This window comes from Streptomyces sp. UC4497 (genome assembly GCF_054871485.1).
Genome location: NZ_JBTYHB010000042.1, coordinates 1 through 56,212, shown reverse-complemented (window position 1 = coordinate 56,212; position 56,212 = coordinate 1). Strand labels below are relative to the sequence as shown.

Genomic DNA, 56,212 nt, shown 5'->3' with positions numbered 1-56,212 from the left:
TGCTCGCCCTCATCGACACGGCGGCACCGCCCGAGGATCGCGAGCGGCTGATGTCGGTGCTGCTGCCCGCCCTCTCCGGCCCCGACGCCCTCGCGGCCGCCCGGGACGTGTACGCGAGGCTCGACGCGCTCGCCGCCGCCCCGGTGGACGACCCCCGGGTGGCCGAGGCGGCGCGGGCGCTGGCCGCGTGCGTGCCGCCGGATCTGCCGGCCGGCGAGGCGCTCGGGGACGGGAAGGCGCTGCTCGACACTTTCCTCGCCGACTTCTCCCCCGCCCAGGCCGAGGCCGTCCGGCGTGCGCTGCGGACGGCCGCAGAGGGCGGTGCGCCGTGACAGCACTCCGGACGTCGCGGCGCGCCCTCGCCACAGTCCGCCGGATCGTTGGGCATGAGGTGCGGGTGTTTGTCAGCCTTGTGCGGTGGGTGGCGCGGCGGCGGCACGGGGTTCCGGTCGGGGCGAGCGTCTTTCCGTACGCGCGTGGTCAGGCCGTGATGATGTACGGCGTCACGTTCGTGTGCGTCGTCGAGTCCGTCGGGATGTGGGCGCTGCTGCGCGACTGGCCCACGCTCCACCACGTCGTCCTGGTCCTCGACGTCTACACGGTGTTGATGGTGCTCGGCCTGCACGCGGCGTCCGTCACCCGGCCGCACGTGGTCACCGATGACGCGATACGGGTGCGTCGCGCCGCCCACGTGGATCTGCGGATACCACTGGAGCGGATCGCCGCCGTGCGCCACGAGAACAAGTACACGCACACACCGCGCGAGGGCGAGCTGAATCTGGATGTCGGCGCGCAGACCAGTGTCACCATCGAACTCGCCTCCCCTGTACAACACTTCACGTTCTTCGGGCGGCCGCAGGACATCCGTCTGGTGCGGTTGCACGCGGAGGATCCCGAGCGGCTCGCGCGCCTCCTGGAGCAGCGGCTCACGCCGGCGTGAACAGCACCTTCGTCGAGCCCGGGTCCGCCTGCGTGAGCCGGACCCGCAGCCGCTCCCCCAGCGGCAGCGCGGCCGTACCGCCCTCGACCCGGGCGACGACGGCCGGCTCGGTCAACTGCACGGTACCGGCGGCCGGTTCGCGGTCCTTCACGTCCACCACCACCGCGTCGAAGAGCTCGCCGACCCGGTGCCGCAGGAGCGCCGCCTCGACGATGTCGACGCACTCGCGCTCCACGGTGTTCGCCCGCCGGGTGCCGTCCGCCATCTCCTTCGGGAGGGCGTCCAGAGCCGTCAACACCCATTCGGGAACGCCCCGTTCGGCACACGCGGCCAGGCACAGCTCGGACGCGTAACGGTCGACGAGGCGGCGCAGCGGGGCCGTGCAGTGGGTGTAGGGCGCGGCGACGGCGGCGTGCGTGGCGAGGGCCGGGGTCTCGCCACCGTGGAAGGCCGTGTAGCCCGCGCCGCGCAACAGCGTCGTGCACTCCTGGAGGAACGCCGCGTGGTGCGGGATGCGCGGATCGAGGGAGCGGACCAGGTCGGAGTAGGGGACGTGGTGCGGCCACTCGATGTGCAGCGCGTGCGCGGTGCGGCGCAGTCGGCCGACCGCGCCGTCGGGGGCGGTGGGCAGCGTGCGCAGGATGCCGGTACCGGCCGCGAGCATCAGGTCGGCGGCGGCCATGCCGGTGAGGAGCGAGATCTGGGCGTTCCACGAGTCGGCGGGCAGCGGGGCCCGGTAGGCGAGTTCGTACGCGGCGTCGCTCGCGACGATCTCCTGCTCGGGCACGTTGAGCGAGATGCCGCCGCGCTCGACCTCCAGCTGTTCGCGGAGCAGCCCGATGCCCTTGAGCAGGGCGACCGGCTCCTCGGCGCTCCCGTCGTCGATGGCCTTCTGCACGCCCGCGTAGTCGAGCTTGGCGCGGCTGCGGACGAGGGCGCGGACGACGTCGGTGGACTCGGCGCGCCCGTCGGCGTCCAGGTCGATCGTCCACAGGACGGCCGGGCAGGTCTGGTCGGGCAGCAGGCTGGCGGCACCCTCGCTGAGCACGGTGGGGTGCAGCGGGACCTTCTCGTCGGGGAAGTAGAGCGTGGTGACGCGGCGGTGCGCCTCGACGTCGAGGGCGCCGCCGGGTGCGACGTACGCGGCGACGTCGGCGATCGCGTACCGCACGCGGTAGCCGCCGCCGGGGCGCCGGGACAGGTGCATGGCCTGGTCGAGATCGGTGGACGTCGGCGGGTCGATCGTAAAGAAGGGGATCGCCGTCTCGTCGCGGTCCGGCAGCCACGGCGGATCGGCCGCGACCCGCTCCGCCTCCGCGACGACGTCGGCCGGGAACTCCTCGGGCACCTCCAGCTTCGTACGCAGTTCGCGCAGCACGGCACCGAGCGGCTCCCGTGCCGCGCCGGTCACTCGCAAGTGGCGGCGGGGCATGGCACGAGCGTAGGCGCGGGCCGCGGGGAAGGCACGCCGTAGGCTGGGCCTCGATCGACAGTTGTTCCGTACGTGCTTGAGGAGTGCCCCGTGCTTGTGCTGTTGCCGCCGTCGGAGGGTAAGGCCGCTTCCGGACGCGGGGCGCCGCTGAAGCCCGAGGGCCTCGCCCTCCAGGGGCTCGCCGAGGCGCGGGCGGCCGTCCTCGACGAACTGGTCGAGCTGTGCAGCGCCGACGAGGAGAAGGCGCGCGAGGTGCTCGGCCTGAGCGAGGGGCTGCGCGGCGAGATCGCCAAGAACACGGAGCTGCGCACGGCGGGCGCGCGCCCGGCCGGCGAGATCTACACGGGCGTCCTGTACGACGCCCTGGACCTGGCCTCCCTCGACGCGGCCGCGAAGAAGCGGGCGGCGAAGTCGCTGCTCGTCTTCTCCGGCCTGTGGGGCGCGGTCGGCGTCACCGACAGGATCCCCTCCTACCGGTGCTCGATGGGCGTGAAGCTGCCGGGCCTCGGCGCGCTCGGGGCGTACTGGCGCGGGCCGATGGCCGAGGTGATGCCGGAGGCCGCCGGGGACGGGCTCGTCCTCGACCTCCGCTCGTCGGCGTACGCGAGCGCGTGGAAGCCGAAGGCCTCGGACGGCACGATCGCGGAGCGGACGGCGACGGTGCGCGTGCTGCACGCGCCGACCCGCAAGGTCGTCTCCCACTTCAACAAGGCGACCAAGGGGCGGATCGTCCGGTCGCTGCTGATGGCGGGGTCCGCGCCGGCCGGACCCGCCGAGCTCGTCGACGTACTGCGGGACCTCGGTTACGTCGTGGAGGTCGAGGAGCCCGCGAAGGCCGGGCGGCCGTGGAACCTGGACGTACTGGTGGACGAGGTCCACTGAGCCCCGGCGGCCCAGCGGTCCGGCGGTCCGACGGCCCAGCGGTTCGCCGATTGCAGCATGTGCAACGCCCTTTGCGCAGGCTGCTACGGGCGGGGCAGGATGACCCCATGACCTCCTCCTCTGACGCCGCCGCCACCTCGGCCGCCTCCGCCTCCGTGCTGGATCTCGCCCCCGTCGTTCCCGTCGTCGTGGTGGAGGACATCGCCGACGCGGTGCCGCTCGCGCGGGCGCTCGTCGCGGGCGGCCTCCCCGCCATCGAGGTGACCCTGCGCACGCCCGCCGCGCTCGACGCGATCAAGGCGATCGCCGCAGAGGTCCCGGACGCCGTCGTCGGCGCGGGCACCGTGATCAACCCCGCGAACGTCGCCGACTCGGTGGCCGCGGGCGCCCGCTTCCTGGTCAGCCCCGGCTGGACGGACACGCTGCTCGACGCGATGAAGGGGTCGGGCGTGCCGTTCCTGCCCGGCGTCTCCACGACGTCGGAGGTCGTGGCGCTGCTGGAGCGCGGCGTGCAGGAGATGAAGTTCTTCCCGGCGGAGGCCGCGGGCGGCACCGCGTACCTGAAGTCGCTGGCGGGCCCGCTGCCGCAGGCCCGCTTCTGCCCCACGGGCGGCGTCTCCCCGGCCAACGCGCCCGGCTACCTCGCGCTGAAGAACGTCGGCTGCGTGGGCGGCAGTTGGATGCTCCCGGCCGACGCGATCGCGGCGAAGGACTGGGGCCGGGTGGAGGCCCTGGCCCGCGAGGCGGCGTCGCTGCGCTGACGCTGAGCGTTTACGACCCGAGGTGCGCTGTCTCGTTGAGGCAGCGCACGCTCGCGTTCCCGTCCGCGTAGTACGCGACCGTGGTCAGGGACGCCGCCGCGAGCTCCATGCGGAACATCGCCTCGGCGGGCGCGCCGAGCGCGAGCCGCACCAGCGTCTTGATCGGCGTCACATGGCTGACCAGCAGGGCGGTACGCCCCCGGTACGCGACGGTCAGCCGGTCCCGCGCCTCGGCGACCCGCTCCGCGACCTCGGCGAAGCTCTCACCCCCGCCGGTCGGGGCGGCGTCGGGCGAGGCGAGCCAGGCGTTCAGGTCGTCCGGGTAGCGGGCACCGGCCTCCTTGAACGTGAGCCCCTCCCACGCCCCGAAGTGCGTCTCGCGCAGCCCCTCGTCGACCTGTACGTCGAGCCCGAGCCGCGCGGCGGTGACCTCGGCGGTCTGGCGGCAGCGGGCGAGCGGCGAGGCCACGATCACCTCGACGTCACCGCGGGTGACCAGCGCCGCGGCGGCCCGCTCGGCCTGCCGCCGCCCGACGTCGGAGAGCACGGGGTCCGCGCCCCCACTCCCGGAGAACCGCTTCTCGGGAGTCAGCGCGGTCTCCCCGTGCCGCAGCAGCACGAACGTCGAAGGTGACCCGAGGTCTGGGGGTGCCACATCTTTCCCTTCCGGCAGGCCGCACCGGCGTTGCGGTCGCGGGGCTCTGCCCCGCACCCCGCGCCTCAAACGCCGGCGGGGCTGGAGTGGCCTACAGCCCCGACTCCGACGTCCGCACCAGAATCCGCCGACAGTTCTCACACCGCAGCACCGCGTCAGCGGCCGCCGCCCGAACCTCGTTCACCTCGGTGATGTTCAGCTCGAGCCGGCACCCCTCACAGCGCCGCTGGAACAGCTTCGCCGCACCGACCCCGCCCTCCTTCTCGCGAAGCTTGTCGTACAGCTTCAGCAGGTCCGCAGGGATCGACCCGGCGACGACCTCACGCTCCTTGGTGGCGGCGGCGATGTCGGCGTCGAGGACGGCAGCCGCCTCGTCGCGCCGCGCGGTCGCGTCGTCGGCCTTGGCCTGCACCGAGGAGAGGCGCTCGGCCAGCTCACCCGCGCGCTCCTGCGCGGACTCACGGCGCTCCATGACCTCGAGGACGACGTCCTCCAGGTCACCCTGGCGCTTGGCGAGCGAGGCGATCTCGCGCTGCAGGTTCTCCAGGTCCTTGGGGGACGTGACCGCGCCGGAGTCGAGGCGCTTCTGGTCGCGGGCGGCACGCTGACGGACCTGGTCGACGTCCTGCTCGGCCTTGGTCTGCTCGCGGGCGCAGTCGCTCTCCTCGGTCGTCGCGGCGACGTGCAGGTCGCGCAGCTGCGTGAGGTCCTTGGTCAGCGACTCGATCTCGGCGTGCTCGGGCAGCGACCGCTTCTTGTACGCGAGCTGCTGGAGGCGGGTGTCCAGGTCCTGGACGTCGAGAAGACGGATCTGGTCGGCGGGCGCGGCGTTCAGTTGGGGGCTCCAAAAGTAGATACAGACGAGTCAGAAGGGGTGCGCGTAGCGCTCGCTGGAGGGGTGGTGGCGGGCGACGGGCGGGCGGACGCCGCGTGGGCGGTCCAGGGATCGGTGACCGTCTTCGAGACGTGGACCCGCAGGCCCCATCCCTCACGGTCGGAGATCTCGTCGAGCTGAGCTGCGGCCAGCTCGCACCAGGGCCACTCGGTGGCCCAGTGCGCCGCGTCGAGCAGCGCGAGAGGCGTGGTTTCGCGGGCCTCGCTCACCGGGTGGTGGCGCAGGTCCGCGGTGAGGAAAGCGTCGACGCCCGCCGCACGTACGTCGTCGAAGAGGCTGTCGCCGGAGCCACCGCTCACCGCAATGGTACGGACGGTCGCGTCGAGGTCCCCCGCGACGCGGATGCCCTGCGCGGTGGCCGGCAGCCGGTCGGCGGCGCGGCCCGCGAGCTCGCGCAGCGTCAGCGGGTGCTCCAGCTCGCAGACCCGGCCGAGGCCGCGGCGGCCCGCGGGGTCGGTGGGGTCCGGGACCAGCGGGCGTACGACACGGACGTCGAGGGCGCCCGCGAGTGCGTCGGAGACGCCGGGGTCGGCCTTGTCGGCGTTGGTGTGCGCGACGTGCAGCGCGATGTCGTTCTTGATCAGCGTGTGGACGGCGCGGCCCTTGAACGTGGAGGCCGCCACCGTCGTCGTACCGCGCAGGTAGAGCGGGTGGTGCGTGACCAGCAGGTCCGCGCCCAGCTTCACCGCTTCGTCGACGATCTCCTGGACCGGGTCGACGGCGAACAGGACCCGGCTGACCTCGGCGTCCGGGTCGCCGGCGACCGTGCCGACCGCGTCCCATCCCTCGGCGAGGGCCGGGGGCCAGAGGGCTTCGAGCGCGGTGGTTACTTCAGACAGACGGGGCACGCAGACAGGTTACCTGCGCCGCCCGCCCCACCCCCAAGTCCGGCCGGTTCCGGAAGAAGGGAGCAGGAGAGCACACGGCACTCACGGTTCACAGCCAATTCGGGGCATGGCCCACCTTTCGTGTGAAACGGCGGGCGCGAGGTGCCACGGAGGTTCGTGCGAAAACTAGCGTCGGCCCGAACAAGCGGAGGTGACTGATCCATGACGGCCCTGGCCACCGAACCCACGCCGGAGACTCGGGCACGACCGCCGCACACCGGATGTGTGCTCACGATGGACGCGACGTATGCGGCACGGCTCGCGCAGCACGGTGCGAGCCCCGACTCCTGGTTCCCCGAGCGCTGGACCCTGGACGGACCCGAGCCGTACGCGGTCCCGCTGCCAGGACCCCAGCCCGAGGAGCCCGGCACCGCCGTGCTGCCTCTGACCGACGGGCGGGTGCTGATCCACCGCGCCGCCGCCGGGCGCCAGATGTTCTCGCTGCTCTACCCGACGGGCCCCGGCACGGGCGAGGTGCCGCTCGGGGCCGTGGAGTGCGAGGAGCTGACCCTGCTGCCGCCCGCGCCCGACGGGCGGTGTGCGTACGCGCTGGCGGCCGGCGAGGAGTCGACCGCGGTGTGGCAGGTGGCGGGCGCCGGCTTCGGGCCCGAGCTGCTCGCCGAGGTGCCGGGGCACTGCTCGGGCGGAGTCTGGCTGTCCCGCGAGGCCCGGCTGCTCGCGCTCGACCGCGCGCCCTCGGAGGCGGACGGCGGCGGCCCGGTGAAGACGGTGGTGGTGGATCTGGACCGGGGCGGCGAGGTCTCCCCGCTCCTCCAGATCGCCGAGGACAGCGAGGACCGGCTGCTCCTCGCCGATCTCGACAGCGGCCTGATCCTGCTCCGCTCGGACGCCCCGACGCCGGGTCAACTCCGGCTCGGCTGGGGCGTGTTGGGCAGTACGCTGCCGATCCGCTTCCCGGAGTCGCTGCGCCTCGCCGACTGCGAGCTGACGCCGTTCGCCATCCAGCCCGGCCAGTCGCTGATGCCGGAGGGCTGCGCGGTGGCGCTGCACGTGACGAGCGCGGAGGGCGGCTCCCCGTGGCTCGGCCTGTGGCGGCCCGCGGAGGGCCGGATGCACCAGGTGGCGGCGCCGGCCGGATGGCTCGCGGGCAGCGGCTTCTTCTCGCGCGAGGGGGAGCTCTCCCTCCCGTACGTCACCGAGGACGTGCCGTGCGGCCTCGCGAGGATCCCCACGCCCGAACCCGGCCCGCGACGAAGGGAACCGAAGGAGGAATCCGCACCGCCGGAGCCCACCGCGACGCGCCCCGTCCCACTGGCGCAGGCGCCCCTCGGTGGCCGTACCACGGACCGTTAGACTCGCCCGGCTGCAACTGAAGGATCTTGTACGTGTTTACGGGGTGAATGTTCCGATGGCGGAAGGCAACGGCACGGATGTCGAGTTCGACACGGAGGCGGCGCGCCATGCGCGGGGCGGCTCGGGTCGACACCGCGGCGAGGTGTCCTCGCCGCCCATGACGGGCGGCGACCAGGAGTCGAGGCCGCGCGGGCGGCATCGTGGGCCGCGCGCCGATGAGGCGTAACGCTCGACACTCGATGTGAGGAAACGTATCTCTGAGGGGCCCGGCGGAAGCCGGGCCCCTCAGTCGCGTCTGTTCAGTCGTATCCGTCGGCCTTCGCCTCGGCCGGGCTCAGCCGTGCTTGAGGCCGAGCACCTCCGAGGCCGCGAACGTCTCGTTCGGGGGCCGGTCCTTGTAGTGCGGCGTGAGCACCGCGTCGAGTTCCTCGTACGTGAACGCGTCCTTGGCCGTGTCGAACTTCGCCTGCACCCTGGGCCGGTCGACGACGGCGACCATGCCGCCGTGCACCACGAGGAGTTGGCCGTTGACGTTCGCGGCGGCGGGTGAGGCGAGGTAGCCGACGAGCGGGGCGACGTGTTCGGGCGCGAGCGGGTCGAGCCCGTCCTCCGGCTCGGCGAACCCGGCGAAGACGTCCTCCGTCATACGGGTACGGGCCCTGGGGCAGATGACGTTGGCGGTGACGCCGTACTTGGCGAGGGCGAGCGCGGTGGAGGTGGTGAGCCCCACGATGCCGCCCTTCGCGGCGGCGTAGTTGGGCTGACCGGCCGAGCCCGCGAGGAACGCCTCGGACGAGGTGTTGATGATGCGCCCGTACACGGGACCACCGGCGGCCTTCGAGGCCTCGCGCCAGTGGCGGGCCGCGAAGTGGCTGGTGTTGTAGTGCCCCTTGAGGTGGACGTGGATGACCGAGTCCCACTCCTGCTCGGTCATCGAGAAGATCATGCGGTCGCGGAGGATGCCGGCGTTGTTGACGAGGATGTCCAGTTGGCCGTACGTGTCGACCGCCAACTGGACGAGTTCCTGGGCCTGTTGGTGATCGGCCACGTCACCGGTGTGCGCGGTGGCGGTGCCGCCTGCGGCCTCGATCTCGGCGACGACCTGTTCGGCGGGCCCGGCGGCGGCGTCACCGGAGCCGTCCCGGCCCGGCTGGCCGAAGTCGTTGACGACGACGTTGGCGCCGAGGCGGGCGAGTTCGAGGGCCTCGGCACGGCCGAGGCCGCGCCCGGCTCCGGTGACGATGGCCGTGCGGCCGTTGAGCGGCGTTGACATACGTTTCGGCTTCCTCTCGGATCGTTGAGCCGCGACGGTGCTGGTGGCTACAGCTCGATGCACGTCCGCAGCGCCGAGCCCGTCCTCATCTGGTCGAGCGCCTCGTTGATCTCCGCCAACGGCACCCGGTGCGTGATCAGCGACTCCAGGTCGATCCGCCCCGCCCGCCACAGCGCGATCGCCCGCTCGTAGGACTGCAGCACATCCCCGCCCCCGTACATCGACGGCAGGATCTTCTTCTCGTCGAAGAACAGCTCGAACATGTTGAGTTGAAGGAAGTCGTCCATGGCGCCGGCGCCGACGACGCAGAGCGTGCCGCCGCGCCGCGTCGTGTCGTACGCCGTGCGGGCGGTGGCGGACTTGCCGACGACCTCGAAGACGTAGTCGAAGCCCTCGCCGCCGGTGATGTTCTGCTTGGCGTCGGCCAGCTCGTCGGGCGAAATCGCCTTCGTCGCACCGAACTTGAGGGCCGCCTCGCGCCGCGACTCGACCGGGTCGACGGCGACGATCTCCGCCGCGCCCTTGAGCCGCGCGCCCTGGATCGCCGAGATGCCGACGCCGCCGCAGCCGATGACCGCGACGGACGAACCGGCCGCCACATCAGCGGTGTTGATCGCGGCGCCGAGCCCGGTGGTGACGCCGCAGCCGATGAGCGCCGCGATGTCGAAGGGCACGTCGTCGGGGATCGGCACGGCGCAGGCCGCGTTGACCACGACCTCCTCGGTGAAGGTGCCGGTGCCGGCGAAGCCGAAGACGTCTCCGCCGGGGCGCTTGAAGTTGGGGGTGCCCGCGTTCATGAATCCGGCGAGGCAGAGCTCGGTCTGGCCGCGCTTGCAGGCGGGACAGGTGCCGCAGGCGGGCAGCCAGCACATGAGGACCCGCTGCCCTGGCGTCAGGTTCGTGACGCCGTCGCCGACGTCGATGACCTCGCCCGCGCCCTCGTGCCCCGGGATGAACGGGGCCGGCTGCGGCAGCACCCCGTTCATCGCGGAGACGTCGGAGTGGCACAGACCCGTGGCGCGCAGCCGGACCCGCACCTTGCCAGGGCCGAAGCCGACCGTCTCGACGTCGTCGAACACCTCGAGTTTGTCCTGGCCTATCTCCTGCAGTACGGCTGCTCGCATGGCGTGCGGCTCCTTCGTACGTGGCTGTCGTCCGTGGCTGTGCGCGACCGTGTACGTCGCTGTCGTCGGTGTCTGTACCGGTGGTCAGTTGTGCTCGACGAGCGTGTCCGCGAGCACCGGGGCGTCCTCGCGCTCGGCGGCCGTGACCGTCACCTGCACCCGGCCCGGCTCCTGCCACATGCGGATGCGCAGCGTCTCGCCGGGGAAGACGATCCCGGCGAAGCGGGTGCTGTAGCGGGTGATGCGGGATACGTCGCCGCCGAGTGCCGTGTCCGCGACGGCCTTCAGCGTCATTCCGTACGAGCACAGGCCGTGCAGGATCGGCTTGTCGAAGCCGGCCAGCTTGGCGAACTCCGGGTCGGCGTGCAGCGGGTTCCAGTCGCCGGAGAGGCGGTAGAGGAGGGCCTGGTCCTCGCGGATGGGCCGCTCGACGGTGCGGTCGGGGGCGCGCTCGGGGACCTCGAGCCGCGCGGAGGGTCCGCGGTCGCCGCCGAATCCGCCCTCCCCGCGTACGAAGATCTGGGAGTCGCTGGTCCACAACGGGCCGTCCGCGTCGGCGACTTCGCTGCGCAGGACGAGCACGGCCGCCTTCGTCTTGTCGTAGACGGCGGCGACCCGCGAGGTGGTCGTGGCCCTGCCCTTGACCGGGATGGGGCGGTGCAGCTCGATGGTCTGGCCGCCGTGCAGCACGTGGGCGAGGTTCACGTCGATGCCGGGCGCGGAGAGGCCGCCGACCACGCCCATGCCGGCGCCCGCGACGGTCGCGAAGCTCGGCAGGACGTGCAGCTTCGACTCGAGCGTGTAGCGCAGCTCGTCGGGGTCGGTGGCAGGGACGCCCGCGCCGAGGCCCAGGTGGTAGAGCTGGATGTCCTTGTGGTCCCAGGTGATCTCGGCGGACCTGGGCTCGGCGGCTACGGCCTTCGCGGCGTCGATGGGCATAGAGGCTAACGCTCCTAAGGCTGGTCAAGACCTCGGTGCGACCGTCCGCACCGTCGGCCGCACCGAGGTCGTCACGGGCCGGAGACCGGTACGCGGCGGCACGCGTACCAGTTCTAGAACCTGTTTCATTCCTCCGGCGATCCCCATGTATAGCCAAGTGCGGTTGGCTTGGGAAGAGTCGCGAACGGGTTTTCTGACGCCACGTCAGATGCCAGCGCCAGGGGGCCGGGCGGCGGCCGTGACAGCGGTGACATTTGTACTGCTGATCCGGGGACAAGCGGATCTGCCCTCCCTTGGGTACCCCTTCGTACGCTTCCGGCATGACATCGAAGACGAAGGCGGCCGGCCGGGAGTGCGACGGTCGGGACGGGGCGGGCAGGCAGGACTGGCCCGTCGCCGGCATCGGCGGCGCACGGGTGAACGGGTACACGATGATGCCCTGGCTGATCCTCGGCATCGGAGCGCTCTCGAACCTCCTCCAGGGCGAGACCCCGAACCCCTGGGTCGGCGGCATCGGCCTGCTGACCTTCAACTCCCTCTACATCTACGTGTCGTTCCGGTCCTTCGTCCCGGCCACCCGCGACGCCCTCTCCACCCGTCTCGCGCTGCTCGCGATGACCGTCGTGACGTGCGCGCTCGCGGGTCTGTACGGCGGCAGCTGGGTGGCGTTCTTCCCGCTGCTCGGGCTCGCGGCCGGGGCGGCGATGCGGGGGCGGCACCTCGCCAAGGTCGCCATCGTCCTCTCCTGCCTCGGCGGCGCCGTCGCCGGTGCGCAGAGCCCGAGCGCGGGGGCGACCGTCGGCTACGGCACGTTCCTGTCGACGATGGTGACCGCGGCGATCCTCTCGCTCGGCGAGACCGTACGGGAGCTGCGCGCGACCCGGGAGGAGCTGGCGCGCAACGCGGTGGCCGAGGAACGGCTGCGCTTCTCCCGCGACCTGCACGATCTGCTCGGCCACACGCTGTCGGTGATCGTGGTGAAGTCGGAGGCCGCGCGCCGTGTCGCGCCGCGCGACATCGACGCGGCGCTCGATCAGGTCAGCGACATCGAGGCGGTGGGCCGGCAGGCGCTCACCGAGATCCGTGAGGCGGTGAGCGGGTACCGGGAGGGCAGCCTCGCCATGGAGCTGGACCGGGCGCGCTCGGCCCTCACGGCGGCGGCCATCGAGCCCGTCGTACGTCAGTCGGGGCCGCCGTTGTCGGCGCGGACGGAGGCGTTGCTGGGGTGGGTGGTGCGGGAGGCCGTGACGAACGCGATCCGGCACAGCGCGGCGACGACCTGCACGATCGCCGTGGAGGGCACGGACGACGTGGTCCGGCTCCGGGTCACGGACAACGGGGCGGGCCCCGCACCCGGCGTCGGCGGCACGGGCCTCAAGGGCCTGACGGAGCGTCTCGCGGCGGCGGGCGGTTCCTTGGAGGCGGGCGAGTCCCCTGCGGGCGGCTTCGAGGTCCGAGCGCAACTCCCGACGCCGGACGCGCCCCTCCCCTCTTCTGGGCTCTCGCCGGGTCCCCGGGGCGTCTCGTCCTAGAGCAGCCCTGCTGGGCCCACGCTTCTCCACTGGGCTCCGCCCGAACCGGGCAGCCCCACGCCACGGGGCTCCGGCCCGGAGCGGGCGCCCTGTCGCCCCGGGGCGGGCTGATGGGCCCATCTCCCACCCACCCGCCCCCTCCGGGGGCTCCGGCCCAGCACGCTGCCCTACGACACGGGGCTCCGCCCCGGACCCCGCTGCTCAAACGCCGCAGGGGCTAAAAATGCCCGTCCCTCCGCTCATCTCCCACCTACCCACACCTCCAGGGCCTTGGTCCCACCCTCAGTGCGGCAAAGCGACCACCACGCTGCCTCGGGCAATCCGCCCCCACGCACGACTCCCCACCCGAGGCAGTCAACGCCGCCACCGCCTTGGGCAACCCGCCGCACACACCACTCCCCACCCGCAACGGCCGACCGCCACCGCCTCGGGCAGTCCACCGCCACGCACGGCTTCCCACCCGTTGCGGCCGACCGCACCCGCCTCGGGCAATCCGCCCCCACGCACGACTCCCCACCCATTGCGGTCGACCGCACGCGCCTTGGGCAATCTGCCGCCTGGGGCGGCAGGGTGGGCAAGGCGGCACCCCGGTACCGCGCACCCATCACGACGGGCGCCGACCACGGCACGGCCTCGGAGCCACGGTGCCGCGCAACGAAACGCAGAGCGCCGACATCGGCCAAGCACCGGGGGCCGACGCCCCGGAGGGGGCGGGCGGCTGGGAGATGAGCGGGCCGGCGCAGCCGGGTGGGGCCGGGGTCGGCGCAACGAGCACCGCAAGCGCCACCCCGGCACAGGTCCACAACCACGGTGCCGCGCGCCGATCACCCGGGCGCCGACCCGGCACCGGCCCGAAACCCCGGCCCCCGCCACCGCGCACCCCCGCACCGCGGACCGTAACCTCTCCACCGTGACGGACATGCCGCAGACCCACCGCCCCGCCAAAAGCATCCGCGTCCTGCTCGCGGAGGACCAGGGCATGATGCGCGGCGCTCTCGCGCTGCTCCTCGGGCTCGAGCCGGACCTCGACGTCGTCGCCCAGGTCGCGCGCGGCGATGCCATCGTGGACGCGGCGCTCGAGCACCGCCCCGACGTCGCACTCCTCGACATCGAGCTCCCCGGCCGCAGCGGCCTCGACGCCGCCGCCGAACTGCGCGACGAGGTCCCGGACTGCCGGGTCCTGATCCTGACCACGTTCGGCCGCCCCGGCTATCTGCGCCGGGCGATGGAGGCCGGGGCCGCCGGGTTCCTCGTCAAGGACGGCCCCGTAGAAGAACTCGCCGAGGCCATCCGCACGGTGCTGCGCGGCGAGACGGTCGTCGATCCGGCACTCGCCGCGGCCGCGCTGGGCGCCGGGCCGAACCCGTTGACCGCGCGGGAGGCGGACGCGTTGCGGGCGGCGGCGGACGGTGCGACCGTCTCCGACATCGCCGGGGAGCTTCATCTGTCGGAGTCGACGGTTCGCAATTACCTGTCGTCGGCGATCGGGAAGACGGGGGCACGCAATCGGACGGAGGCGTTGCGGGCGGCTTCCGAGAACGGGTGGCTGTAACGGGGTTACGGCCTCGGCGGTCACCCGCCGGAGGAACTCGGCTTGGCGGTCGATGAGTTGCGCATACCCACCACCAACACCACCGCCGCGACCACCAGAATTCCCGCCCCCACCGCGAACGCCCCCGCATACCCCCGGGTCAGCGCGACAGGATCCACCGAACCCGCGGCGCGACTCGTCGCCACCGTCGACAGGATCGCAAGACCCAGCGAACCGCCCAACGTCCGCGACGTGTTGACCAGGCCGGAGACCAGCCCCGCGTCGCCCGCCGCAGCCCCGGACGTGGCGAGCGAGGCCAACGGCGTCATCGCGCACCCGGCGCCCGCCATCATCACGATCCCGGGCAGCATGATCGTGGTGACGTACCCCCCGTCCGCGCTCATCGTCGACTGCCACAGGAACCCGGCCGCGGTCACGACCACCCCCGCAACCGCCACGTTCCGCGCACCGAACCTCGGCATCAACCGCGGCGCGAACTTCGACCCGAGCACCACCGCGAGCGAGCTCGGCACCAGCGCGAGCCCCGCCTCGATCGGCGTGTAGCCGAGCACGTTCTGCGCGTACAGCGTCATGAAGAACCACATGGCGAACGAGCCCATGCCGCACACGAACATCGCCGCGTTGGCGACCGCCACCGACCGCACCTTGAACAGACCCAGAGGCATCAGCGGCACCCTCGTACGCGCCTCCACCACCAGGAACGCGACGATCAGCAGCAGCGCGACCCCCAGCGGCACCAACGTCGCCGCGTCGCCCCAGCCCTGCTCCTCCGTCTGCACGATGCCGTACGCGAGGACCGCCGTGCCCGCCGTCACGAGCACCGCGCCGGGCAGGTCGAGCCTGCGCTCGCCGCCCGCGCGGGACTCCCGGATCCAGCGGGCCGCCGCCGCGAGGACGACCGCGCCCAGCGGAACGTTGATGAGGAGCACCCAACGCCAGTTGAGCCCCTCCGTGAGGACTCCGCCGACGAGCCCGCCGGCCGCGCCGCCGCCCGCCCCGACGGCGGTCCACGTCGCGATGGCCCGCGCCCGCGCCGCGCCTTCCGGTACGGCCGACGTGAGGATCGTCAACGTAGAGGGAGCCAGCACCGCCGCACCGAGGCCCTGCACCGCCCGCGCCGCCAGCAGCTGCCAGCCCTCCTGCGCGAGCCCACCCGCGAGCGACGCCAGCGTGAACAGCCCGAGCCCGACCAGGAACATCCGCTTGCGGCCGAAGAGGTCTCCTGCCCTGCCGCCGAGCAGCATGAAGCCGGCGAACGCGATCGAGTACGCGTTCACCACCCACTGCAACCCGCTCGCGCTGAGCCCGAGGTCGGTGCGCATCGACGGCAGCGCCACGTTCACCACGGACACGTCGAGGACGACGAGGAACTGCCCGGCACAGGCCACGGCCACCACCAGCCAGGCAGGTGGGGCGCCGGCCGCCCGGCCACGGGAACGTATCGCGTCGTCGAAGGCCGCTTCGGAAGCGGCGTCGGGAGGAGTCTGGGCCATGCGTGTCATGGTCTCAGTCGCCCAACACCCCGTACATCCGGATTTCGCCGCAGACGCCGTGGGCCGCCGGGCATAGGTCTCCGGACCTACGCCCCCGTAGCCCTCCGTAGGCCCCCGTGAGCGTCATCCCCGCCGCAGCATCGTCACCACCGCCGCGCCGCCGAGCCCGATGTTGTGTGCGAGGCCGACCCGCGCGCCCGCAACCTGCCGCGCGCCCGCCTCGCCCCTCAACTGCCAGGTCAGCTCGGCAGCTTGGGTGATGCCGGTCGCGCCCAGGGGGTGGCCCTTGGAGATGAGGCCGCCGGAGGGGTTCACCACCCACTTGCCGCCGTACGTCGTCGCGCCCGACTCGACGAGCTTGCCGGACTCGCCCTCCGCGCACATGCCGAGCGCCTCGTACGTGAGGAGTTCGTTGATGGAGAAGCAGTCGTGCAGCTCGACGACGTCGACGTCCTCGATGCCGAGCCCGGAAGTCTCGTAGACCTGCCGCCCCGCCTCCCGCGACATGGGCTGTCCGACGACGTCGATGCAGGACCCGGACGCGAAGGACTCCTCCGTGTCCGTCGTCATCGACTGGGCCGCGATCTCGACCGCCTTGTCGCCCAAGTCCCGCTCCTCCACGAAGCGTTCGGACACCACGACCGCCGCGGCCGCTCCGTCCGACGTCGGCGAGCACTGCAACTTGGTCAGAGGCGTGTGGATGGTCTTGGCGGCGAGGATCTCGTCGACCGAGTACGCGTCCTGGAACTGGGCGTACGGGTTGTTCACCGAGTGGCGGTGGTTCTTGGCGCCGACCGCCGCCAACTGCGCCTCGGTCGTGCCGTACCGCTCCATGTGCTCGCGCGCGGCGTCGCCGAAGATCTGGGCGGTGGGCGGCGACATCTCGAAGCCGTGGCGGGCCGCCATGATGCCGTAGTGGCGGGCGACAGGGGACGTCTTGAAGTCGCCTCCGTCGGCGCCGCCGCCCAGCGCGCCGCGCTGCATCTTCTCGAAGCCGAGCGCGAGTACACAGTCACTCGCCCCGCCCTCGACGAACTGGCGGGCCATCATCAGCGCGGTCGAACCCGTCGCGCAGTTGTTGTTGACGTTGTAGATGGGGATGCCGGTCAACCCCAGTTCGTACGCGGCCCGTTGGCCCGCCGTCGAGGCCTGGAAGCAGTAACCGACGGGGGCCTGCTGGACGTCCACGTACGCGACGCCGGCGTCCGCGAGCGCCGCCGCGCCCGCCTCCTTCACCATGTCCCAGTACTGCCAGTCCCGGGTCTCGGGCTTCTCGAACTTGGTCATGCCGACGCCGACTATGTACGACTTCATGGCTGCGAGCCCTCCTGCCATTAACTGACGATGCGTCAGATACTGGCAGGGCGGGCCGCCCAACGGAAGGGGCTCAGGGGCCCAGCAGCCCCTCGATCTCGCTCTCCCCATAACCGAGTTCGGCCAGCACCTCCCTGCTGTGCTGCCCGAGCGTCGGCGGCGCGGAGCGCACCGCCGGGCGGGCGCCGTGGAACGTGACGGGGAACGCGACCTGCCGCAACGGCCCCACGTCCGGGTGGTCGACCTTCTGCACCATGTCGAGGGCCGCCGTCTGCGGGCAGTCGTAGACCTCGTCGAGGGTGCGGATGGCCGTGACGGGCACGCCGAGCGGCTTGAGCAGGTCGACCCAGTGCGCCACCGTTTCGTCGACGAGCACCGACTCCAGCTTGGCGTTCAGGGCCGTACGGTTCGTCACCCGGTCCCGGTTGCTCGCGAAGCGCTCGTCGTCCGCCCACTCCGGGTGGCCGAGGGCGGTCACGAGGCGGCGGAAGAGCGCGTCGTTGCCGACCGCGATCACGAAGTGCCCGTCGGCGGCCCGGTACGCCTGGTACGGGACGAGGCTGGGGTGGCCCGAGCCCAGGCGCCCCGGCCGCTCGCCCGTCGCGAAGTAACCCGTGGCCCAGTTGATGTGCAGGGCGAGTTGGGACTCGTAGAGGGAGGTCGTGACGTACTGGCCGCGGCCCGTGCGCTCGCGTTCGACGAGGGCCGCGTTCACGCCGATGAGGCCGAAGAGGGCGGCGCCGAGGTCGCCCATCGCGTAACCGGCCTTGACGGGCGGCCCGTCCGGCTCACCAGTCAGCGACATCAGTCCGGCCGACGCCTGCGCCACCATGTCGTAGCCGGGTTCGTCGCGCAGCGGCCCGGTGTCGCCGAAGGCCGAGATGTGCAGGATGACCAGGCGCGGGTAGCGCTCGCTCAGTTCGCGGTAGTCGAAGAGTCGGGCGAGCGAGGAGCCGGGGCGGAAGTTCTCCACCATGACGTCGGCGTCGACGAGCATCCGGTGCACGGCGTCCTGCCCCGCCTCCGACTTGAGGTCGAGGGCGACCGATCGCTTGTTGCGGTTCGCCGCCAAGTAGTAGGTGGCGTCGGGGCCGTTGAAGGGCGGGCCCCAGGATCGGGTGGGGTCGCCGCCTTCGGGGTGCTCGACCTTGATGACGTCGGCGCCGAGGTCGGCGAGCGACATGGTGACGTACGGGCCCGCGAGGATCTTCGAGAGGTCGACGACCTTCATTCCGGTGAGAGGCGTGTGCTCAGGCACGGTGGGTCTCCTGGAGATCGGCGAGCGGGACCTGTCCGCCGTCGGCCAGCGCGGCGAAGTGGTCCAGGGCGGTGCGGGGCAGCGCGGCCGGATCGTCGGCGAGCGCCGTGTACGCGCGGGCGACGAGGAGCGCGCGGCCGTCACCGCTCGTACGGGCCTCGTGGTCGGCCTGGTCGTACAGGAGGGTCTCCATGACGGCGCGGGTGAGCTCGTCGGCGTACCGCCCGACCCTCATCTCCCTCTCGTCCTGCGGGAGTTGGAGGATTCCGTCCCCCCTCTTGCGCAGCGTCTCCCAACGGTCGGCGGTGGCGGGGCGGTCGCCGTAGGTGTCGGCGAGGGTGTGGTGGGCGTTCTGGCGGCGCATGCAGCGCAGGACGTCGAGGGCGATGACGTTCGAGGAGCCCTCCCAGATGGAGCCGAGGTGGGCGTCGCGGACGAGGCGCGGGTTGACCCAGTCCTCGATGTAGCCGTTGCCGCCGCGGATCTCCATGGCCTCGCCGGTGACGGTGCGTGCACGCTTGCACAGGGTGTGCTTGGCGAGGGGGGTGAGGACGCGGACGAGCGCGCGGGCCTGCTCATCGCCCTCGTCGGCGGCGGTGAGCCGGGCGGCCGCTTCGAGCACCAGGTGCAGGGCGGCCTCCGTGTCGAGGATCATCGGCAGCAGCGTGGCCCGCATCAGCGGCTGGTCGAAGAGGGGCTTGCCGAAGACCTCGCGTACGCGGGTGTGGTCGACGGACTCGCGGACGGCGCGGCGCATCAGGGCGGTGGCGCGCATGGCGTTGGAGAGGCGGGAGACGTTGAGCATCTCGGCCATCTGCCGGAATCCGTTGGTGAGTTGACCGACGGGCGTCGCGTACGCCTCGTCCAGTGTCACCTCGCCGCTGGCGATGGAGCGCGACCCCAGCTTGTCCTTGAGGCGGTCGATGCGGATGGAGTTGCGGCTGCCGTCGGGGCGCAGGCGCGGCACGAGGAACATGCCGAGCCCGCGCGTGCCCTCCCCCTGCCCGGGGACGCGGGCGAGGGTGAGGATGACATCGGCGGACGGGTTGGAGGCGAACCACTTCTTGCCGGTGAGGGTCCAGTGGTCGCCGTGTTCGGTGGCGACGGTCTCGGTGAGTCCTACGTCGGTGCCGCCCTGCTTCTCCGTCATGAACATCGCGCCGGTGGCCCGGAGTTCGGGGTCGGTGGAGGAGAGTGCGGCTATCTCGTCGGCGTACCGCTCGGGGTCGAAGAGGCGCAGGATGCGGGCGGCGGAGTCGGTCATGGACAACGGGCAGGCCATGCCGAACTCGGACTGTACGTAGAGGTAGGACAGCGCGTACTTGACGGTGTGCGGGACCTTGGTGGGCCAGCCGAGGACGCCGGGCCTGTGGGACATCGCGGCGAGGCCGAAGCGCTCGTAGGCGATGGCCGCGGCCTTGTCGTGGGCGGGGTGGAAGTCGACCTCGTCGATCCGGGTGCCGTCGGGGGCGTACTGGACGAGCCGCGGCGGGTTGGCGTCGGCGAGGGCGGCCTGCCGGTCGAGCTCGCCGGCGGCCAGTTCACCGAGTTCGACGAGGAGCGGTTCGACCCGGTCACGATCCTCGGCGGACAGCACGCGGTCGAGGGCGGAACGCAGAACGGGGTCACGGTCGGCGTAGTTCATGGAACCTCCAGGTCCACATCAAGCCCCTGCGGCGATTGAGCGGCGGGGGCCGGGGCAGGGCCCCAATCCAGCCCCTCCGGCGTTTGAGGAGCGAGGTCCGGGGCGGAGCCCCGATCTTTCGAGCCCCTGCGGCGATTGAGCAGCAGGGCATGGGGCAGGCAGAGCCCCGATCAAGCCCCGCCGGCGATTGAGGCGCGGGGTCCGGGGCGGAGCCCCGTGGCGTCGGGGTCACCCGCGGCGTCCCCACCCGTCCGCGCCAACAACGGCAGCACACCCGCCAACGTGATCCCCGTGTACGCCAGCCCGAGCGCGACAACCGGCCAGATCGAGTCGAACGAGGTCAAGAGGTACTGCGAGACGATCGGCGCGGTCCCCGCGAAGAGCGTCGTACACAGCTGGTACGACAACGACATCCCGGTGTACCGGACCTCGACGGGGAAGACCCGCGCAAGGATCCCCGCAAGCGCCGCGTAGTACATGGCATGCGGGAACGTCGCGAGCCCCATCCCCAACACGGCAAGCCAGAAGTTTCCCGTCCCCACCAGCACGAACATCACCGGCAGCACGACGAATTCAGGAATCAGCATCCACAACACGGCTTTGCGCACAGGCCACTTGCTCGCCAACACCGCGCCGAACGGCTGCACAATCACCTGCACCACGAGCGCGAGCGCGATGACGGTGAGGAACGTCGACCGGTCGAAGTCCAGGTCGGACGTGGCCCACGACAACGCGAACGTCGTCTTCACGTAGGTGATGGCGACACCGGCGGTACCCGCGAGCACACCCAGGAACACCAGCAGCGGATAGCGACTCAGTACGGTCTTGATGGGCAGCTTGACCGGCTTGTTGCGGGCGAGCGCGGCCCGCATCTCGGGCGTCTCGGCAAGCTTCAACCGAATGAACAGCCCAACGGCAACGAGCACCGCCGAGAACAGGAACGGCACCCGCCACCCCCACGACTCGAAGGCCGCGTCCGGGAGTTGGGCGATGCCGAGGAAGGCGAGCGTGGCGAGCAGATTGCCGACCGGCGAGCCCTGCTGGGCGAACGCCCCGTACAGCAACTTCCGCTTGGGCGGCGCGTATTCGGTGGCGATGAGCACGGCGCCACCCCACTCGCCGCCCATCGCGACGCCCTGGATCATCCGCAGCAGCACGAGCAGGATCGGCGCGGCGGCGCCGATCCGGTCGTATCCGGGCAGCAGCCCGACGCAGAAGGTGGCGCCACCCATCATCGTGAGCGTGGTGATCAGGGCCTTCTTGCGGCCGTACTTGTCACCGAAGTGCCCGAAGATCAGGCCGCCGAGGGGGCGGGCGAGGAAGCCGACCCAGAAGGTGGCGAAGGCGGCGAGCGTGCCGACGGCGGGTGAGGCGTCGGCGAAGAAGATCTTGCCGAGGACCAGCGCGGAGGCCGATCCGTAGATGTAGAAGTCGAACCACTCGATGGTGGTGCCGACGAACGCGGTGACCCCGGCGCGCTTGGCATCCCGGGCGAGGGCCGGATCGGCGGCCGGATCGGGGGCGGGCGCCGCCGGCTCGGCGGCGGGGGCCTCGTTCGGGGCGGGGGCGTCGTGCGGCATGCGAGCGTCCTCTCGGTGCGGCGGGTCCCGCCCGTCCGGCGCGGACACCGCGGCCCGTGCCCGCTCCGTCGCGAGACGCGGATCACTCTGCCCCCACGCATTAGGCGCTGTCCAAGACCAATTCCGGGTCCGATTGAGCTGCGATCGCGCGCAATCAGCTCCCGGAGTCCGAGGCCGCCGGAGCGTCCTCCGGTGTCGGCAGCACCTCCTGCGCCACCCGCAGCACCGCCTGCAACGCCGCCGACGGGTTGCCGCTGCGCCACCCGAGCGCGATCGGCAGGACCGGCACCTCGTCCCCGGCCAGCGGCCGGAACACCACATGTTCCAGGTGGATGTTGCGCGCCGACTCGACGACGACCGCGACGCCGACGCCCGCGCCGACCAGCGCCAGCATGTTGTACGAGTCCGGGGCCTCCTGCACGATCCGGGGCGCGAACCCGGCGTCGTGGCACGCCTGCACCATGGCGTCCCGCACCGCCGACTCGCGGGAGAGCGGGAAGGTGACGATGGGCTCGTCGGCGAGCGCACGCACGGGGACCTCGGCGCGGTCCGCGAGCGGGTGGCTGTCGGGCAGGGCGAGGACGAGGCGCTCCATGCGGACGACGCGGGCGGTGATGCCGCGCCGCACCGGCAGCGCCACGAAGCCGATGTCGAGCGTCCCATCAGTGACCCTGCGCAACGCCTCACCGCTGTAGGTCTGCCCTTCCAACACGAGCTCGATCCCGGGCAGTTGGGACGTCACGGCCCGGGTGAGCAACGGCAACGCCGCATAACTGCTGGCCCCGGCGAACCCCACCGAGACCCGCCCCACCTCCCCCAGATGCGCGGCCCGCACCGTCCTGTGCACGGCGGACGCATCCGCGAGCAGCCGCCGGGCCGGCTCCACGAGCGCCTGCCCGGCGGAGGTGAGGCGGACGGTACGGGTGGTCCGATCGAAGAGCTTCACCCCCAGATCGCGCTCCAACAGCTTGATCTGCTGACTCAGCGGCGACTGAGCAATGTGCAGCCGCTCGGCGGCCCGCCCAAAGTGCAACTCTTCCGCTACCGCTACGAATCCGGTGAGGTGTTTCAGCTCCACGGGGGTGACCTTACGGGGGCGGCTGCCGGGGGCAGGTTGTCCCCGTGCGCGCCCACACGTGGCTGGGCGCGCAGTTCCCCGCGCCCCTTTCGGCCCACCTCCCGCCTCGGCCGGCGGGTCCGGGGCGGTGCCCCGCATTTTCAGCCCCTCCGGCGTTTGAGGAGCGGGGCGCAGGGGCGGAGCCCCGCTCTTTTCAGCCCCTGCGGCGATTGAGCAGCGGGGTGCAGGGGCAGAGCCCCTGCCGGTTCCGCTAATCCCTCGGCAACCCCAGGATCCGCTCCGCCACCACGTTCAACTGCACCTGCGTCGTGCCACCGGCAATCGTCAGGCACCGCGACAGCAGGAACCCGTGGAGCGCCCGCTCCCCCGGCCCCTCGCGGAGCGCCCCCGCCGGGCCGAGGAGTTCGAGGGCCAGTCCCGCGACCTTCTGCTGGTGCGGGGTCTGCACGAGCTTGCGCACGGACGCCCCGGCCCCCGGCCCCTCCCCCGCCACCTGAAGCATGGTCGTACGGAGTCCGATGCAGCCGAGCGCGTGCGCCTCCGCCGCGAGGGCGCCGATGCGGGCCCGGTACGCGCCGTCGAGGTCGCCCGACCGTGCGAGCAGCGCCTCCAGGCCCGTGTCGAAGGTCAACTGGTCGGCCATGTGCACCCGTTCATTGCCGAGCGTGTGCCGGGCGACCCGCCAGCCGTCGTCGACCTCGCCGACCACCGCGTCGGCGGGCAGCACCACGTCGTCGAAGTAGACCTCGTTGAAGAGGGAGTCGCCGGTGATCTCGCGCAGCGGCCGGATGTCGATGCCCTCGGTGTTCTTCATGTCGAGGACGAAGTAGGTGAGGCCCTTGTGCTTGGGCGCGTCCGGGTTGGTCCGGGCCAGCAGGATGCCGTGGTCCGCCCACTGCGCGGCGCTCGTCCACACCTTCTGCCCGTTGATCCGCCACCGCCCGTCGGGCATCCGCTCCGCCTTCGTGCGCAGGGAGGCGAGGTCGGAGCCCGCGCCCGGCTCCGAGAACAGCTGGCACCACAGCGTCTCGCCGCGCAGGGTCGCCGGGAGATGCCGGTCGCGCTGCTCCTGGGTGCCGTACGAGATGAGGGAGGGCACGACCCACGTGGCGATGCCGAGGTCGCTGAGCTTCACCCCGGCCGCCTTCAACTCCTGCTGCACGGCCAGCTGTTGGACCGGCCCCGCACCGAGCCCGTACGGGGGCGGCAGGTGCGGCGCCGCGTACCCGGTGGGCGCGAGGGCCCGCCGCGCGGCCTTCGGGTCGAGCCCCCGCGCCCCCTCGATGACACCCCGGGCCGCCTCCCGGTACCCGTCCGCCTCGGCGGGCAGCGCGAACCGCAGCTCGCGGCGGACGCCGGACTCGGCGAGCCGCACGGCACGCAGCCGGTGCGTGTCCCCCGCGCCGAGCAGCTGCCGGGCGACGACGGCTCTGCGCAGATAGAGGTGCGCGTCGTGCTCCCAGGTGAAGCCGATGCCGCCGAGGACCTGGATGCAGTCCTTGGCGCACGAGTACGCGGCGTCGAGCGCGGTCCCCGCAGCGAGCGCGGCGACGAGCCCGCGCACATCGTCACCATCTCCTTCATCAAGCGCCCGCGCCGCGTCCCACGCCAGCGCCCCCGCCTGCTCCACCCGCACCAACATGTCCGCGCACAGGTGCTTCACGCCCTGGAACTGCCCGATCGGCCGCCCGAACTGCTCACGCACCTTGGCGTGTTCGGCCGCGGCGTGCAGCGCCCAGGCCGCGGTGCCGCAGGCGTCGGCGGCCAGCAGCACACCCGCCAGGTCGCGTACGAGCGTGCCGTCCACGGCGAGGATCCGGTCGGCGGGCACGACGGCGCCGGTCGCCGTCACCTCGGCGGTGGGCCGGGTCGGGTCCCCGCTCTCGTGCACGCGCACGGCGAGGCCGGAGGTCTCGGCGTCGGCGGCGAACCACACCACGCCGTCGGCGCTCTCCGCCGCGAGGACCAGCAGGTCGGCATCGGCGCCGGTGAGGACGGGTGGCGCGGCGCCGTCGAGCACAAGCCCGTCGGGTCCCGCGACGGCGCTGAGCCCGCCCGGCCCGAACGCGACCGCGCCGATCCGGTCCCCTTCGGCGAGCGCGCGGGTGAGCTCACGCCGCTCCGCCCTGCGCAGCACTTCCGCGGCGAGCACGCTGCCGACGAACGGCCCGGGCAGCGCCGCGCGCCCCGCCTCCTCCACGACCACCGCGAGATCGAGCAGGGTACCGCCCCCGCCTCCGTACGACTCGGGGAGGTGCACCCCGAGGAGGCCCTGCCCGGCGAGACCGTCCCAGTAGGAGGGGCGGTGACCGGGGGCGGCCGGGGCGTCGAGCAGCTTGCGCACCTCGTCGGGCGGTACGGCGCGCGCGATCCAACCGCGCACGGCGTCCGCGAGTTCCCGCTGTTCCTGCGTGATGGCGATGCCCATGCGGCGCACGGTAGAACACGTTCCAGTAGACCGGAAGACCAAACCTGACACCGAGTCAGAAACATCGGGAAGCGAACGTTCACCGACCGGTGACGTAATGAAGAGGTAAAGGATTCCGCTCGTACGACGACCGTCGGAATAGTCGCCCCAGCAGACCGGTTCGACATACACACAACCTGCCCGCACCACGACCGCACACCGACCGCACAACGCGCGCCCCGAGCCCGGCGGCGCGCGTTCGCCGTCCTCAGCGACACGTCCCAGTATGTGGACCCAGACCGCCTTCCGGAGGCCTTCCTTCATGTCCCAGCCGACGACTCAAGCCCGCCCGTCAGGCGGCGTCGTCCCCGTCCTCGCCTTCGCCGGCATCACCGTGGCGGTCATGCAGACGCTGCTCGTGCCGGTGATCAAGGACCTGCCCGAGCTGCTGAGCACCGCCCCCTCCAACGCGACCTGGGTCATGACCGCGACCCTCCTCGCGGGCGCCGTCGCGACCCCCATCATGGGCCGCCTCGGAGACCTCGCCGGCAAGCGCCGGATGCTGCTCACCAGCCTCGCCATCATGGTGTTGGGTTCCCTGGTCTGTGGCTTCACGGACAACCTGCTCGTCATGATCGTGGGCCGCGCGCTCCAGGGCTTCGCCATGGGCGCCATCCCGCTCGGCATCGGCCTGATGCGCGACATGCTGCCGCGCGAGAAGCTCGGCTCGGCGATGGCCCTGATGTCCTCCTCGATCGGTGTCGGCGGCGGACTCGCTCTCCCGGCGGCCGCGCTCGTCGCCCAGCACGCCGACTGGCACGCGCTGTTCTTCGGCGCGGCGGGCCTCGGCGTCGTGGCCATGGCGCTCACCGTCTTCTTCGTCCCGGAGAGCCCGCTGCGCGCACAGGGGACGTTCGACGTCGCGGGGGCCATCGGCCTCACCGTCGGTCTCATCCTCTTCCTGCTGCCCATCACCAAGGGCAGTGACTGGGGCTGGAGTTCGGGCACGACGCTCGGCCTGTTCGCCGCGGCGCTCGTCGTCCTCCTCGCCTGGGGCGCGATGGAGCTGCGCCTGAAGGCCCCGCTGGTCGACCTGCGCACGACGGCCCGCCGCGAGGTCCTGCTCACGAACCTCGCCTCGATCATGGTCGGCGTCGCCTTCTACGCGATCTCGCTCGTCCTGCCCCAGCTGCTCCAGCTCCCGAAGGAGACGGGCTACGGCCTCGGCCAGTCGATGGTCGTCGCGGGCCTGTGCGTGGCGCCGCTCGGCCTGACGATGATGCTGACGGCGCCGGTCTACGCCCGCCTGTCCGCCAAGTTCGGCCCGAAGGTCACCCTGCTCATGGGCCTGGTGATCATCGCGATCGGCTACGGCGCGGGCCTCGGCCTGATGAGCGCCCCCTGGCAGACCATCATCATCTCGGTCCTGGTCGGCGCGGGCATCGGCCTCGCCTACTCCTCGCTCCCCGCCCTGATCATCGGCGCGGTGGACGCGTCCGAGACGGGCGCGGCCAACGGCCTCAACACCCTGATGCGCTCCATCGGTACGTCGGTGTCCTCCGCGGTCATCGGCATGGTGCTGGCCAACACGGCGAACAACGTCGGCGGCGTCGCCGTCCCGACGATGCACGGCTTCCGGATCTCCTTCCTCATCGCCACGGGCGCGGTCGCGGTCGGCGTGCTGCTCGCCTTCGGCCTGCCGGGCCGCCGCAAGCCGACGGTTCAGCTGCGCGCCAGCAGCGAGGAGGACGCGATCCTCGAACGCGTGGAGGAGGCCCTCGCCGCCCAGTTCCACGGCCGCGTCCTCGACCCGGCGGGCCAGCCGGTGCCCCGCGCCAAGGTCACCCTGATCGACCGCCGCGGCCGCCAGGCGGGCTCGGCCCTCACGGACCCGGAGGGCGAGTTCGCCCTCGACGTCCCGACGGGCGGCTCCTACGTCCTCGCGACCACAGCCTCCGGCCACGCCCCACGCGCCTCGGCCGTCACCCACCACGGCGAGAACCGCCCGGTGCGGGTGGAGCTGGCACTGGAGTCGCTCGCTGAGACGGTGCGGTAGGCGGTAGTCGGGCTGCGGGCAGCCCAGAGAGGACGCGTCACGCGGTTGCGTGACGCGTCCTCTCTTTGTCTACGCTTCTTTGTCCACGTCGCACTCGAACCAGACGGTCTTCCCGATACGGGGCGCCTCGTGCGGTACGACGCCCCACCGGGCGGCCAGCGCGCCCACTATCGCCAACCCGCGCCCGGACTCGGCGAGTTCACCACGAGTGAGGTCTTGCGGTTCGGGCAACCCGGGGTGCGCGTCGGCGACTTCGACGCGCACGCCGTCGGCCGTCCGCATCATCCGCACGACACACCGCCGCCCCGGCACGTGCCGGACGACGTTGGCGACCAGCTCGGTGAGCGCGAGCTCGGCATCGTCGGCGAGCCCGGGCACCTCCCACGCCCCGAGGTGGATCCGCAGGATGCGGCGCAGGTGCCGCGCGCTGTGCTCACCTACGGTGAGCCCGAAACCGTAGGACTCGGCAAGTCCCGGCTCCGGGGCATCAGTTACGTGATTCATGTCACCAGCGTGAAGCGACTCGGTTACTCTCGGCTACGTCGTGATCGAAACGCCGCGAGGCGTTGCACGTCTGGGGTGACCGCCCGTGCCGAACATCCGCCGCGACCTGGACCCGGGCGCCTCGCCGCTCGACTACTTCGGCTTCGAGCTGCGCCGCCGCCGGGAGGAGGCCGGCCTCACCCTGGGCCAGCTCGGCGACTGCGTCTTCTGCACGGGTTCGCTGATCGGCCAGGTCGAGTGCGCGAAGAAGGTCCCTACCCGGGATTTCAGCGAGCGGGTCGATGCGGCGCTGGGCACGGAGGGGTTCTTTTCGGGGCTGGTGGGCTTGGTACTGCGAAGCCAACTTCCGCACTGGTTTCAGGCGTTCGCCGAGATGGAGGCACGGGCGACGTACATCTCCACGTACCAGTGCCAGTTGGTGTACGGGCTGTTGCAGACGGAGGAGTACGCGCGCGCGGTCCTCTCCGCCGAGGAGCACGACAGCCTGGAGGCAACCGTTGCCGCCAGGATGGAGCGGCAGCGCATCATGGCGCGCCCCGAACCCCCGGCCCTGTGGACGGTGTTGGACGAGGCAGTACTGCACCGGGAGATCGGCGGCCCCGACGTCATGCGAAGGCAACTCGCCCGGCTGTTGGAGTGCCGCGAGGTCCAGATCCTGCCGTTCGTCGCAGGTCAGCATGCGGGAATGATGGGAACGTTCACGTTGCTGCGCTTCGACGGTGACCCAGACCTTTACTACAGCGAGAGCTACGCATCGGGGCACATGACTGCCAACCCGCAAGTGATCAGGGAACGTTCGGTCGGTTACGCTCGCCTGCAGGCGGACGCTCTCTCCCCCCGGGAGTCGGCAGCCCTGATCACTCGCGTAATGGAGGCCAAGTATGGGCACCGCAACGTGGCGTAAGTCGTCGTACAGCGGCAGCAGCGGCGGCGAGTGCCTCGAAGTCGCCGCGCCCACCCCCACCGGGACCGTCGCCGTCCGGGACTCCAAGGACCCGGGTCTCGGCCACTTCCAGGTCTCGCCGGAGGCGTTCCGCCGTTTTGTGGAGGCGGTTGCCGCGCGGGGCGTCTAGCCTCGCCCGTCATGAGCTGGCTACCCGCGGACTTCGTCCACCCCACCCGCATACCCGTACCCGGAACCGCCCTCCACCTGAGGCCGATCAGGGAAGCGGACACCGCGATCGACTACCCCGCCGTGATGGGCTCCCGCGAACGCCTGTGGGACATCTTCGGCCCCGCCTGGGGTTGGCCCGCCGAGACCATGACGTACGAGGCGGACCGCGTGGACCTCCTCCGCCACGAGAAGGAGATCGCGGCGCACCAGTCGTTCAACTACGCGCTCCTGAACGAGGAGGAGACGAAGCTGCTGGGCTGCGTCTACATCGACCCGCCCGAGCGCGTCGGCGCGGACGCCGAAATCTCCTGGTGGGTGGTGGACGAACTCGTGGCCACCGCCGAGGAACGCGCACTCGACACCCTCGTCCCCGATTGGATCGCGTCCGACTGGCCGTTCCCGCGCCCGCGTTACGTGGGGCGCGACCTCACGTGGCAGGAGTGGCTGGCGCTTCCTGCCGCCGGGTGACGTCAGGCGCCGGCGGCTCTGGCAGGCGTGCTGAAGGCCTCACGCGGGTGGACTGTGACGTGTGACCACGATCTGGTCGTAGTTTCGCGTCACAGTCCGCCCACCCCCGGGGCTCCACCCCCGCGCACGTAGGGCAAAGTGATCAGCATGAGCATCACAAGCCGCAGCCACACCCCCTCCCCGGACGTCCTCGCCGCCTTCGAGGCGGCCAAGGGCTTCATGCCGCGCGGCGAAGGGCTCGCGCTGTACGGCGCCGCCGTCGACGCCGGGGCGCTCGGGCTGCCGCTGCTCGAGGTCGGGACGTACTGCGGCCGCTCCACCATCCTGCTCGCGGACGCCGCACGCGCGGCCGGCGTGAGCGCGCTCACCGTCGACCACCACCGCGGCAGCGAGGAGCAGCAGCCGGGCTGGGACTTCCACGACCCGGAGACCGTGGACCCGGAGGTGGGGCTCATGGACACCCTCCCCACGTTCCGGCGCACGCTGCACGCGGCGGGCCTGGAGGACCACGTGGTCGCGCTCGTCGGGAAGTCGCCGCAGGTCGCGAAGGCCTGGGGCGGGCCCCTCGGGCTCGTCTTCATCGACGGCGGGCACACCGACGAGCACGCCACCGCGGACTACGAGGGCTGGGCCCCGCACGTCGCCGACGGCGGCTACCTCGTCATCCACGACGTCTTCCCCGTGAAGCACGACGAGTGGACGGGGCAGGCGCCGTACCGCGTGTACCAGCGGGCACTCGCGTCCGGGGCGTTCACCGAGGTCTCGGAGTGCGACTCGCTGCGCGTCCTGCGTCGAAGTGGCGCAGGGATCTGAGCTCGCGGTTAAGGTCAGGAACGTGTCATACGTAGGTCCGGAACCCGATGGCTTCGATCCCGATGGGTGGGACGGCAGTGGCGGGGCGCCACGCCGCCGCTCCGGTGGTCGTCCCGTGCTCGTCGCCTTCGCCGCGCTGGTGCCGACAGCGCTCGCGGCGTGGCTGGTGTGGCAGGTCGTGAGCGGGCCGGGTGAGAGCGAGCCGCCGAAGGTGATGCCCGCGCCCGGCCAGTCCTCGACCGTCTCGCCCTCGCAGGACGAGAAGGATGAAAAGGACGGGAAGGTCTCGGCGAGTCCGGCGCAGTCGAAGTCCAAGGAGGACTCCGCCTCGCCGTCGGAGTCGAAGTCGAAGTCGTCCAAGGCCCCCGCCAAGCCCGCCGGCGGATCCGGCCCCCTCAGGGGCAAGGTCGTCGTCATCGACCCCGGCCACAATCCGGGCAACTTCCGGCACACGACCGAGATCAACCGGTCCGTGAACGTCGGCAACGGCTCCAAGGAGTGCGACACCACGGGTACGTCGACGAACGCGGGCTACACCGAGGCCCGGTTCACGCTGGACGTGGCGAAGCGTATGAGGACGATCCTCGAACGGCAGGGGGCGACCGTCCAATTGACCCAGAACGGGAGCCGCGCCTGGGGCCCCTGCGTCGACGAGCGCGCCGAGATCGGCAACACCGCGAAGGCCGACGCCGTCGTCTCCGTCCACGCGGACGGCTCGGGCGAGGGCAACCGCGGCTTCCATGTGATCCTTCCCGCATCCGTGCGCGCGGGAGCCGCCGACACCACCCCGATCGTGAAGCCCTCGCGCGACCTCGGCGAGCGGATCGCGGGCCTCTACGTGAAGGCCACGGGCCAGGCCCCGTCGAACTACGTCGGTGGTGGCACGGGCCTCGACACCCGCAGTGACCTGGGAGGACTCAACCTTTCCAAGGTTCCCAAGGTCTTCATCGAGTGTGGCAACATGCGGGACTCGCAGGACGTCGAGCGACTGACCTCGGACGCCTGGCGGCAGAAGGCGGCGCAGGGCATCTCTGAGGGAATCATGAGTTTCCTCCGCGGGTAACTGTCACCCTATGGATCTCGGCAGACACTCCCCGGACCCGGGCGATAGTGTCCTCCGTACGATGTGGGGCCACCCCTGCGCTATGCGCCGCCTCCACCGATGACCGGACGACTGACGAAGGACTTGAAGTGAATATCCGCTCCCTCACTCGAGGCGACGGCGTGGTGATCGGAGCAGCGGTATTGCTGTTGATCGCCTCGTTCCTCGATATCTACTCCGCCGACGGGGCGCCCGACAGCGTCGAGTTCCCGAATGCCTGGGAGAGCGGCCCGCTTCTCATGAGCGTGGTGCTCGCGGGCGTCATCGGTGCCGTGCTCATCGTGGTCAGCCGCGGTACGGCGCAGCCTCGTAAGGTCGCGGGGATCGACCTCGGCCAGTTCGGCATCGCGGCCACGGTGCTGGCGGCGTGGGCGGCGCTCGGCAACGTCTTCGACCCGGCGGGCGGCGCCAACAACGTCAGCACCGGCCTCAGCTCCGGATCCGGCTCCGACGGTCCGGACGCCGGGCTCGGCCTGATCCTGGCCCTCGTCGCCACCCTCGTCATGGCCGCCGCCGCGATCGCGACGCCGCTGGTCCCGGCCCTGAAGGGCGCCCTCCTCGGTGCCCCGCGCCCGCAGCAGCCGCAGCCGTACGGCGGCCAGCAGCAGGGCTACGGCTACCCGGGCGCCCAGCAGCACCCCGGCGGCCCCGGCCAGCAGCAGCCCTACGGCGCGCAGCAGCCCGGCCCGGGCCAGCAGCAGCCGTACGGCGGTCAGCCGCAGCAGCAGGGCGCCCCGGCGCCGCAGGCCGCCGCGCAGCCGCCGGCCGCGGACTTCTCGCCGTTCTGGTTCGCCGTGCCGGTGCCGCGTCCGCTCTTCGCGGAGGACGGCTCGCAGGCGCAGATCGCGGAACTGGCGCCCGGTACCTGGTACTTGGCGGTCGAGCAGCGGGGCCCCGGCCTCGTCGCCCAGACCCAGGACGGCCGCCGTGGTGTGCTCCAGGACACCTCCGGGATCCAGCGCGGCTGACCCCGGCCGATGGCCTTCGAGGCCCCTCGCCTGTCTTCCGGGTGGGGGGCCTTTCGCGTACAGTCGCGCACCGAAAGCCGGAACTGATGGTCCATCAGATGGTGGCCATCGGCCATGTCGTCGGACACGGGGGTGCACATGCGGCTCGGAATCGCACTCGGCTACTGGGGGCGCGGACCGAACCCCGACCATCTTCAACTCGTGCGTGACGCCGAGGAGTTGGGCTACGACTCGGTGTGGACGGCGGAGTCCTGGGGCAGTGACGCGTTCACCCCGCTCACCTGGTTCGCCGCGCACACCTCGCGGATCAGGCTCGGCACGGCGATCGCGCAGATGGCCGCCCGCTCCCCCACCACGACCGCGATGCACGCGCTCACCCTGGACCACCTGTCGGGCGGCCGGATGATGCTGGGCATGGGGCTCTCCGGGCCGCAGGTCGTGGAGGGCTGGTACGGGCGCCCGTTCCCCCGCTCCCCGCTGACGGCCACCCGCGAGTACGTGGATGTCGTGCGGCAGGTGCTGCGGCGCGAGGGGCCCGTCGAGGTCGACGGGCGGTTCCACTCGCATCCGTACCGGGGCGAGGACGGCACCGGGCTCGGCAAGGCCCTCAAGCCCATCACGCACCCCCTGCGCCCCGATCTGCCGATCCTGCTCGGCGCGGAGGGGCCGAAGAACATCGCGCAGACCACGCGGATCGCGGACGGCTGGCTGCCGCTGTACTGGTCGCCGACGCGGACGGACGTGTACGAGGCGTCACTCACTGACCTGCCGGAGGCCTTCACCATCGCGCCCATGGCCCGCGCGAAGGTCTGCGACGACGTCGCCGAGGGGCTGCTCCCGGTGAAAGCGATGCTCGGCTTCTACATCGGCGGCATGGGGCACGCGACCCGCAACTTCCACGCCGATCTCATGGCGCGCATGGGGTACGAGGCCGAGGCCCGGCACATCCAGGACCTGTTCGCCGAGGGGCGCAGGGAGGAGGCGGTGCTCGCCGTGCCGGACGCGTTCGCCGACGAGATCTCGCTCGTCGGACCGCGTGAACGGATCGCGGAGCGCTTGGAGTTGTGGCGCAAGGGCCCGGTGACGGACCTGCTGGTCCTGTCCCCGGACCCGCACACGTTGCGCGTACTGGCCGAGCTGAACTCGTAGGCCACGAAAGGCGCTAGGAGCCCTTGGTGAGTTGAGAGGCCGACGGGACCTTGTTCGTCACTTCGGCGCCCGCGTCCTTGCCCGCGTCCTTGACGCCGCTGATGACCTCGTTGAAGGAGGAGGTCACGTCGCCGAGGCCCTCGCCCTTGCGCAGCTTGGTCGACAGGCCCTTCAGTGACGCGATGCCGGCCGTCAGCGGCCCGACCGCCTTCGAGAGCGTCGGGTCGCCCTCCGCGTTCTTCGAGGCGGCCTTCAGCCGGTTGTACGTGAACGCGCCCGCGAGGCCCGCCTTGACGAGCGCGAACCTGCGGCCGTCCGCGCCGGCCTTGAACTTGCCAGCGCGGTACGGCTTCACGATCCACTGATACGTGGCACCCGCCGCGAGCCCCGCGTTCGCCGCGAACCTGGTCTTGGCGAACTTCTGCTTCTCGGCCTTCGTGGTGGCGCTCGACGAGGCCTTGGTCGCGGACGCCGAGTCGCTGTCGGAGCCGCACGCGGTCGCGCCGGCGAGCAGCGCGCCGCACAGCATCAGGGCCGTGAGCAGGCGTCGCAGGGGAAGAGGGGAACGGGTTACCACCGACTACCTCCGTGGCTGGAGTGGCACTCGTGGCAGCGTCACCCGGCCGCTGCGTGTGCGCCACTTGAGGAAGCCCGTACGGGTTTCATCGGGGTCGGCGGGGCAACCCGGAAGAACATGTCTGCGAATCGGCATTACCGAGGGACCAACGAGGCCGCCCGGACCGTGGCGATCGTCGCCGATGCACTGGCCCTGATCCTGGGCCTGTGGATCCTGATGTACCTACTGGACGCGAACCGCGGAAACGACCTGGTCCAGGTCGTCCACGACGCGTCCGCGTGGCTGGCCGCCTGGTCGCACGACCTCTTCACTTTCGATGCGGACTGGGCCCGCGTCGTCGCCGGCTACGGCCTCGCGGCCGTCGTCTACCTCTTCGTCGGCCACGCCATCGCCAACCGACTGCGCCGGTACTAGCCCCTGTCAGCGGCGCAGCAGTCCGGTTCGACGCCCGTGGGGAGCAGGCCGCCGCCGAACACGGAGCACGTGGCCTCGTCGCCGCCGAGGGCCGCCACCGCGAGCAGCACGGAGCCCGCGGTCCACGTGGTCAGTTCCTCCGGCCAGATGGCCTTGTCGTCGAAGACGTAGCCCGTCCAGTACAGGCCGGTCTTCGGGTCGCGCAGGTGCTGGATGTCCTGGAGGATCTCGAGCGCCCAGTCGGACTCGCCCACCGCCCAGAGCGCGAGGGCGAGTTCGGCGCTCTCGCCGCCGGTCACCCACGGGTTGGGGACCACGCAGCGCACCCCGAGGCCTGGCACGACGAACGTGTCCCAGTCGGCCTGGATGCGCTCCTTCGCCTCGGCTCCGCGCAGGGCGCCGCCGAGGACCGGGTAGTACCAGTCCATCGAGTAGCGGCCCTTGTCGAGGAACCGCTCGGGGTGGCTGCGGATGGCATGCCCGAGCGCGCCGAGCGCCAACTCCCAGTCGGGCTGCGGCTCTTCGCGCTGTTCGGCGATGGCGAGCGCGCAGCGCAGGGCGTGGTGGACGGACGAACTGCCGGTGAGGAGCGCATCGTTGACCGGCGTGCCGTCCGGTTCGCGCTTCCAGCCGATCTGGCCGCCGGGCTGCTGGAGGCGGAGCACGAACTCCGTCGCCGCGCACACGACCGGCCACATGCGGTCGAGGAAGGCGTCGTCGCCGGTGGAGAGATAGTGGTGCCAGACGCCCACGGCGATGTACGCGACGAAGTTGGACTCGCGGCCGCGGTCCGTCACATCGTCCGGGTCGCCGTCGCGGTAGGCGGCGAACCAGGAGCCGTCCTCGCCCTGGTGCCTGGCCAGCCACGCGTAGGCGCGCTCGGCGGCCTCGTGCTCGCCGGCCACGTCGAGCGCCATGGCGGCCTCGGTGTGGTCCCACGGGTCGAGGTGGTGCCCGCGGAACCACGGGATGGCCCCGTCCGCGCGCTGCACGGCGAGTATCCCGGCGACGGTCTGCGCGGCCTGATCAGCCGTCAGCACACCGGGGAGTACGAGGAGTTCGGTCCGCTCCGGGCTGCTCACTCAGCGGCCCCGTCGGCCTTCGGCAGGTGCGGCTTCGTGGCGTACGCGACGAAGCTCTTGCCGACGACGGGGTTGAGGAGACCCTCGGCGACCCGGGTGAGCGCCGGCTTCTTCATGATGTCCCAGACCAGGAGCTTGTGGTACGCCTTCACCGGCAGCGCCTTGTCGTTGTCGACGCCGAACGCGCACTTGAGCCACCAGTACGGCGCGTGCAGCGCGTGCGCGTGGTGCGTGCCGTACGGCTTGAGGCCCGCCTCGCGCATCTTGCCGAGGAGCTCGTCGGCCTTGTAGATGCGGATGTGGCCGCCCTCGACCTCGTGGTACTCGTCGGAGAGCGCCCAGCACACCTTCTCGGGGCCGTAGCGCGGCACGGTGACCGCGATCCGGCCGCCCGGCTTCAGCACGCGCACCATCTCGGCGAGCACCCCCTTGTCGTCGGGGATGTGCTCCATCACCTCGCTGATGATGACGACGTCGAACGACTCGTCGGGGAAGGGGAGTTGGAGCGCGTCCCCCTCCATGGCGGTCGCGGTGGCGCCCGCGGGGGCCTCGCCCGCCTCCTTCATCGCGGCGAACCACTTGGCGACCTCGGCGATCTCGTCCTTGTTCTGATCGAGGGCGACGACCTGTGCCCCGCGCCGGTAGCACTCGAACGCGTGCCGTCCGGCCCCGCACCCGAGATCGAGGACGCGGTCGCCCGCGGCGAGCGGGAAACGGGTGAAGTCGACGGTCAGCACGTGGCCCTGCTTTCCTGGGGGGTTTCGGTGACAACTTCGTTGCGTACGGGGCGAGTCGACCGGGGTGCGGTCTCCATCGCCTCGCGGTAGAGCTCTGCGGTGCCCTGCGCGGCGCGCGCCCACGTGAAGCGTTCCAGGACGCGGGCACGGCCTGCCGCGCCGAGCCGGGCGCGCAGTTCACGGTCGCCGAGCAGCCGGGCGAGGGACTCGGCGAGCGCGCCCGGGTCGGCGGTCGGCACGGCGAGGCAGGTCTCGCCGTCGCGGCCCGCCACCTCGGGGATCGCGCCGCCGGTGGTGGCGACGAGCGGGGTGCCGGTGGCCATGGCCTCGGCGGCGGGCAGCGAGAACCCCTCGTAGAGGGAGGGCACGCAGGCGACCTGCGCCGAGCGCACGAGGTCGACGAGCTCCTGGTCGCTGATGCCCTTGACGAACTCGACGGCGCCTTCGAGCCCGTACCGCGCGATGGCCCCCGCGACCGGCCCCTCCTCGGGCCGCTTACCGACCACGACCAGATGCGCGTCCGGCTGCTCGGCCCGCACCTTGGCGAGCGCCTCGACGAGGTACACAAGGCCCTTGAGCGGTACGTCGGCGCTGGAGGTCGTCACGATCCGGCCCGGCACCTCCGCCACGGCCGGATTCGGCGAGAACAGATCGGTGTCGGCGCCGATGTGCACGACGTTGATCCGCCCGGGACGCACGCCCAAGTGCTCGACGATCTCGTCGCGGGACGTGCCGGAGACGGTGACCACGGACGGCAGCCGGCGCGCGACGCGCTTCTGCATGCGCGTGAACGCGTACCAGCGGCGCTTGGACATCCGCTGCTGCCAGTTCTCGGCGGCGTCCAGCTCCAGCTGCCGGTCCACGGTGATCGGGTGGTGAATGGTGGTGACGAGCGGGCCGCCGATGTCCCCCAACAGCCCGTACCCGAGCGTCTGGTTGTCGTGCACGACGTCGAACTCGCCGCGTCTTGCCCGCAGATGACGGCGGGCGCGCAGCGAGAACGTCAGCGGCTCGGGGAAACCGCCGGTCCACATGGTTCCGACTTCAAGAGCGTCGACCCAGTCGCGGTACTCGGCGAGCTTGGGTGTACGAAAGGGGTCGGGGCTGCGGTACAGATCGAGGCTCGGCAGCTCGGTCAGCGAGAGCCCCGCCAGGTCCTCGCCCTCGTCGAGCACGGGGTACGGCTGGGAGCCGATGACCTCCACGCGGTGCCCGAGCCGGACCAGCTCCCGCGAGAGGTGCCGGACGTATACGCCCTGACCACCACAGAACGGGTTGCCTTTGTACGTGAGGAGAGCGATACGCAAGGACTCCGCGGTCACTCCAGGCCACCCTTCTTCCTGCTTGCCCGTGGACACTACGTGGGGACGCTAATCTAGAACAAGTTTCAGACTTGATCGTTCAAGAGCATCGAATCTACCGGCTGGTAGCCGGGCCGTAAGAGGTGGATCGGGTGATTCACGCCACGGCAGGCGCCACGGGACACGGAAAGCTTTCTGATGACAGCTCCGGACGCGAGAACCACCACCCGCACGACCCCCGCGCTCACCGAGCGTCAGGAGGCCAGGCGCCGTCGCATCCTGCACGCCAGCGCGCAGCTCGCGGCGCGCGGTGGCTTCGACGCGGTGCAGATGCGGGAGGTCGCCGAATCGTCCCAGGTCGCGCTCGGCACGCTGTACCGCTACTTCCCGAGCAAGGTGCACCTCCTGGTCGCCACGATGCAGGACCAGCTCCAGCACATGCACACGACGGTCCGTAAGCGGCCGCCGTCCGGCGACTCCCCCGCGGAGCGGGTGGCCGAGACGCTGATGCGGGCCTTCCGTGCGTTGCAGCGGGAGCCGCATCTCGCGGATGCGATGGTGCGGGCGCTGACCTTCGCGGACCGGAGCGTGAGCCCTGCGGTGGACCAGGTGTCGCGGCAGACCACGGCGATCATTCTCGACGCGATGGAGCTCGACGACCCGACCCCGGAGCAGTTGTCCGCGGTGCGGGTCATCGAGCACACGTGGCACTCCGCGCTGATCACGTGGCTCTCGGGCCGCGCCTCCATCGCCCAGGTCAAAATCGACATCGAGATGGTGTGCCGGTTGATCGACACGACCGGGCCCAAATCCAGCCCCTGCGGCGATTGAGCAGCGGGGTCCGGGGCAGAGCCCCGAGACCTCAGCCACGGCCCAGGCCGCGATTCAATCCTCCGGAGGAAAGACAACCTCCCCCGTATCCGCCAGCGCCAGCGTGATCGCCTCGACGGGGCAGCCCTCCGCCGCCGCGAGGATCTTCTCGTTGGCGTCGGCCTCCGGGTCGACCGGGTGCGACTGCCGCGCACTGTCGAGCCGGAACCCGTCCGGCGCGGTGTTCACACACATCGCGGACCCGATGCACACGCTCCGGTCGACCTCCACATGCCACCGGTCACCCATGCTCAGCTCGCCTCCGGCTCGTACCCCGCGGGCAGGTGGATCATCTTGTGCTCGAAGTACTCCCCGTACCCCTCGGGCCCGAACTCCCGCCCCAGGCCGGAGTTCTTGTAGCCGCCGAACGGCCCGAGCATGTCGAGGCTGAACGTGTTCACGCTGTACGTGCCCGTACGCACCTGCCGCGCGATGTCGACCCCGTGCGCTGTGTCGGCGGTCCACACGCTGCCGCTGAGGCCGTAGTCGGAGTCGTTGGCGATCTTGATGGCCTCGGCCTCGTCCCCGTACGGGAGCAGGCAGATGACCGGCCCGAAGATCTCCTCGCGGGCGATCCGCATGGAGTTGTCGACGTCGCCGAAGAGGGTCGGTTCGACGTACCAGCCCTGTTCGAAGCCCTTCGGGACCCCGCCGCCGGTGAGGATCTTGGCGCCCTCCTGCTGGCCGATGCGTATGTAGTCGAGGGAGCGCTGCTGCTGGCGCTGGGCGACGAGCGGGCCGAGTTCGGTGGCCGGGTCGAGCGGGTCGCCGATCTTCAACGCCGACGCCGCCGTGGAGAACGCGTCGGCGAACTCGTCGTAGCGCGAGCGCGGGACGAGGATCCGGGTCTGCGCCACACAGGCCTGGCCGTTGATCATCCAGGCGAACGGGACGATGCCGGAGACGGCGGCGCCCGCGTCGGCGTCCTCCAGGACGACGGCCGCGGACTTGCCGCCGAGTTCGAGGGTGACGCGGGTGAGGTTGCGCGAGGCGACCTCCATGACGCGCTTGCCCGCGGCGACGGACCCGGTGAAGGAGACCTTGTCGACGCCGGGGTGACCGACCAGGTACTCGCTGACCTCACGGTCGGCGGAGAGGATGGAGAGCACGCCCTCCGGGAGCCCCGCCTCCGTGGCTATCTCGGCGAGCAGATACGCGTCGAGCGGTGTCTCCGGCGAGGTCTTGAGGATCACCGGGTTGCCGGCGAGCAGCGCGGGCGCGAGCTTCGCGGCGGCGGTGAACTGCGGGACGTTCCACGGCACGATGGCCGCGACGACGCCGACGGGCTCGCGGCGCACGAGGAGCTTGCCGAGGGCGCCGTCGCGCGTCTCCTCGTACGTGAAGCCCCGGGCGACGTTGATCGCGGAGTCCCAGACCATCATCGCGGCGAGCGCCTGCACCATGACGCCGGAGGTGTACGGGGTGCCGTTCTCGCTGCTGATGACGCGGGCGATCTCCTCGTGCCGGACCGCGAACGCGTCCTTGATCTTCGCGATGATCTCGATGCGCTCGTCGAGGCTCATCCGCGGCCAGGGGCCGTCCTCGAAGGCGCGGCGGGCGACGGCCACGGCGCGGTCGACATCGGCGGGCGCGGCGTGCGGCACCCGGCCGAAGACCTCGCCGGTGTGCGGCGAGACGACCTCGATGACGTCCTTGCCGAGCGGGTCGGTCAACTCCCCGCCTATGAACAGCTGTCCGTGTTCCACGAGCTCGGTCATGGCTGGCATCCTCCGGGCACGGCTTTTCTGACGGTGTTTCAGAACTGATACCAGTTCTAGTTGCGATCCGGAAGGGTGGTGCACGGGCCGCGACCACCCGCTGAGACGCTCTCGCGGATACGGTTCGCCGGGGCGACCATTGAAACGAGTTCTACAAGTTCCCGTACAGTGACCGCAGTTCGGCTGGAGCGGCGGAGGGTGTCCGATGGCAGAGGCGACAGAGGCGACGCAGGTGACCGACCACAGCGGGGGCGTGCACAGCATCCGCGTACCGATCCCCGACAACCCGCTCGGCTTCACCCTCGTCTACCTGGTCGACACCGACGCGGGCCCGGTCCTCATCGACACGGGCTGGGACGACCCGACATCCTGGGACGCCCTGACCACCGGCCTGACCGCCTGCGGCACGAGCGTCGAGGACCTCACCGGCGTCCTGATCACCCATCACCACCCGGACCACCACGGCCTGTCGGAGAAGGTACGGGAGGCGTCCGGCGCCTGGATCGCGATGCACGAGGCGGACGTGGCGGTGGTCCGGCGCACCCGGGAGAACAAGCCGGAGCGCTGGTACGCGTACATGGTGCGGAAGTTGGTCGCGGCCGGTGCGCCCGAGGAGCACATTGCCCCGCTGATCGCGGCCCGCGACTCCGGCAAGCAACGCCAACTGCCGGGCTTCGCGCCCGCGTTGCCGGACCGCACCATCACCCCCGGCGACCTGCTCGACCTGCCGGGCCGCAGGCTGCGCGCGATCTGGACGCCGGGCCACACGCCGGGGCACGTATGCCTGCACCTGGAGGAGGAACACCCCGCGGGCCGCGCGGGCAACGGCCGCCTCTTCTCCGGCGACCACATGCTGCCCGGGATCACCCCGCACATCGGCCTGTACGAGGACCCCGACGACGCCACCGTCACCGACCCGCTCGGCGACTACCTCGACTCGCTCGAACGAGTGGGGCGGCTCGACCCGGCGGAGGTCCTCCCGGCGCACCAGCACACCTTCACCGATGCCCCGGCGCGGGTGGCCGAGTTGCTGGACCACCACGAGGACCGCCTGACCGGCCTCCTCGCCCTCCTCTCCTCCCCCCTCACCCCATGGCAGCTCGCCGAACGTATGGAGTGGAACCGCCCGTGGGCCCAAATCCCTTACGGGTCACGGACGATCGCGGTGTCGGAGGCGGAGGCTCACCTGCGCCGCCTGCAGAAGTCGGGCCGGGTGGAACAGGTCGCGGGCAGCGATCCGGTGACGTACCAAGCAAGCCCGCACTAGGTCCTGTCGTCGAACTCCCGCCCCAGGGAGGATCTTTGCCGTGCCCTGATGGAAGGCCCGCCCCCGCAGGCGTATGTTCTGGCCACAAGAGCTCGCACGAGCTGGAACGACAAGGGGGCGCCCGCCGATGACGCCGGACGAGGCTGTGGTCGGCCAAACGGGGAAGCTGGTTCTCGGCACACGTGGGGCCGCCGGTCCGGGTGAGGTGTTGGTGCAGGTCAGGGGCGGAACCGAGACCTTTCTCGCGTACTCGGACGAGCCCCTGGAGCGGGGCGCCACCGTGCTCGTGATCGAGTCCCGCGGCTGCCGGCAGGTCGTGGTCATGGCCTGGTCCGACCCTCTTCTCCCCGGCGGCGAGGGCGACGCCCGCTAAGGAGACGTACAGGCATGTTCGGATATCGCGTTCCCGCGCCCGACGAGGCGATGCTGATCTCGGGCGGCAGGCGGGGACTTGGGGGAGCGCCGTTCCGCGTCGTCACCGGACACGGGAAGTTCGTGCTCCCCGTGTTCCGCAAGACCCGCTTCCTGTCGCTCGCGATGAGCGAGGCGGAAGTCGTCGAGAAGTGTGTGACCAAGCAGGGCATCGCCCTGACCGTGCGCGCCGTGATCGCCTTCAAGGTCGGCAACGACCACGAGTCGATCGTCAACGCCGGTCAGCGCTTCCTCTCCGACCAGGACCAGATGTCGGTCCTCACCGGGCGCATCTTCGCCGGTCATCTGCGCTCGATCATCGGCTCGATGACGGTCGAGGAGATCGTGACCGAGCGGCAGAAGCTCGCCACGGAGGTCCTCGACACGTCGAAGGCCGAGATGGCGAAGATCGGCCTGCACGTCGACTCGCTGCAGATCCAGTCCATCGACGACGGCCAGACCGGGTACATCGAGGCGATGTCGCGCCCGCACAAGGCCGCGATCCAGCGGCAGGCGCAGATCGCGCAGGCGCAGGCCACGCAGGCGTCCGCCGAGGCGGAGCAGGCGGCGGCCCGCAAGCAGGCCGAGTACGCGCGGCAGACCGCGATCGTGCAGGCCGAGTACAGCGCCGAGGTGGACCGCGCCAAGGCGCAGGCCGAGCAGGCGGGTCCGCTCGCGCTCGCCCACGCCCAGCAGGAGGTCCTCGCGGCCCAGACCGAACTGGCCATGAGGCAGGCCGAGTTGCGGGAGAAGCAGCTGGTGTCGGAGGTCGTCAAGCCGGCGCAGGCCGACGCGGAGCGCATCCGCGTCCTGGCTCTCGCCGAGGCGGAGCGGATGAAGATCCAGGCGGAGGCGGCGGCGTCGTACGACCGGGTCGCCCTCGACCGCATGCTCATCGACCAGCTGCCGCAGATCGTGAAGGAGGCCTCGGCGGGTCTCGCCGGGGCGAACGTCAACGTTCTGAACGGGGCGGATGGTCTGGGCGAGATCGCGGCGGGCCTGGTCGGCCAGGGCCTCACCATCCTGGACTCGGTCCGCAAGAACCTCTCCGGCGAGGGGTCGGGGGGCTTCGGCTCGGCGGTCGAGCCCTACGTAGGCGCTCCGCGCGGCAGCGACGACGGCCCGGTGGACATTTCCAGCCCCGCCGGCGCTTGAGGCGCGGGGTCCGGGGCGGAGCCCCGAGGCCGTCACGCCGGTGCGGCATTTTCAGCCCCGCCGGCGTTTGAGGCGCGGGGTCCGGGGCGGAGCCCCGCGCGGGTGGCCGGGGCGGAGCCCGGGGGCCGGAGCCACCCCGCCGGGTACAGTAAAGACGTCGTCAGTACGTACGTACGAGGGGAAGCCGGTGCAAATCCGGCGCTGACCCGCAGCCGTGACAGCCGGAATGCCTCATACGTACGCGCTCGGCTCAGGACCGTCGAGGAATACGGAGCCGGAGCCGCCCGGTACCCCCGTGTGCCGCGCCGCCCCGCTCCCCGCAGGGAGAGGCACCCGCCCCACCATGAACATTCGCCGCAGCGCCGCGCTCGTCGCCGCGACCGTCGCGATCGGCGCCATGGGCGCGCAGGCCGCGAGCGCGGACAGCGCCTCCCCCTCGCCGAAGACGGTCGTCCCGTCGGGCCTCTACGGCAAGGGCGACCCCACGTACGACGGAGTCTGGCGGCAGTCGCTGGCGCTCGTCGCGCAGGACACCGTGGGCGTGAAGCCCGCGGCGAAGGCCGTCGACTGGCTGGCCGGGCAGCAGTGCGAGAACGGCGGCTTCGCCGCCTTCCGCGCCGAGCCCACCAAGCCCTGCGACGCCAAGACCAAGATCGACAGCAACGCCACCGCGGCCGCCGTCCAGGCCCTCGCCGCGGTCGGCGGCCGTGACGGCGAGGTCGCCAAGGGCGTCGACCGGCTGAAGAAGACCCAGAACGCCGACGGCGGCTGGGGCTACAGCCAGGGCATGGACAGCGACGCGAACTCCACGTCCGTCGCCATCGGCGCCCTCGTCGCGGCCGGTGAGAAGCCGTCCGAGGTGAAGTCGGGCAAGGGGAAGACCGGCACCGACGCCCTCGCCTCGCTCGCCCTCCCCTGCTCCAAGGGCAAGGACGGCGGCGCCCTCGCCTACCAGCCGGACAAGAAGGGCGAGCTCGCCGCGAACGCCGACGCCACCGCCGCCGGTGTGCTCGGCGCCCTCGGCACCGGCTTCGCGCCCGGCAAGGGCACGGCTCCGGACGCGTACACCTGCGAGGACGGCAAGAACGCGAAGGACATCGCGCACAACGGCGCCGTCTACCTGCAGAACCAGCTCGACACCCACCTCTACCTGAAGTCCCAGCTGGCCGGCGCCACCGATCAGCCCGACTACGGCAACACCGCCGACGCGGTCACCGCCGTCGCCGCGGCGGAGGGCGTCAAGGCCACGAAGGACTCGTACACCTGGCTGGAGAAGAACGCGAAGGGCTGGGCCGCGCAGACCGGACCCGCCGCCTACGCCGAGCTGATCTTCGCGGCGCACGCCACCGGCAACGACCCGCGCGACTTCGGCGGGACGGACCTGGTGAGCGCGCTCAACAAGACCGGCCCGGAGCCCGCCTCCACGAAGTCGTCCGCGTCGGACTCGGACGAGAAGAAGGACGACGGTGGCAGCGGTGCCAACTGGTGGATCATCGGCGTGATGTTCATCGCGGCCGTGGGCGCCGGTTTCCTGCTCAGCGGCCGCAAGAAGCAGCAGCCGTGACCGCGCGCAGGTCGGCCGGGCTCGGCGGGCTCGTCGTAGGACTGCTCGTCGCGCTCCTCGCCATGACCGTCGCCCCGGCGCAGGCTGCCGGGTACCGGTACTGGTCGTTCTGGGAGCAGGACGGCTCCAAGAACACCAAGAACACCTGGACGTACGCGACGGCGGGCCCCTCGCAGACCAAGCCGGACGACGGCGACGTGCAGGGCTTCCGGTTCGCGGTGAGCGCGGACTCGAAGGACGCGAAGCAGCCGCGCGGCGCCGCCGACTTCGACACGATCTGTTCCGGCACATCCGCCGGGGACGGCAAGAAGCGGATCGCGCTCGTCATCGACTCCGGCACGGCGGCCGACGCCCCGGGCGGCGAGACCCCGCCGAAGCCGCGCACCGCGTGCGCGCGGGTGGCCGAGAACGCGACGAGCGCCGACGCCCTCGCCGCCGTCGCGAAGCCGCTGCGCTACGACAGCAGCGCGATGCTGTGCGCGATCTCCGGCTACCCGAAGTCGGGCTGCGGCGAGCAGGTGTCCAAGGAGACGCCCGACAAGACGCCCTCGACGCCGTCCGCGAAGGACTCCGCCTCGCAGTCCGACGACGACGGCGGCCCCTCGGTCGGCCTCATCGCGGGCATCGCCGTGGTCGTCGTGCTCGGCATCGCGGCCGGCGTGCAGGCCCGACGCCGCCGCCGCTGACGCATGGCCGCCTCCCAGCTCCGCGCCCCCAGGGCCCACCGCTCCAACTCCCTGCACCCGGGCGCCTGGTGGATCTGGGCGCTCGGCCTCGGCACGGCCGCGTCCCGCACCACGAACCCGCTGCTGCTCGCGATGCTGATCGGCGTCGCCGGGTACGTGGTGGCGGCGCGCCGCACGGAGGCGCCGTGGGCGCGTTCGTACGGGGCGTTCGTGAAGCTGGCGCTGGCCGTGCTCGGCATCCGCCTGGTCTTCGCGACGCTGCTCGGCTCGGCGATCCCGGGCACTCACCTGCTGTTCACGCTGCCAGAGATGCCGCTGCCGGAGTGGGCGCAGGGGGTACGGATCGGCGGCCCGGTGACGCTCGAAGGCCTCGTCTTCGCGCTCTACGACGGCCTGAAGCTGGCCACGCTCCTCATCTGCGTGGGCGCCGCCAACGCGCTCGCGTCCCCTTCCCGACTGCTCAAGTCGCTGCCGGGCGCGCTGTACGAGGCCGGGGTCGCGGTCGTCGTGGCGATGACGTTCGCCCCGAACCTGGTCGCGGACGTCCGCAGGCTGCGGGCGGCGCGACGCCTGCGCGGCCGTCCGGACCGCGGTCTGCGCGGGCTGATCCAGGTCGGACTCCCGGTCCTGGAGGGCGCGTTGGAGCGCTCGGTCGCACTGGCCGCCGCCATGGACGCGCGCGGCTACGGCCGCACCGCCGAGGTGCCGCCCACCGTCCGCCGCGCCACGGCCGCGCTCACGCTGGGCGGCCTCATCGGGGTGTGCGCGGGAACGTACGGGCTGCTCGCGGCGTCCGGCGCCGGGTACGGGCTCCCGGTGCTGCTGGCCGGGGTCGCCGCCGCGCTCGGCGGGCTGTGGCTGGGCGGCCGCCGCACGGTGCGGACCCGCTACCGGCCCGATGTGTGGGGCGTACGCGCCTGGCTGGTCGCGGCGTCCGGGGCGGTGGCCGCGGCGGTCATGATCTGGACCGGCACCCGGGACCCGGCGTCCCTCCAGCCGCCGGTGGTCCCGCTCGCGGCGCCGGAGCTGCCGCTGTGGCCGGCGGCGGGCATCCTGCTCGGCCTGCTCCCGGCCTTCCTCGCACCCGCTCCCGACAGGCCGACTCCCGACAAGCCGATTCCCGACAGGCCGATTTCCGACAAGCAGACGGAGGCGTCGTCATGATCCGCTTCGAGAACGTCTCCGTGACCTACGACGGCGCCTCGCGCCCCACCGTCGACGGCATCCAACTCCACGTCCCCGAGGGCGAGTTGATGCTCCTCGCAGGACCGTCCGGGGTGGGCAAGTCCACGCTCCTCGGAGCGGTGAGCGGACTGGTCCCGCACTTCACGGGCGGCACGCTCGCGGGCCGGGTCACCGTCGCGGGCCGCGACACCCGTACGCACAAGCCGCGCGAACTCGCCGACGTCGTCGGCACGGTGGGCCAGGACCCGCTCGCGCACTTCGTGACGGACACGGTCGAGGACGAACTCGCGTACGGCATGGAGTCGTTGGGCCTGACCCCGCCGATCATGCGCCGCCGCGTGGAGGAGACCCTCGACCTCCTCGGCCTCGCGGACCTGCGCGACCGCCCCATCTCCACGCTCTCCGGCGGCCAGCAGCAGCGCGTCGCGATCGGCTCCGTCCTCACCCCGCACCCCCAGGTCCTCGTCCTCGACGAACCGACGTCCGCCCTCGACCCGGCAGCGGCGGAAGAGGTCCTCTCGGTCCTGCAACGCCTGGTCCACGACCTGGGCACGACAGTCCTGATGGCCGAACACCGACTGGAACGGGTCATCCAGTACGCGGACCAGGTGGCCCTGCTCCCGGGCCCGGGCAAACCCTTGACGGTGGGCCCCCCGGCCGACGTCATGGCGGTCTCCCCGGTATACCCACCGGTGGTCGGCCTGGGCCGGTTGGCGGGCTGGGACCCACTGCCACTGACGGTGCGCAACGCGCGACGCGCGGCAACCGACCTGAAACTCCGGCTCGCGCAATCAACGCCGGGGGCCGATCGAGCAGCTCGGGCAGATCAAGCCCCTGCGGCGATTGAGCAGCGGGGCATGGGGCAGAGCCCCAATCAAGCCCCTGCGGCGTTTGAGCAGCGGGGTCCGGGGCAGAGCCCCGCGACGTCAGCCACGTTGGCCGCAACCAAGAACCTGGGCGTACGCCGAGGCCGTATCGAAGCCCTCCGCCACATCACCCTCACGGTCACCACCGGCGAGGTGCTCGCTCTGATGGGCCGCAATGGCGCCGGCAAATCAACCCTGCTCTCGACCCTCGTCGGCATGATCAAGCCGACCTCCGGCACGGTCACGACCGGCGGTGCCACCCCCCACAAAACAACGCCCCGCGACCTCATCCGCAAGGTGGGCCTCGTACCCCAGGAACCCCGCGACCTGCTCTGCGCGGACACGGTCGCAGCGGAGTGCGCGGCGGCGGACAAGGACGCGGCCGCCGCCCCCGGCACCTGCCGGACCCTCCTGACCGACCTCCTCCCCGGCATCGCCGACGACACCCACCCCCGTGACCTCTCCGAGGGCCAGCGCCTCACTCTCGCCCTGGCGATCGTGCTGACGGCGGCCCCGCCGCTCCTCCTCCTCGACGAGCCGACCCGCGGCCTGGACTACGCGGCCAAGTCCCGGCTCGTCGCGATCCTGCGGAACCTCGCGGCCGAGGGCCACGCCATCGTCATGGCGACGCACGACGTGGAACTGGCGGCGGAGCTGACCCACCGCGTGGCGATCCTCGCGGACGGCGAGATCGTGGCGGACGGCCCCACCCCCGACATCGTCACGTCGTCCCCGTCCTTCGCCCCGCAGGTCGCGAAGATCCTTGCGCCGCAGCGCTGGCTCACGGTTTCCGAGGTAGAGAAGGCCCTGGCATGACGGGGGCCACGACACCACCGCCCGGCACGGGCCGCGCGAACCCCGTACGCCTCGGCCCTCGCTCCATAGCGGCGCTGCTCCTGGTGAGCGCCGTCGGCATGGTCGGCATCGGCTGGCCGTTGATCACCGGACCCGGGTCCGAGGTGAACGCGCACGCGCAGGACGCGCCCTGGCTGTTCGCGGCGCTGCTCGTGCTGCTGGTCGCCGTGGTCGCGGCCACGATCTCGGAGTCCGGCATGGGCCCCAAGGCGGTGGCGATGCTCGGTGTGCTGGCGGCCGCGGGGGCGGCGCTGCGACCCATCGGCGCGGGCACGGCCGGCCTGGAGCCGATGTTCTTCCTGATGGTCCTGAGCGGCCGGGTCCTCGGTCCCGGCTTCGGCTTCGTCCTCGGCTCGCTCAGCATGTTCACCTCGGCGCTGCTGACCGGGGGTGTGGGTCCCTGGATGCCGTTCCAGATGCTGTCGATGGGCTGGTTCACGATGGGTGCGGGGCTCCTCCCCGGCGCCCACGCCCTGCGCGGCCGCGCCGAGCGCGTCATGCTCGCCGCCTACGGCTTCCTGGCCGCGTTCGCGTACGGCACGATCATGAATCTGGCGGGCTGGCCGTTCATGAACGCGCTGGCCTCCTCCGTGGCGTACCAGCCGGACGCCGCGCTGCACGAGAACCTGGCCCGCTTCCTCGCGTACTGTGCGGCGACCTCGCTGGGCTGGGACCTGGGGCGTGCGGCGCTCACCGTCGTACTGACGCTGGTCGCGGGCGGCGCCGTCCTCAAGGCGCTGCGCCGGGCCACGCGGCGGGCCGCCTTCGAGGCCCAGGTCACATTCGACGAGCCGCGGGCGTGAAGCCCCCCACATGACCCACGTCACGTACTAAGCGGGACCGTAGTCCCTTCGCACACCTTCCCTACGTCACACAACGGACATTTACCCCACTAACCACCAAGTCCGACCTTCCTTAGTAAAAGCCGACATTGCCTACACCCCTCGGTCTTTGTTTCTGTGGAGCAACCGCAAGGCACCACGCCCTGCCACTCCCTGCCTCCCACGGAAGGTTCCGTTTTGACCGCCACGCTCCTGCGCCGTATCGCCACTCCGAAGAAGGCCATCGCCGGCGTCACCCTCGCCGCCGCCACGACCGGTTTCCTCTTCGCATCGGCCCCGGCCCAGGCCGCGTCGACGTCGGGCTCGGCGAAGGCCATCGCCCAGCAGAAGATCTCGAACTCGGCCCAGTTCAGCTGCTTCGACAAGATCGTGTCCCACGAGAGCGGCTGGAACCCGAACGCGACGAACGCCTCCACCGGCGCCTACGGCCTCGTCCAGGCGCTGCCCGCCAACAAGATGGCGTCGGCCGGCGGCGACTGGAAGACGAACCCCGAGACGCAGATCGAGTGGGGCGTCAAGTACATGAACGACCGCTACGGCAGCGCGTGTGGCGCGTGGAGCCACTGGCAGTCGAACGGTTGGTACTGATCGCCTCCGGCGTTGAGCCAGCCATCCCCTCGCGGCAAATCAAGCCCCCGCGGCGATTGAGCGGTGGGGTCCGGGGCAAAGCCCCGTGACTTTGACCCCAGTGAGGGGTTGCGGTCGCGGGGCTCCGCCCCGGGCCCCGCTGCTCAATCGCCGCAGGGGCTTGATGTGCTCACCCGCCCCGAAGGCACCCGCAGGTTTACAGCCGCTGGATGATCGTCCCCGTCGACAGCGCCCCGCCCGCACACATCGTGATGAGCGCGAACTCCTTGTCCCTGCGCTCAAGTTCATGCAACGCCGACGTGATGAGCCGCGCCCCCGTCGCCCCCACCGGATGCCCGAGGGCGATCGCGCCGCCGTTCACGTTCACCTTCTCCAGGTCCTGCTCGAAGACCTGCGTCCAGCTCAACACCACCGACGCGAACGCCTCGTTGATCTCGACGACGTCGATGTCCTTCAAGGACATCCCCGCCTTGCCGAGCACCGCCCGCGTCGCATCCACCGGCCCGTCCAGGTGGTAGTGCGGGTCCGCACCGACCAACGCCTGCGCCACGATCCGCGCCCGCGGCTTCAGCTTGAGCGCCCGCGCCATCCGCTTCGACGCCCACATGATCGCGGACGCCCCGTCGGAGATCTGCGAGGAGTTGCCCGCCGTGTGCACGGCCGTCGGCATCACCGGCTTGAGCTTCGCGAGGCCCTCCATGCTCGTGTCACGCAGACCTTCGTCACGGTCGACGAGCCGCCACATGCCCTGCCCCGCGGCCTGCTCCTCCTCCGTGGTCGGCACCTGCACCGCGAACGTCTCGCGTTTGAAGCGCTCCTCGGCCCAGGCGGTGGCCGCCCGCTCCTGGGATATGAGGCCGAGCGAGTCCACGTTCTCCCGGGTCAACTCCCGCCTGCGCGCGATGCGTTCGGCGGCCTCGAACTGGTTGGGCAGGTCCACGTTCCACTCGTCGGGGAACGGCTTGCCCGGCCCGTGCTTGGACCCCGAACCCAGCGGCACCCGCGACATCGCCTCGACGCCGCACGAGATACCCACGTCGATGACGCCCGCCGCGATCATGTTCGCGGTCATGTGCGAGGCCTGCTGGGACGAACCGCACTGACAGTCCACCGTCGTCGCGGCCGTCTCGTACGGCAGGCCCATCGTGAGCCAGGCCGTGCGCGCCGGGTTCATGGACTGCTCGCCCGCGTGCGTGACCGTGCCGCCGACGATCTGCTCGACGCAGTCCGGCTGGATGCCCGTACGGCCGAGGAGTTCGCGATAGGTCTCGCCCAGTAGATAGGCGGGATGCAGATTGGCCAGCGCGCCGCCGCGCTTGCCGATCGGGGTGCGTACGGCTTCGACGATGACGGGCTCGGCTGCCATGACCTACGTCCTCTCCAGGATTCCCGGACCAGCACGACCAGAACTGGACGAACCTCGCGCGGACTGCCCGCACACGAAACTAGAACGCGTACCAGTTCTGCTTGCAGTCTCGGGGCCCTTACCCCCGGTACGCAAGGGGCGTGCACGCACATCGCACCGAACCAACACGTCCGCGGGCCTTGCTACTTCTAGAACCCGTTATTACCTTCCAAGCCATAACTGACGGCTCGTCAGACCACCACGGGAGTGACTCCATGCCGTGCCCCGCGCTGCCCGACGGGTTCGACTTCACGGACCCCGACCTCCTCCAACACCGCGTTCCCCACCCGGAGTTCGCCCAGCTCCGGCAGACCGAACCGGTCCGCTGGATCCAGCAGGAGACCGGCATCTCCGGCTTCGACGACTCCGGCTACTGGGCCGTGACCCGACACGCGGACGTCAAATACGTCTCCACTCACCCGGAGATCTACTCGTCCAACATCAACACCGCCGTGATCCGCTTCAACTCCTCGATCGAGCGCGACCAGATCGACGTACAGAAGATGATCATGCTCAACATGGACCCGCCCGAGCACACCCGGGTACGCCAGATAGTGCAGCGCGGGTTCACCCCGCGCGCCATCCGGTCCCTGGAGGAGAAGCTGCGCAACCGCGCCGGCGACATCGTCGCCAAGGCGGTCCAACAGGCGGGCCCCGACGGCTCGTTCGACTTCGTCACGAACGTCGCCGTCGAGCTGCCGCTGCAGGCCATCGCCGAGCTCATCGGCATCGAGCAGAAGGACCGCTCCAAGGTCTTCGACTGGTCCAACAAGATGGTCGCGTACGACGACCCGGAGTACGCGATCACCGAGGAGATCGGCGCCGAGGCCGCCATGGAGATCGTCGGCTACGCGATGAACCTCGCGGCCGACCGCAAGAAGTGCCCGGCCAAGGACATCGTGAGCCAGCTGGTCGCGGCCGAGGACGAGGGCAACCTGTCCTCCGACGAGTTCGGCTTCTTCGTGATCCTGCTCGCCGTCGCCGGCAACGAGACGACCCGCAACGCCATCACCCACGGCATGCACGCCTTCCTCACCCACCCCGACCAGTGGGAGCTCTACAAGCGGGACCGCCCGAGCACCGCGGCCGAGGAGATCGTGCGCTGGGCGACGCCGGTCGTCTCCTTCCAGCGGACCGCCACGCAGGACACCGAGCTCGGCGGACAGAAGATCAAGGCGGGCGACCGGGTCGGCCTCTTCTACTCCTCCGCCAATCACGACCCGGAGGTCTTCGAGAACCCGGACACCTTCGACATCACCCGCGACCCCAATCCGCACCTCGGCTTCGGCGGCGGCGGTCCGCACTTCTGCCTCGGCAAGTCCCTGGCGATCCTGGAGATCGACCTGATCTTCAACGCCCTGGCGGACGCGGCACCGGATCTGCGCCTCACGGGCGATCCCCGACGGCTGCGCGCTGCGTGGCTGAACGGAGTGAAGGAACTTCAGGTCGCTGCTGCCGGGGCCCCGACAACACGTACGTGAGCCCGAACCCGGCCCCCACCACCACCGCCCCGCCCACCGCATCCAGCACCCAGTGGTTCCCCGTCGCCACGATCGCGGACGCCGTGAACAAGGGGTGGACGAGGCCGAGCGCCTTCATCCACCACTTCGGGGCGAGCGCCACGATGACGAGGCCGCACCACAGCGACCAGCCGAAGTGCAGCGAGGGCATCGCCGCGTACTGGTTGGTGACCGCGGTGAGCGTCCCGTAGTCCGGCTGTGAGAAGTCCTGCACACCGTGGACCGTGTCGATGAAGCCCAGCGTGGGCATCAGGCGCGGCGGCGCGAGCGGGTACAGCCAGAAGCCGACGAGGGCCAGGACCGTCGCGAAGCCGAGGGAGGTGCGCGCCCAGCGGTAGTCCGCGGGGCGGCGCACGTAGAGGACCGCGAGGACCGTCAGCGGCACCACAAAGTGAAAGGACGTGTAGTAAAAGTCGAAGAAATTGCGCAGCCATCCGACCGAAACGACCGCATGGTTCGCCCAGTGCTCGATGTCGATGCCCAGGAACCGCTCCACCGCGTGCACCTGCGCCCCGTGCTCCTCGGCGCGCGGTCTGCCGCCCGCCGCGACGATCCTGACCTGCTGATACGCGGAGTATCCGACGCGGATCAGGAGCAGTTCGAGCAGCAGGTTGGGGCGGGCGAGCGCGCGCCGCCACACCGGCACCAGCGGCACCCACGCCCAGCGGGCCGGAACCGGCTCCGTATAAACGGTGGGCCGCGCGGCCCCGAAGGCCGGATCCGTGCGCCGGAGGAAGGGGACGGCGCAGGCCGCGGCGAGCACGGCGACCAGCACGAGGTTGTCCCGCAGCGGCGCGAGCACCGGCAGCTGCGGCAGTACCGCGGAGGCCGGGAGCGTCATCACCAGGACGACGGCGACCGGCCACACCGCCCGGTCGGCGGTCTTGGCCCCCACCCGGCCGACGACCGCGAGCAGTACCCACAGAAGCTGGTGCTGCCAGGTCGTCGGGGACACGGCGACCGCGACACAGCCGGTGACCGCGACGGCGAGCAGCAGCTGCCCGTCGCGCGCGTACGTGATGGAGCGGCGCAGGCCGAGGACGGCCACGGCGGCGCCGAGGGCCAGGAAGAGGGCGATCTCCAGCGGCCCTTGGAGCCCCAGGCGCAGCAGCATGCCGTGCAGTGACTGGTTGGCGGTCGCGGCCGGATCGGCGGCGAGGCCGGTGCCCGCCACGTGATGCACCCAGTACGTCCATGAGTCCTGCGGCATCGCGAGCCAGGCGATGCCGGTGCCCGCGGCGAAGGCGGCGCCCGTCGCGGCGGCGGCCCGCCTGCGCCCGGTGAACCACAGCAGCGGCGCGAACAGCAGCACGGTCGGCTGGAGCGCGGCGGCGACGCCGATCAGGGCGCCGGACGCCGTCTGCCCGCGCACCGCGAAGCAGCCGAGCAGCACGAGCAGGACCGGCAGGATGCTGGTCTGGCCGAGCGTGAAGGCGTTGCGCACCGGCAGCGACAGCATGAGCAGACTGATCGCGACGGGCGCCGCGAACAGGGCCGTACGCCGGGACACGGGCGGCGGCAGGGCGCGCGCGGCGACCACGCCGAGCGCTACGACAAGGGCCAGCGAGCCGAACGTCCAGCCCCAGCCGAGCGCCTGCTCGGCCGCGCGCGCGAGCGGCTTGAGGACGAGGCCCGCGAACGGCGGACCGGTGAACCGGTCGGGCGCGTCGTACAGCGAGCCGCTGACATGCAGCACCCCATCGGGTCCGATCCAGGTCTCCAGATCGGTGAGTCGCTCACCCGGAGGAGCGCTCAGCACCGCAACAAGTTGACGCGCGCCCAGTACGGCCGCGATCAGCCACAGGCCGGCGCGCAGCACGCCGAGCCGCCCCGTCACCGGATCAGTGGATCCCGGCGCCGCCCCTCCATGCTCCGCGTTCGCCACGCCTTTCGGACCTCCCGCTCAACTCGACCGGATCACCGACATTCACCGCACATCCAGATAAGACGCAGGCAACTGCTCCTTCACCTGTCTGTCCACCGGAATTTGACGGGTAGGCAGTGTCTTCGGCCACTTTGTCCCGTCCTTCACACGTGCGGTTCCGCGACATAGATCACAAGAATTTGCATCAGCACCGTGCGAAGGCTTTGACGTTTCCCCAGGCCAGAAAGGGTTTCCTCACGGAGGGGAGTTAACTGAACACTACCCGTTGCGGGCGCGGGCGCCCCTATGGTCGATGCGTCGGCCGTTCCGCGTGAACGGCCGTTGCTCATGTCCCCGACGAAAGGAAGGCGAAGGACCCGTGTCCAGCGCCACTTCCATCGCCCCCAGTACCGTCAGGTCCTCCGCCCCGGCGAAGGACCGCACCTCATCCGAGCCCACCACCACCGACCCCGCGCTGGTCAAGCGCGCGGTCAAGGCGGCGGCCCTCGGCAACGCGATGGAGTGGTTCGACTTCGGCGTCTACGGCTACCTGACCGCGACGCTCGGGCACGTCTTCTTCCCCGCGGCATCGAGCACGGCGCAGGTCCTGTCCACGCTCGGCACCTTCGCCGCCGCCTTCCTCGTGCGCCCCATCGGCGGCGCCTTCTTCGGCCCGCTCGGCGACCGCATCGGCCGTCAGCGCGTTCTCGCCATCACCATGATCATGATGTCGGCGGGCACCTTCGCGATCGGCCTGATCCCGTCGCACGGCGCCATCGGCATCTGGGCCCCGGTGCTGCTGATCGTGGCCCGTATGGTGCAGGGCTTCTCGGCCGGTGGTGAGTACGGCGGTGCCTGCACGTTCATCGCCGAGTACGCGCCCGACAAGCGCCGCGGCTTCTTCGGCTCGTTCCTGGAGCTCGGCACGAACGCCGGTTACGTCGCCGGTGCCGCGCTCGCGACGGTGCTCACGACGACGATGGCCACCGACGACCTCTACAGCTGGGGCTGGCGCATCCCGTTCCTGGTCGCGGGCCCGATCGGCCTGGTCGGTCTCTACGTCCGGATGAAGCTCGAGGAGACCCCGGCGTTCAAGAAGCTGGCGGACGAGGCCGAGGCGAAGGAGAAGTCCCGCCCGAAGCCGAAGCTGAAGGAGATGTTCGTCGGCAACGCGAAGCCGATGTTCCTGTGCATCGCGCTGGTCCTGGTCTTCAACGTGACCGACTACATGCTGCTCTCCTACATGCCGACGTTCCTGAGCGAGGAGCTCAGCTACGACGCCACGCACGGCACGCTGATCCTGATCGGCGTGATGCTGCTGATGATGGCCGTGCAGCTCCCGATGGGTCTCGCCAACGACCGCTTCGGCCACCGCTGGGTGATCGGCATCGGCTGCGCCGGCTTCCTGGCGCTCTCCATCCCCGCGCTGCTGCTGATCCAGCAGGGCTCGACCTGGGCGATCGCGCTCGGCCTCGCCGCGCTCGGCCTGCTGCTCGTCTCCTTCACCTCGTCGATGCCCTCGACGCTGCCCGCGCTGTTCGACACGAAGGTCCGCTACGGCTCCCTGGCCGTCAGCTTCAACCTGTCCGTCTCGATCTTCGGTGGTACGACGCCGCTGGTCGTGGCCTCCCTCATCGCGGCCACGGGCAACCTGATGATCCCGGCGTACTACATGATGGCCGCGGCCGTCATCGGCGGTATCGCGGTGTGGCGCATGAAGGAGTCCGCGGGCAAGCCGCTGCCGGGGTCGCCGCCGGCGGTGTGAGGCACGCGTAGTCCTTGCAAGAGGGCGGGGGGGGGGGGGGGGGGGGGGGGGGGCGCCGGGCCCCCCGCGCCCCCCCCCCGCCCCCCCCCCGGGCCCCCCCGGCCCCCCCCCCCCCCCGGGGGCCCCCCCCCCCCGGCCCCCCCCCCCCCCCCCGGCCCCCCCCCCCCCCCCCCCCGCCCGCGCCCCCCCCCCCCCCCCCGGCGGGGGGGCCCCCGCCCCCCCCCCCCCCCCCCCCCGCCCCCCCGCGCCCCCCCCCCCCCCCCCCCCCCCCCCCCCCCCCCCCCCCCCCCCCCCCCCCCCCCCCCCGCCCCCCCCCCCCCCCGCCCCCCCGCCCCCCGCCCCCCCCCCCCCCCCCCCCCCCCCCCCCCGCCCCCCGCCCCCCCCCCCCCCGCCCCCCCCCCCCCC

The 56,212-nt window shown here is 71.5% G+C and carries 51 protein-coding genes, 1 pseudogene and 1 riboswitch (1 of these 53 cut by a window edge); of the genes and pseudogenes, 29 read left to right on the top strand and 23 right to left on the bottom strand.

Going from position 1 to position 56,212, the window contains the following annotated elements; translation table 11 throughout:
- A protein-coding gene (locus ACYSUO_RS36470) for a MerR family transcriptional regulator (RefSeq protein ID WP_461780490.1) crosses the window boundary here: on the top strand, nt 1-332 show its 3' portion. It extends 433 nt beyond the left edge of the window; the window shows 332 of its 765 coding nt (coding positions 434-765); the start codon falls outside the window, past its left edge; it ends in the stop codon at nt 330-332.
- 65 nt (nt 333-397) lie between these two features.
- Nucleotides 398-940: a hypothetical protein gene (locus tag ACYSUO_RS36465; RefSeq protein WP_461780489.1), complete on the top strand. Its 543-nt coding sequence runs from the start codon at nt 398-400 to the stop codon at nt 938-940.
- On the opposite strand, the gene ACYSUO_RS36460 is transcribed toward ACYSUO_RS36465, so the two are convergent.
- A complete protein-coding gene (locus ACYSUO_RS36460) occupies nt 927-2,372 on the bottom strand; it encodes an RNB domain-containing ribonuclease (RefSeq protein WP_461780488.1) in 1,446 nt (481 codons plus the stop codon). The two genes, ACYSUO_RS36465 and ACYSUO_RS36460, sit on opposite strands and share 14 nt — an antisense overlap.
- 90 nt (nt 2,373-2,462) lie before the next feature.
- Between ACYSUO_RS36460 and yaaA the strand changes: the two genes are divergently transcribed.
- Together yaaA and eda are read left to right on the top strand one after the other, a co-directional pair.
- Entirely contained in the window at nt 2,463-3,254 is a 792-nt protein-coding gene (yaaA, locus tag ACYSUO_RS36455; RefSeq protein ID WP_461780487.1) for a peroxide stress protein YaaA, read from the top strand.
- 107 nt (nt 3,255-3,361) lie between these two features.
- On the top strand, nt 3,362-4,015 hold the full coding sequence (gene eda / locus ACYSUO_RS36450) for a bifunctional 4-hydroxy-2-oxoglutarate aldolase/2-dehydro-3-deoxy-phosphogluconate aldolase (RefSeq protein WP_461780486.1): 654 nt from the start codon (nt 3,362-3,364) through the stop codon (nt 4,013-4,015).
- Nucleotides 4,016-4,025: 10 nt separating this feature from the next.
- Here the strand turns inward: eda and ACYSUO_RS36445 are convergent.
- From ACYSUO_RS36445 to ACYSUO_RS36435, 3 genes and pseudogenes are all read right to left on the bottom strand, one after another.
- A pseudogene (locus ACYSUO_RS36445) lies at nt 4,026-4,667 on the bottom strand (histidine phosphatase family protein); the annotation flags it as partial.
- Between the two features lie 94 nt (nt 4,668-4,761).
- A complete protein-coding gene (locus tag ACYSUO_RS36440) occupies nt 4,762-5,505 on the bottom strand; it encodes a zinc ribbon domain-containing protein (protein WP_461780513.1) in 744 nt (247 codons plus the stop codon).
- The gene (locus ACYSUO_RS36435) at nt 5,502-6,413 is read right to left on the bottom strand and encodes a Nif3-like dinuclear metal center hexameric protein (protein ID WP_461780485.1); all 912 of its coding nucleotides are present in this window, start codon (nt 6,411-6,413) and stop codon (nt 5,502-5,504) included. The genes ACYSUO_RS36440 and ACYSUO_RS36435 overlap by 4 nt, the downstream gene beginning before the upstream one ends.
- Before the next feature lie 201 nt (nt 6,414-6,614).
- On the opposite strand from ACYSUO_RS36435, the gene ACYSUO_RS36430 reads away from it, so the two are divergent.
- Entirely contained in the window at nt 6,615-7,766 is a 1,152-nt protein-coding gene (locus ACYSUO_RS36430) for a hypothetical protein (protein WP_461780484.1), read from the top strand.
- Between the two features lie 55 nt (nt 7,767-7,821).
- Entirely contained in the window at nt 7,822-7,992 is a 171-nt protein-coding gene (locus ACYSUO_RS36425) for a hypothetical protein (protein ID WP_461780483.1), read from the top strand.
- A 108-nt stretch (nt 7,993-8,100) separates the two neighbouring features.
- Here ACYSUO_RS36425 and ACYSUO_RS36420 read toward each other — a convergent pair whose 3' ends face one another.
- From ACYSUO_RS36420 to ACYSUO_RS36410, 3 genes are all read right to left on the bottom strand, one after another.
- The gene (locus tag ACYSUO_RS36420) at nt 8,101-9,039 is read right to left on the bottom strand and encodes a 3-oxoacyl-ACP reductase (RefSeq protein WP_461780482.1); all 939 of its coding nucleotides are present in this window, start codon (nt 9,037-9,039) and stop codon (nt 8,101-8,103) included.
- Between the two features lie 47 nt (nt 9,040-9,086).
- Nucleotides 9,087-10,163, bottom strand: a complete 1,077-nt coding sequence (locus ACYSUO_RS36415) for a Zn-dependent alcohol dehydrogenase (protein WP_327670183.1) — start codon at nt 10,161-10,163, stop codon at nt 9,087-9,089.
- Between the two features lie 84 nt (nt 10,164-10,247).
- Nucleotides 10,248-11,102 (bottom strand): MaoC/PaaZ C-terminal domain-containing protein, encoded by an 855-nt coding sequence (locus ACYSUO_RS36410; RefSeq protein WP_461780481.1) that lies wholly within the window; start codon nt 11,100-11,102, stop codon nt 10,248-10,250.
- Nucleotides 11,103-11,422: 320 nt separating this feature from the next.
- On the opposite strand from ACYSUO_RS36410, the gene ACYSUO_RS36405 reads away from it, so the two are divergent.
- Both ACYSUO_RS36405 and ACYSUO_RS36400 read left to right on the top strand, forming a co-directional pair.
- A complete protein-coding gene (locus tag ACYSUO_RS36405) occupies nt 11,423-12,634 on the top strand; it encodes a sensor histidine kinase (RefSeq protein ID WP_461780480.1) in 1,212 nt (403 codons plus the stop codon).
- Nucleotides 12,635-13,553: 919 nt separating this feature from the next.
- Nucleotides 13,554-14,186 carry a response regulator transcription factor gene (locus tag ACYSUO_RS36400; RefSeq protein WP_327666261.1) on the top strand — a complete coding sequence of 211 codons (633 nt, stop codon included), beginning with the start codon at nt 13,554-13,556 and terminating at the stop codon, nt 14,184-14,186.
- Between the two features lie 20 nt (nt 14,187-14,206).
- Here ACYSUO_RS36400 and ACYSUO_RS36395 read toward each other — a convergent pair whose 3' ends face one another.
- From ACYSUO_RS36395 to ACYSUO_RS36365, 7 genes are all read right to left on the bottom strand, one after another.
- Entirely contained in the window at nt 14,207-15,679 is a 1,473-nt protein-coding gene (locus ACYSUO_RS36395; protein WP_461780479.1) for a DHA2 family efflux MFS transporter permease subunit, read from the bottom strand.
- Nucleotides 15,680-15,802: 123 nt separating this feature from the next.
- The gene (locus ACYSUO_RS36390; protein WP_461780478.1) at nt 15,803-16,993 is read right to left on the bottom strand and encodes a lipid-transfer protein; all 1,191 of its coding nucleotides are present in this window, start codon (nt 16,991-16,993) and stop codon (nt 15,803-15,805) included.
- A gap of 73 nt (nt 16,994-17,066) precedes the next feature.
- On the bottom strand, nt 17,067-18,251 hold the full coding sequence (locus ACYSUO_RS36385) for a CaiB/BaiF CoA transferase family protein (protein ID WP_461780477.1): 1,185 nt from the start codon (nt 18,249-18,251) through the stop codon (nt 17,067-17,069).
- Entirely contained in the window at nt 18,244-19,896 is a 1,653-nt protein-coding gene (locus tag ACYSUO_RS36380; protein WP_461780476.1) for an acyl-CoA dehydrogenase family protein, read from the bottom strand. Before ACYSUO_RS36380 ends, ACYSUO_RS36385 begins: the two co-directional genes overlap by 8 nt.
- A gap of 170 nt (nt 19,897-20,066) precedes the next feature.
- Complete coding sequence (locus ACYSUO_RS36375; RefSeq protein WP_461780475.1) at nt 20,067-21,476, bottom strand: MFS transporter; 1,410 nt, start codon at nt 21,474-21,476, stop codon at nt 20,067-20,069.
- Between the two features lie 154 nt (nt 21,477-21,630).
- A complete protein-coding gene (locus ACYSUO_RS36370) occupies nt 21,631-22,554 on the bottom strand; it encodes a LysR substrate-binding domain-containing protein (RefSeq protein WP_461780474.1) in 924 nt (307 codons plus the stop codon).
- Between the two features lie 250 nt (nt 22,555-22,804).
- Nucleotides 22,805-24,982 (bottom strand): acyl-CoA dehydrogenase, encoded by a 2,178-nt coding sequence (locus tag ACYSUO_RS36365; RefSeq protein WP_461780473.1) that lies wholly within the window; start codon nt 24,980-24,982, stop codon nt 22,805-22,807.
- A 301-nt stretch (nt 24,983-25,283) separates the two neighbouring features.
- Between ACYSUO_RS36365 and ACYSUO_RS36360 the strand changes: the two genes are divergently transcribed.
- A complete protein-coding gene (locus tag ACYSUO_RS36360) occupies nt 25,284-27,017 on the top strand; it encodes an MFS transporter (protein ID WP_461780472.1) in 1,734 nt (577 codons plus the stop codon).
- A 69-nt stretch (nt 27,018-27,086) separates the two neighbouring features.
- Here the strand turns inward: ACYSUO_RS36360 and ACYSUO_RS36355 are convergent, their stop codons facing one another.
- The gene (locus ACYSUO_RS36355) at nt 27,087-27,521 is read right to left on the bottom strand and encodes an ATP-binding protein (protein WP_461780471.1); all 435 of its coding nucleotides are present in this window, start codon (nt 27,519-27,521) and stop codon (nt 27,087-27,089) included.
- An 85-nt stretch (nt 27,522-27,606) separates the two neighbouring features.
- Here ACYSUO_RS36355 and ACYSUO_RS36350 point away from each other — a divergent pair, with 85 nt between their 5' ends.
- The 7 genes from ACYSUO_RS36350 (at nt 27,607) to ACYSUO_RS36320 (ending at nt 33,135) form a co-directional block, all read left to right on the top strand.
- The gene (locus tag ACYSUO_RS36350) at nt 27,607-28,425 is read left to right on the top strand and encodes a helix-turn-helix domain-containing protein (RefSeq protein ID WP_461780470.1); all 819 of its coding nucleotides are present in this window, start codon (nt 27,607-27,609) and stop codon (nt 28,423-28,425) included.
- A complete protein-coding gene (locus ACYSUO_RS36345; RefSeq protein WP_461780469.1) occupies nt 28,403-28,594 on the top strand; it encodes a DUF397 domain-containing protein in 192 nt (63 codons plus the stop codon). The genes ACYSUO_RS36350 and ACYSUO_RS36345 overlap by 23 nt, the downstream gene beginning before the upstream one ends.
- 11 nt (nt 28,595-28,605) lie before the next feature.
- Nucleotides 28,606-29,103 carry a GNAT family N-acetyltransferase gene (locus tag ACYSUO_RS36340; protein ID WP_461780468.1) on the top strand — a complete coding sequence of 166 codons (498 nt, stop codon included), beginning with the start codon at nt 28,606-28,608 and terminating at the stop codon, nt 29,101-29,103.
- A gap of 147 nt (nt 29,104-29,250) precedes the next feature.
- A complete protein-coding gene (locus ACYSUO_RS36335) occupies nt 29,251-29,916 on the top strand; it encodes a class I SAM-dependent methyltransferase (protein WP_461780467.1) in 666 nt (221 codons plus the stop codon).
- A 22-nt stretch (nt 29,917-29,938) separates the two neighbouring features.
- Nucleotides 29,939-30,979, top strand: a complete 1,041-nt coding sequence (locus ACYSUO_RS36330) for an N-acetylmuramoyl-L-alanine amidase (RefSeq protein WP_461780466.1) — start codon at nt 29,939-29,941, stop codon at nt 30,977-30,979.
- A gap of 128 nt (nt 30,980-31,107) precedes the next feature.
- Nucleotides 31,108-31,986: a hypothetical protein gene (locus ACYSUO_RS36325; protein WP_461780465.1), complete on the top strand. Its 879-nt coding sequence runs from the start codon at nt 31,108-31,110 to the stop codon at nt 31,984-31,986.
- Between the two features lie 138 nt (nt 31,987-32,124).
- Complete coding sequence (locus tag ACYSUO_RS36320; RefSeq protein ID WP_461780512.1) at nt 32,125-33,135, top strand: LLM class F420-dependent oxidoreductase; 1,011 nt, start codon at nt 32,125-32,127, stop codon at nt 33,133-33,135.
- Between the two features lie 13 nt (nt 33,136-33,148).
- Here ACYSUO_RS36320 and ACYSUO_RS36315 read toward each other — a convergent pair whose 3' ends face one another.
- Entirely contained in the window at nt 33,149-33,664 is a 516-nt protein-coding gene (locus tag ACYSUO_RS36315; protein WP_461780511.1) for a hypothetical protein, read from the bottom strand.
- A 165-nt stretch (nt 33,665-33,829) separates the two neighbouring features.
- Here ACYSUO_RS36315 and ACYSUO_RS36310 point away from each other — a divergent pair, with 165 nt between their 5' ends.
- Nucleotides 33,830-34,126, top strand: a complete 297-nt coding sequence (locus ACYSUO_RS36310; protein ID WP_426903875.1) for a hypothetical protein — start codon at nt 33,830-33,832, stop codon at nt 34,124-34,126.
- On the opposite strand, the gene ACYSUO_RS36305 is transcribed toward ACYSUO_RS36310, so the two are convergent.
- The 3 genes from ACYSUO_RS36305 to ACYSUO_RS36295 are packed head-to-tail and all read right to left on the bottom strand — an operon-like array spanning nt 34,123 to nt 37,267.
- On the bottom strand, nt 34,123-35,208 hold the full coding sequence (locus tag ACYSUO_RS36305) for a prenyltransferase (protein WP_461780464.1): 1,086 nt from the start codon (nt 35,206-35,208) through the stop codon (nt 34,123-34,125). The genes ACYSUO_RS36310 and ACYSUO_RS36305 overlap by 4 nt on opposite strands.
- Nucleotides 35,205-35,945 (bottom strand): class I SAM-dependent methyltransferase, encoded by a 741-nt coding sequence (locus tag ACYSUO_RS36300; protein ID WP_327663571.1) that lies wholly within the window; start codon nt 35,943-35,945, stop codon nt 35,205-35,207. Before ACYSUO_RS36300 ends, ACYSUO_RS36305 begins: the two co-directional genes overlap by 4 nt.
- On the bottom strand, nt 35,939-37,267 hold the full coding sequence (locus tag ACYSUO_RS36295; protein WP_461780463.1) for a glycosyltransferase family 4 protein: 1,329 nt from the start codon (nt 37,265-37,267) through the stop codon (nt 35,939-35,941). Before ACYSUO_RS36295 ends, ACYSUO_RS36300 begins: the two co-directional genes overlap by 7 nt.
- Before the next feature lie 177 nt (nt 37,268-37,444).
- On the opposite strand from ACYSUO_RS36295, the gene ACYSUO_RS36290 reads away from it, so the two are divergent.
- The gene (locus ACYSUO_RS36290; RefSeq protein WP_461780462.1) at nt 37,445-38,077 is read left to right on the top strand and encodes a TetR family transcriptional regulator; all 633 of its coding nucleotides are present in this window, start codon (nt 37,445-37,447) and stop codon (nt 38,075-38,077) included.
- 54 nt (nt 38,078-38,131) lie between these two features.
- Here the strand turns inward: ACYSUO_RS36290 and ACYSUO_RS36285 are convergent, their stop codons facing one another.
- Both ACYSUO_RS36285 and ACYSUO_RS36280 read right to left on the bottom strand, forming a co-directional pair.
- Nucleotides 38,132-38,365, bottom strand: coding sequence for a ferredoxin (locus ACYSUO_RS36285; RefSeq protein ID WP_426903871.1), 234 nt, complete (start codon nt 38,363-38,365; stop codon nt 38,132-38,134).
- Nucleotides 38,366-38,367: 2 nt separating this feature from the next.
- Nucleotides 38,368-39,834 carry an aldehyde dehydrogenase gene (locus ACYSUO_RS36280; protein WP_461780461.1) on the bottom strand — a complete coding sequence of 489 codons (1,467 nt, stop codon included), beginning with the start codon at nt 39,832-39,834 and terminating at the stop codon, nt 38,368-38,370.
- 205 nt (nt 39,835-40,039) lie between these two features.
- On the opposite strand from ACYSUO_RS36280, the gene ACYSUO_RS36275 reads away from it, so the two are divergent.
- From ACYSUO_RS36275 to ACYSUO_RS36235, 9 genes are all read left to right on the top strand, one after another.
- Nucleotides 40,040-41,101, top strand: a complete 1,062-nt coding sequence (locus ACYSUO_RS36275; protein WP_461780460.1) for an MBL fold metallo-hydrolase — start codon at nt 40,040-40,042, stop codon at nt 41,099-41,101.
- Nucleotides 41,102-41,228: 127 nt separating this feature from the next.
- Complete coding sequence (locus ACYSUO_RS36270; RefSeq protein ID WP_327663566.1) at nt 41,229-41,474, top strand: hypothetical protein; 246 nt, start codon at nt 41,229-41,231, stop codon at nt 41,472-41,474.
- A 14-nt stretch (nt 41,475-41,488) separates the two neighbouring features.
- Nucleotides 41,489-42,667: a flotillin family protein gene (locus ACYSUO_RS36265; RefSeq protein ID WP_461780459.1), complete on the top strand. Its 1,179-nt coding sequence runs from the start codon at nt 41,489-41,491 to the stop codon at nt 42,665-42,667.
- A gap of 164 nt (nt 42,668-42,831) precedes the next feature.
- Nucleotides 42,832-42,907, top strand: a riboswitch (adenosylcobalamin-variant (AdoCbl-variant) riboswitch).
- Nucleotides 42,908-43,010: 103 nt separating this feature from the next.
- Nucleotides 43,011-44,231: a prenyltransferase/squalene oxidase repeat-containing protein gene (locus ACYSUO_RS36260; RefSeq protein ID WP_461780458.1), complete on the top strand. Its 1,221-nt coding sequence runs from the start codon at nt 43,011-43,013 to the stop codon at nt 44,229-44,231.
- 62 nt (nt 44,232-44,293) lie between these two features.
- Nucleotides 44,294-44,917 (top strand): SCO2322 family protein, encoded by a 624-nt coding sequence (locus tag ACYSUO_RS36255; protein WP_461780510.1) that lies wholly within the window; start codon nt 44,294-44,296, stop codon nt 44,915-44,917.
- 3 nt (nt 44,918-44,920) lie between these two features.
- Nucleotides 44,921-46,081 carry an energy-coupling factor transporter transmembrane component T gene (locus ACYSUO_RS36250; protein WP_461780457.1) on the top strand — a complete coding sequence of 387 codons (1,161 nt, stop codon included), beginning with the start codon at nt 44,921-44,923 and terminating at the stop codon, nt 46,079-46,081.
- Nucleotides 46,078-47,784: an ABC transporter ATP-binding protein gene (locus ACYSUO_RS36245; RefSeq protein ID WP_461780456.1), complete on the top strand. Its 1,707-nt coding sequence runs from the start codon at nt 46,078-46,080 to the stop codon at nt 47,782-47,784. The genes ACYSUO_RS36250 and ACYSUO_RS36245 overlap by 4 nt, the downstream gene beginning before the upstream one ends.
- Nucleotides 47,781-48,626 carry an ECF transporter S component gene (locus tag ACYSUO_RS36240; protein WP_461780455.1) on the top strand — a complete coding sequence of 282 codons (846 nt, stop codon included), beginning with the start codon at nt 47,781-47,783 and terminating at the stop codon, nt 48,624-48,626. The genes ACYSUO_RS36245 and ACYSUO_RS36240 overlap by 4 nt, the downstream gene beginning before the upstream one ends.
- 216 nt (nt 48,627-48,842) lie before the next feature.
- Nucleotides 48,843-49,253, top strand: a complete 411-nt coding sequence (locus tag ACYSUO_RS36235; RefSeq protein WP_461780454.1) for an aggregation-promoting factor C-terminal-like domain-containing protein — start codon at nt 48,843-48,845, stop codon at nt 49,251-49,253.
- A 196-nt stretch (nt 49,254-49,449) separates the two neighbouring features.
- On the opposite strand, the gene ACYSUO_RS36230 is transcribed toward ACYSUO_RS36235, so the two are convergent.
- Nucleotides 49,450-50,619 carry a steroid 3-ketoacyl-CoA thiolase gene (locus tag ACYSUO_RS36230; RefSeq protein ID WP_461780453.1) on the bottom strand — a complete coding sequence of 390 codons (1,170 nt, stop codon included), beginning with the start codon at nt 50,617-50,619 and terminating at the stop codon, nt 49,450-49,452.
- 254 nt (nt 50,620-50,873) lie between these two features.
- Between ACYSUO_RS36230 and ACYSUO_RS36225 the strand changes: the two genes are divergently transcribed.
- The gene (locus ACYSUO_RS36225; protein WP_461780452.1) at nt 50,874-52,139 is read left to right on the top strand and encodes a cytochrome P450; all 1,266 of its coding nucleotides are present in this window, start codon (nt 50,874-50,876) and stop codon (nt 52,137-52,139) included.
- On the opposite strand, the gene ACYSUO_RS36220 is transcribed toward ACYSUO_RS36225, so the two are convergent.
- On the bottom strand, nt 52,045-54,063 hold the full coding sequence (locus tag ACYSUO_RS36220) for a bifunctional glycosyltransferase 87/phosphatase PAP2 family protein (protein WP_461780451.1): 2,019 nt from the start codon (nt 54,061-54,063) through the stop codon (nt 52,045-52,047). The genes ACYSUO_RS36225 and ACYSUO_RS36220 overlap by 95 nt on opposite strands.
- 358 nt (nt 54,064-54,421) lie before the next feature.
- Between ACYSUO_RS36220 and ACYSUO_RS36215 the strand changes: the two genes are divergently transcribed.
- On the top strand, nt 54,422-55,807 hold the full coding sequence (locus ACYSUO_RS36215; protein WP_461780450.1) for an MFS transporter: 1,386 nt from the start codon (nt 54,422-54,424) through the stop codon (nt 55,805-55,807).
- Nucleotides 55,808-56,212 lie beyond the last annotated feature (405 nt).

Bases quoted from the DNA above. Each gene is read 5' to 3' on its own strand.
- ACYSUO_RS36460 (WP_461780488.1), bottom strand. From the start codon at position 2,372: ATGCCCCGCCGCCACTTGCGAGTGACCGGCGCGGCACGGGAGCCGCTC.
- eda (WP_461780486.1), top strand. From the start codon at position 3,362: ATGACCTCCTCCTCTGACGCCGCCGCCACCTCGGCCGCCTCCGCCTCC.
- ACYSUO_RS36430 (WP_461780484.1), top strand. From the start codon at position 6,615: ATGACGGCCCTGGCCACCGAACCCACGCCGGAGACTCGGGCACGACCG.
- ACYSUO_RS36425 (WP_461780483.1), top strand. From the start codon at position 7,822: ATGGCGGAAGGCAACGGCACGGATGTCGAGTTCGACACGGAGGCGGCG.
- ACYSUO_RS36420 (WP_461780482.1), bottom strand. From the start codon at position 9,039: ATGTCAACGCCGCTCAACGGCCGCACGGCCATCGTCACCGGAGCCGGG.
- ACYSUO_RS36415 (WP_327670183.1), bottom strand. From the start codon at position 10,163: ATGCGAGCAGCCGTACTGCAGGAGATAGGCCAGGACAAACTCGAGGTG.
- ACYSUO_RS36410 (WP_461780481.1), bottom strand. From the start codon at position 11,102: ATGCCCATCGACGCCGCGAAGGCCGTAGCCGCCGAGCCCAGGTCCGCC.
- ACYSUO_RS36405 (WP_461780480.1), top strand. From the start codon at position 11,423: ATGACATCGAAGACGAAGGCGGCCGGCCGGGAGTGCGACGGTCGGGAC.
- ACYSUO_RS36400 (WP_327666261.1), top strand. From the start codon at position 13,554: ATGCCGCAGACCCACCGCCCCGCCAAAAGCATCCGCGTCCTGCTCGCG.
- ACYSUO_RS36395 (WP_461780479.1), bottom strand. From the start codon at position 15,679: ATGGCCCAGACTCCTCCCGACGCCGCTTCCGAAGCGGCCTTCGACGAC.
- ACYSUO_RS36390 (WP_461780478.1), bottom strand. From the start codon at position 16,993: ATGAAGTCGTACATAGTCGGCGTCGGCATGACCAAGTTCGAGAAGCCC.
- ACYSUO_RS36380 (WP_461780476.1), bottom strand. From the start codon at position 19,896: ATGAACTACGCCGACCGTGACCCCGTTCTGCGTTCCGCCCTCGACCGC.
- ACYSUO_RS36375 (WP_461780475.1), bottom strand. From the start codon at position 21,476: ATGCCGCACGACGCCCCCGCCCCGAACGAGGCCCCCGCCGCCGAGCCG.
- ACYSUO_RS36365 (WP_461780473.1), bottom strand. From the start codon at position 24,982: ATGGGCATCGCCATCACGCAGGAACAGCGGGAACTCGCGGACGCCGTG.
- ACYSUO_RS36360 (WP_461780472.1), top strand. From the start codon at position 25,284: ATGTCCCAGCCGACGACTCAAGCCCGCCCGTCAGGCGGCGTCGTCCCC.
- ACYSUO_RS36355 (WP_461780471.1), bottom strand. From the start codon at position 27,521: ATGAATCACGTAACTGATGCCCCGGAGCCGGGACTTGCCGAGTCCTAC.
- ACYSUO_RS36345 (WP_461780469.1), top strand. From the start codon at position 28,403: ATGGGCACCGCAACGTGGCGTAAGTCGTCGTACAGCGGCAGCAGCGGC.
- ACYSUO_RS36340 (WP_461780468.1), top strand. From the start codon at position 28,606: ATGAGCTGGCTACCCGCGGACTTCGTCCACCCCACCCGCATACCCGTA.
- ACYSUO_RS36335 (WP_461780467.1), top strand. From the start codon at position 29,251: ATGAGCATCACAAGCCGCAGCCACACCCCCTCCCCGGACGTCCTCGCC.
- ACYSUO_RS36320 (WP_461780512.1), top strand. From the start codon at position 32,125: ATGCGGCTCGGAATCGCACTCGGCTACTGGGGGCGCGGACCGAACCCC.
- ACYSUO_RS36315 (WP_461780511.1), bottom strand. From the start codon at position 33,664: ATGCTGTGCGGCGCGCTGCTCGCCGGCGCGACCGCGTGCGGCTCCGAC.
- ACYSUO_RS36310 (WP_426903875.1), top strand. From the start codon at position 33,830: ATGTCTGCGAATCGGCATTACCGAGGGACCAACGAGGCCGCCCGGACC.
- ACYSUO_RS36290 (WP_461780462.1), top strand. From the start codon at position 37,445: ATGACAGCTCCGGACGCGAGAACCACCACCCGCACGACCCCCGCGCTC.
- ACYSUO_RS36285 (WP_426903871.1), bottom strand. From the start codon at position 38,365: ATGGGTGACCGGTGGCATGTGGAGGTCGACCGGAGCGTGTGCATCGGG.
- ACYSUO_RS36280 (WP_461780461.1), bottom strand. From the start codon at position 39,834: ATGACCGAGCTCGTGGAACACGGACAGCTGTTCATAGGCGGGGAGTTG.
- ACYSUO_RS36275 (WP_461780460.1), top strand. From the start codon at position 40,040: ATGGCAGAGGCGACAGAGGCGACGCAGGTGACCGACCACAGCGGGGGC.
- ACYSUO_RS36270 (WP_327663566.1), top strand. From the start codon at position 41,229: ATGACGCCGGACGAGGCTGTGGTCGGCCAAACGGGGAAGCTGGTTCTC.
- ACYSUO_RS36265 (WP_461780459.1), top strand. From the start codon at position 41,489: ATGTTCGGATATCGCGTTCCCGCGCCCGACGAGGCGATGCTGATCTCG.
- ACYSUO_RS36260 (WP_461780458.1), top strand. From the start codon at position 43,011: ATGAACATTCGCCGCAGCGCCGCGCTCGTCGCCGCGACCGTCGCGATC.
- ACYSUO_RS36255 (WP_461780510.1), top strand. From the start codon at position 44,294: ATGACCGTCGCCCCGGCGCAGGCTGCCGGGTACCGGTACTGGTCGTTC.
- ACYSUO_RS36250 (WP_461780457.1), top strand. From the start codon at position 44,921: ATGGCCGCCTCCCAGCTCCGCGCCCCCAGGGCCCACCGCTCCAACTCC.
- ACYSUO_RS36245 (WP_461780456.1), top strand. From the start codon at position 46,078: ATGATCCGCTTCGAGAACGTCTCCGTGACCTACGACGGCGCCTCGCGC.
- ACYSUO_RS36240 (WP_461780455.1), top strand. From the start codon at position 47,781: ATGACGGGGGCCACGACACCACCGCCCGGCACGGGCCGCGCGAACCCC.
- ACYSUO_RS36230 (WP_461780453.1), bottom strand. From the start codon at position 50,619: ATGGCAGCCGAGCCCGTCATCGTCGAAGCCGTACGCACCCCGATCGGC.
- ACYSUO_RS36225 (WP_461780452.1), top strand. From the start codon at position 50,874: ATGCCGTGCCCCGCGCTGCCCGACGGGTTCGACTTCACGGACCCCGAC.